Raw genomic sequence first — 56,428 nt, 5'->3', positions numbered from 1 at the left:
CATGATGGCGAAAAGCCGTTCGGTCTTGTCCATGCATTCCCCTCCTGCAAAGGCGAATCTGGTTGCCAGATTCTTGCCCCTGAATCCATGCCTAAACATGAATTTTGTTCATGTTTTGATCTGGTCGTGGAAAATGAAAAAAGGCCGCATGATCATGTTCGGATCATGCGGCCCAAAAATGTCAGCTCTCGTCAGGAGCGTCAGGCGATTTCGATATCGCACCAGTGGCTATAGGGCCGTTCCGGCGTGTGGATGATATTGGGGAAATGCGGATTGTGCAGCGCGTCGGCCAGATTCTGGTCTTCGAGGCAGAAGCCGGCATGCTTTCCGTAATGCTTGCCATTGAGCCCCGGCACCGGAATATCGGTCCAGACGCTATTGTAGACCTGCACGCCCGGACGGTCCGACCAAAGCTTTAGCGTCAGATCCTTAGCCGGCGAAACAACCGTGGCGATCGGATCGGCATGCTTGCGGCCGGTATCGAGCACCATGCCGATGTCGTAGTCGACCGCCGCGCCATTGGCGTCGCGCATAGTGCGCTTCTGGCGCAGATCGTACTGCGTGCCGCGCGAGGGCAGGATGGCGCCGGTCGGCGCCAGATCGTCGCCGAGCAGTGTATAGGCGCTCGAATTGACCTGGATCGTGTGGTCGAGCACGTTTTCGCTCGTGCCGAGATTAAAATACTGATGCTGCACGAGACTGATCGGCGTCGCCCGGTCGGTCGTGGCGGTCAGTTCCAGCCGCAGCTTGTTTCCATGCAGGCTGTAGGTGGCGGCAAAATTGACATTGCCGGGATAGCCCATGGCGCCATCGGGCGAGAAATGGGTGAAGCGCACGGCATTATTGGCGCTATCGGCCTGGCCCGACCAGACCTGGCGGCCAAGGCCTTCGGCCCCACCATGGAGCTGCAATTCGCCGGCATTGGGCGGCAGCTTGTAGGTCATGCCATCCACTTCAAAGCTTGCGCCCTTAATGCGATTGGCGACGCGCCCGGCCAGCGAGCCGAAATGCGGGCTGTGTTCGGGATAGGCGGCAAAATTGTCAAAGCCGAGCACGACACTGCGCTCGCCCCCGGCAACCGGCACGCGCCAGTCACGCACTGCCACACCATAGCCGATGATATCGACGGTGACGCCGGTATCGCTCACCAGTCGGAACTGGTCGACGCGCTTGCCGCCATGCTCGCCAAAGGTCGAAACGTCGATGCCCATAGACAATCCCCTCACTCGCTCGGGGCGGAGCTTTAGCGCTATTTGCCTGTGCAGGGCAACGGCGCTCTTGACCTTTTGGGGCGCTCCGCAAACTGTGCGACGAGGCAAGAAGAAACGATTGCGGGGGATAGTGTGAGTGATGAAGCGGCCCGGCGGCGGGTAACGGTGCACGACGTGGCGCGCGCAGCCGGGGTATCTCTGGCGACAGTCGACCGCGTTCTCAATGGCCGCCCCGGTGTGCGCGCGACAACCACCGAAAAGGTCGAAGAGGCCATAAAAAGCCTCGGCTTCTCCCGCGATCTCAATGCCTCGCTCATGGCCCGCTCGCGCGACCTGACGGTGGTTTTCTTCATCCCCGATGGCTCCAACGAGTTCATGGATTCTCTTGCCGAAGCCGTCTCCCGCCGTGTCGGCCAGGCCCTTTCCGATCGCATGCACCTGACAACCGAGCGCATTCGCGCCCTCGATACCGGCGCGCTGGCCGCCGGCCTCGATGCGCTCGATCCCAGGACCTGCGATTGCGCCGTTATCGTCACCTCTGAAGAGCCCGACATCTTGGCCGCCGTCGATTCGGCCACCCGCCGCGGCATTGCCGTCATGACGCTGGTGTCTGATCTGCCCGGCTCCAATCGCCGCCATTTCATCGGCGTCGACAATGTCGCCGCCGGCCGCACCGCCGCCTCGCTCCTCGGCCGCTTCCTGCCCCAAGGCGGCACCGTCGCCGTCATCGCCGGCTCGCTGCACCTGCGCGACCATCTCGAGCGCCTCGAAGGTTTTCGGCAGATACTCTCCGCCGATTTCTCCGGCATCGAACTTGTCGGTCCGCTCGAAGGTCATGACGAACGCGGAGAAACCGAAGCCCTGGTCGCAAAGCTGCTGGCCGAACACCCAAAACTGTCCGGCATCTACAATCTCGGCGCCGGCAATGCCGGCCTCGTCTCTGCCCTCAAGAATTCCGGCCGTTCCGGCAGGCTCCGCGTCATCGCGCACGAACTGACCGCGCCCACCCGCGAGGGTCTGCGCTCCGGCGCCATCGACGTGGTGCTGGACCAGAACCCGGATGGTGAAATCCGCGAGGCCGTCGCCGCTGCCCGCTCCCTTGCGCTGGGTGCCGCGCGTCACGTCGCCACCGACCCCATTGAAATTGGCATTTTCCTGCGCGACAATTTGCGCTAAGCAGTGAGAAGCGACCCGGAGGGGCAAAACGGTCCGGCGGACCGTTTTGAGAGACGAACGCCCTGAGCCAAGCGAAGGGCCAAAAATTCAACAAAGCGGTGCGCCCAAAAATGGGCTGGGAGGAGGATCGCAAATGTTCGAGTTCAAAAATGAGGTACGTGCCTCATGACTTATCTCGGCATTGATATCGGCACATCCGGCGTCAAGGCACTGCTGATCGACGAGCATGGCCGCGCCCTCGGCGACGCCTCGGCTCCCGCGGTCGAGCCCGTACGCCCGCATCCCGGCTGGTCCGAGCAGAACCCCACCGACTGGTGGACGGCAACCCTCGCCGCCGTGGACAAGCTCAAGGCTTCCCATCCGTCCGAACTCGCCTCCGTCCGCGGCATCGGCCTATCCGGCCACATGCATGGCGCGACCCTGCTCGGCAAGAATGACGAAGTCCTGCGTCCCTGCATCCTCTGGAACGACGGCCGCTCCGCCGCCGAGTGCCTCGAGATGGAAGCCGCGCTCCCCACCCTGCGAAGCCTCTCGGGCAATATCGCCATGCCCGGCTTCACCGCGCCAAAAATCGCCTGGGTCCGCAAGCACGAGCGCGCGATCTACGACAAGATCGCCAAGGTCCTTCTTCCGAAGGCCTATGTGCGCCTGCTGCTCACCGGCGAACATGTGGAAGACATGTCCGACGCCGCCGGCACGCTCTGGCTCGACGTCCAGAAGCGCGACTGGTCCGACGATCTCCTCGCCGTAACCGGCCTCACTAGGGATCACATGCCGCGCCTCGTTGAAGGCTCCGCCCCCTCGGCTCAGCTCAAGCGCGACCTCGCGCAGCGCTGGGGCATGGATGGTGCCGTCATCGTCGCCGGTGGCGCCGGCGACAACGCCGCCGCCGCCTGCGGTATCGGCGCCATTCGCCCCGGCGAAGGTTTTGTCTCCCTCGGCACCTCCGGCGTGCTCTTCGTCTCCAACGAACGCTTCAGTCCCAACACGGCCGGCGCTGTCCACGCCTTTTGCCACGCCATCCCAGACACGTGGCACCAGATGGGCGTCATCCTTTCGGCCACCGATTCGCTCAATTGGCTCTCGCGCATCACGGGCAAAAAGCAGGCCGAACTCTCCGGCGAAGCCGAAGCCCAATTTGCAGGCCCCGGCGAAGCGATCTTCCTGCCCTATCTCTCGGGCGAACGTACGCCGCACAACAATGCCGGCGCCCGCGGGTCCTTCACCGGCCTTTCTCAGTCGACCGATACCGCCCAGATGGCCCAGGCTGTCATGGAGGGCGTCACTTTCGCCATGCGCGATTGCCAGCGCGTCCTTGCCGATGCGGGCACGAAAATCGACCGCCTGCTGGCCGTCGGCGGCGGCTCCAAGTCCGCCTTGTGGCTGAAAATGCTGGCCACCAATCTCGACATGGAAATCGCCCTCCCCGAGGACGGCGATTTCGGTGGCGCGCTCGGCGCCGCCCGCCTCGGCCTCTGCGCCGCGGAAGGCGCCAAGCCCGCCGACGTCATGGCCATGCCGCCGATCAAGACAACCATTGCGCCCGACAAAAATCTGTCGGCCGCCTATTCCGATCAATATGCGCGATATCGCGCGCTCTATCCCGCCATCGAGGAGGCACGTAAGTGACGGATTTCTTTAAGGGTATTTCCCAGGTCAAGTTCGAAGGGCCGCAGAGCAAGAACGCACTGGCCTATCGCCACTACAACAAGGACGAAGTGATCGCCGGCAAGCGGATGGAAGACCATATCCGCCCCGCCATCGCCTATTGGCACACCTTTGCCCAGGAAGGCGGCGATCCCTTTGGCGGTCGCACCTTCGATCGTCCCTGGTTCGACAAGGGTCTTGAAGGCGCCAAGCTCAAGGCCGAAGTGGCCTTCGAATTCCTAAACCTCATCGACGTGCCGTTCTTCGCCTTCCACGACGTAGACGTGTCCCCTGAAGGCGCAACGCTCGAAGAATCAAACAAGAATCTGCGCGTCATCGGCGACATCATCGCCAAGAAGATGCAGGAATCGGGCAAGAAGCTGCTCTGGGGCACGGCCAACCTCTTCTCCAACCGCCGCTATATGGCGGGCGCCGCCACCAATCCCGATCCGGCCGTCTTCGCCTATGCCGCCGGCCAGGTGAAATCCGTGCTCGAGCTGACCCACGAGCTGGGCGGCGAGAACTACGTGCTCTGGGGCGGCCGTGAAGGCTACGAAACCCTGCTCAATACCAAGATCGGCCAGGAACAGGACCAGATGGCCCGCTTCCTGACGCTGGTCATCGAGCATGCCGAAAAGATCGGCTTCAAGGGCCAGATCCTGATTGAACCGAAGCCCCAGGAACCGAGCAAGCACCAGTACGACTATGACGTCGCCACGGTTTACGGCTTCTTGCAGAAGTACGGTCTCGAAAAGAAGGTGAAGTGCAATATCGAGGTCGGCCACGCCTTCCTCGCCGGTCACTCCTTCGAGCACGAACTGGCCGTCGCTTCGTCGCTGGGCATGCTCGGCTCGGTCGACGCCAACCGCAACGACCTGCAGTCCGGCTGGGACACCGACCATTTCCCCAACAATGCGGGCGAAATGGCGCTGGCCTTCTACTACATCCTCAAGCAGGGTGGCCTCGGCAAGGGCGGCTTCAACTTTGACGCCAAGGTCCGCCGCCAGTCGCTCGACGCTGCCGACCTGCTCCATGGCCATATCCTTGGTCTCGATACCCTGGCCCGCGGCCTCAAGGGCGCCGTGGCGCTCATCGAAGACGGCGAGTTCGACAAGCTGCTCGACGATCGCTATGCCGGCTGGAATTCGGGCATCGGCAAGGACATCCTCGGCGGCAAGCTCAGCCTGGCTGACATCGCTGCCAAGGTTCAGGCCGAAGCCATCAACCCGCAGCCGCGCTCGGGCCGCCAGGAATATCTCGAAAACCTGGTCAACCGGTTCGTCTGATGATCCGAGCGATCGAGCCTGGCGACCGGGAAGCGTGGACGCAATTGTGGAAGGCCTATTTGGCCTTCTACGAAACCGTCCTCCCCGACGAGGTTTTTGCCTCGACCTGGTCGCGTCTGCTCGATCCCACTGAACCCACCTGGGGCGCTTTTGCGCTCCAGGATGGCCAGCCGGTCGGTCTCGTCCACTGGCTCTATCACCGCACCAATTGGGCCATCGCCGACAATTGCTACCTGCAGGACCTTTTCGTCACCCCCGAGGGGCGCGGTGGCGGGCATGGTCGTGCCCTCATCGAGCATGTCGCCGCCGACGCGCGGACCAGAAACTGCGCGCGCCTCTATTGGAATACCCACGAAACCAACGCGACAGCGATGCAGCTCTATGATCGCCTGGCCAGCCAATCCGGCTTCGTCCAGTACCGCATGCCGCTGTCACCCTAGGATTTTGCGATGCCGCAACTGACAAATCCCATCTTGCCGGGCTTTAATCCCGATCCGTCGATCCTGCGCGTCGGCGACGATTATTACATCGCCACCTCCACCTTCGAGTGGTACCCCGGCGTACAGATCCATCATTCGAAGGATCTGGCCAACTGGGACCTGATCACCCGCCCGCTGACCCGCAAGAGCCAGCTCGACATGCGCGGCGATCCCGATAGCTGCGGCGTCTGGGCCCCCTGTCTCACCCACGACGGCGAAAAATTCTGGCTCGTCTACACCGACGTCAAGCGCAAGGACGGCTCCTTCAAGGACGCGCACAATTACATCGTCTGGGCCGACAAGATCACCGGCCCATGGTCCGATCCGGTCTATGTCAATTCCTCGGGTTTCGACCCCTCCCTCTTCCACGATGACGACGGCAAAAAGTGGTTCGTCAACATGCTGTGGGATCACCGTCGGCGTCCGCTGCTCTTTGCCGGCATTGCTCTCCAGGAATTCGACCCCAAGGCGGGAAAACTCGTCGGCCCGATCAAGAATATCTACAAGGGCACCGACCTGAAGCTCGTCGAAGGCCCGCATCTCTATAAGCGGAACGGTTGGTACTATCTCCTCACCGCCGAGGGCGGCACGGCCTATGACCATGCCTGCACCTTTGCGCGCTCGCGCACCATCGATGGGGATTATGAAACCCATCCCGACAAGCACATTCTGACCTCCAAGGACGCCCCGCTCGCGCCGCTGCAGCGCGCCGGTCATGGCGATATCGTCGAGACGCCCGAGGGCAAAACCTATCTCGTGCACCTCACCGGCCGCCCCACCACCCAGGAGCGCCGCTGCGTCCTCGGCCGCGAAACCGCGATTCAAGAGGCCTATTGGGGCGACGACGACTGGCTCTACGTGAAAAACGGCCCCGTCCCCTCGCTCCACGTCGAAGTGCCCGGCACCCGCGACGAACAAAAGTACTTCGCCGAGAAGCGCTACACCTTCGAAAATGGCCTGCCGATCGACTTCCAGTGGCTGCGCACCCCGGAAACCGAACGCATTTTTGCAACCGAAGGCGGCAAGCTGACCCTCTTCGGCCGCGAGAGCATCGGCTCCTGGTTCGAGCAGGCCCTCGTCGCCCGCCGCCAGCAGCATTTCTCCTATGATGCCGAAACCGTGGTCGATTTCACCGCCACCGACGAACGCACCATGGCCGGCCTCACGGCCTATTACAGCCGCTACAACTTCTTCTATCTGGCGGTAACAGCCCATTCCGACGGTCAGCGCGAGCTGCTGATCATGAGTTCGGAAATGTCCTGGCCCGACGGCAATCTGCGCTTTCCGGCCGCGCCGGTGCAGATTCCCAATGCCGGCAAGGTCAAACTCGCCCTCACCATTCGCGGCCGCAAACTGCAATTCTTCTACGCCCTTGAAGGCCAGGAACTGCAGCCCATCGGTCCCGTGCTCGACGCCTCGATCCTCTCGGACGAATGCGGTGGCCATCAGGCCCACGGCAGTTTTACGGGTGCCTTCGTCGGCGTCGCCGCCCACGACCTCAACGGCACCGCCAGCCCGGCCACCTTCGACTATTTTACCTATCGCCCCCAGCACGATCCCTCGGATCGGTATGAGATCGATAGTCTGGTCGGTAGGGGGCAGTAGGGGCGGGGCCTCCGGCCCTGACCACCCACCGCACGTCATCCTCGGGCTTGACCCGAGGACACTTCACTTGGCGAACTTGCGGCAAGTACAAAGCCCTCGGGTCAAGCCCGAGGGTGACGTCCATGGACTTATCCATCTTATCCCCGCCCCCAATTATGCCCTCATAATACCCCCATCCAACCTCGCATGGACGGTCTGCAGACGACAGTAGCGAGGGGGCCCGGCAGGGGATCGTCTCCCAGGCACGTTCGGGGCTGGCCGCTTGCGACGAGCGATCAAAAGTCGCCGATAGTTCCCGCCCGAAAAGAGGGCACTCCGGAGCGGTATCCGCTTCATCTATCAAAACACTTCGAAGCGAATGCTGCTCCGGGGTCCGTCCACCAAAGGCAATCCCGCAGCAAGCTGGCGGGACTAAGACTCTATGGCGCCATACTACCCTGCCCCGCCCAAAGCATTCCAAAAAATCTCAAACCCGGAGAACGACTTATCTCCACGCAGCCTTGTCTTTTCGCTGGCTGCCGCGGAATCTGGCCTCGCGTGGACAAGAGGAGCCGCAAAGAAATGAAACTGGAATCGATCGCCCTGCATCACGGCTATGAATCGGAGGCCACCACCAAGGCCGCGGCCGTGCCGATCTATCAGACGACGTCATACACGTTCGACAATACCCAGCACGGCGCCGATCTCTTCGATCTGAAAGTCGCCGGCAATATCTATACCCGCATCATGAACCCGACGACCGCCGTGCTCGAAGCGCGCGTCGCCGAGCTCGAAGGCGGCATTGCCGGCCTCGCCCTCGCCTCGGGCATGGCCGCCATCACCTATGCCATCCAGACCATTGCCGGGGTCGGCGACAATATTGTTTCGGTCGCCCAGCTCTATGGCGGTACCTACAATCTCTTCGTCCATTCCTTCCCGCGCCAGGGCATCGAAGCCCGTCTCGTCGCCCATGACGATTACGACGGGTTCGAAAAAGCGATCGACGAAAACACCAAGGCCATCTTCCTTGAATCGATCGGCAACCCGGCCGGCAATGTCGTAGATATCGAAAAGATCGCCGAAATCGCCCATCGCCATGGCGTGCCTGTTATCGTCGACAACACGGTCGCGACGCCCTATCTGACCCGCCCCTTCGATTTCGGCGCCGATATCGTGGTTCATTCGCTGACGAAGTATATCGGCGGCCACGGGACTTCCATCGGCGGCATCATCGTCGACAGCGGGAAATTCGACTGGAAGGCCAATGCCAAGCGCTTCCCGGTCCTCAACGAGCCCGACCCGTCCTATCACGGCGTCGTCTATACCGAGGCCCTGGGCCCGGCAGCCTATATCGGCCGCGCCCGCGTCGTGCCGCTGCGCAATACCGGCGCCGCCATTTCCCCGTTTAATGCCTTCCAGATCCTGCAGGGCCTCGAAACCCTCGGCCTCCGTATCGAGCGCCACTCGGAAAATGCCCTGAAGGTGGCGAATTATCTGAAGAACCACCCCAAGGTGCAGTGGGTCAACTATGCCGGCCTGCCGGACAGCCCCTTTAACGCGGTGGCCAAGAAAATCTCCAAGGGCTCCGGCTCGGGTATTTTGTCGTTTGGCATCGAGGGCGGCAAGGAAGCCGGCGGCCGTGTCATCGACGCGCTGCAGATGATCCTGCGCCTCGTCAATATCGGCGACGCCAAGTCCCTCGCCTGCCACCCGGCCTCGACCACCCATCGCCAGCTTTCGCCCGAAGAGCTGAAAAAGGCCGGTGTCTCCGAAGACCTCGTTCGCATTTCGGTCGGCATCGAGCATATCGATGACATCATTGCCGATATCGAACAGGCTCTCGCCAAGGCGTGATCACAATTTTTCCGGGCGGGGACGACAAGCTCCCGCCCGGGGCGTAGGCTTTACTTGTTTAGCGGTCGCAGGTTCTGCGTCTCGCGCCGGTTATGCGCAATTCGCATCTCTGCGGCTTCCTTGCACGAGGAGGTTCTGCCATGGCCCATATGCATGTCATGACCGGCGCCGGCGACAAGCTGGATATGCCCGTCATCCAAACCATCACCACTGCCGATCTGATGATTGCCCTTCGGCGCGGTGCCGAGGATTTTTGGGCCAAGCCCAGCCACTATGTCGTGCTGATGCTGATCTACCCCATCATCGGCATCGTCCTCACCGTCTGGATGAACGGCTTTTACACCTGGCCCCTGCTCTATCCCCTGATCGGCGGTTTTGCTCTCATCGGCCCCGTTGCCGCCCTGCCGCTCTATGAAATCTCGCGGCGGCGCGAAATGGGCGAAGACCCATCCTGGCGCGATGCCATCAATGTCGTCCGCTCCCCCGCCATCGGCAGCATCATCGCCGTTGGCGCCATGCTCTTCGTGCTCTTCACCCTTTGGCTCACCAGCGCCCAGGCCCTCTATGAAAGCCTCTTCGGCTCCACGCCCCCGCAAAGTTTCCAGGGGCTCTTCACTCAGGTCATTTCTGAACCCGGCGGTATGACGCTGGCCATTATCGGCACTGCCGTCGGCGCCTGCTTCGCCCTCGTCGTGCTTTGCACGTCCGTCGTCGCCTTCCCGCTGCTGCTCGATCGCGATGTCGGCGCCTATGTGGCGGTGGAAACCTCGTTCAGGGCGGTGATGCGCAATCTTATCCCCATGCTCGTCTGGGGTGTTATCGTCGGCGTGTCGGTCTTTGTTGGAGCTCTTACCCTGTTTGTGGGTCTCGCGGTCATTTTGCCCATTCTGGGTCACGCCACCTGGCACCTTTATCGGCGGACGGTCGCCTCTGCCTCGATGATCCGCGACATGCCGCAGGCATAAACAACCGGGGCAAAGCCCTAGCGAAGGAGTTGGCTTCTTAACCTCAAGGTCTTAATCTCAGCGCTTCCTTTGCCCCGAATTAGCCGAGCTCATGGACCAAACCCCTTTCGAGCCCCAAAACAGCGCCGCCACGGCGGCGCTGACGCCGATGATGGCGCAGTATTTCGAGATCAAAGCGGTCAATCCGGGCTATCTGCTGTTCTATCGCATGGGCGATTTCTACGAGCTCTTCTTCGAAGACGCCGAGATCGCCAGCGCGGCCCTCGGGATCGTCCTCACCAAGCGCGGCAAGCATCTTGGCGAAGACATCCAGATGTGCGGCGTGCCGATCCACGCGGCCAATGACTATCTCAACAAGCTCATAAAACTCGGCCACCGCGTCGCCATCTGCGAGCAGGTTGAAGACCCCGCCGAAGCCAAGAAGCGCGGCAGCAAGTCGGTCGTCAAACGCGACGTCGTCCGCCTCGTCACCCCCGGCACCCTGACCGAGGACGACCATCTCGACGCCCGCTCGGCCAATTATCTCGCTGCCCTCGCCATGGTCCGGCATGGCGATACCGACTTCGCCCTCGCCTGGGCCGATATTTCCACCGGCGAAACTTTTGTGGCCGATCTGCCCGCCGAGCGCCTCGCCGACGAACTGGCCCGCATCGCCCCTGCCGAACTGCTGCTCACCGATGCCACAAGACAGCTTCTCGCGGAAAAACACCTCTTCGCTCCCGCCTGGAACGCCATAGCCACCACCATCGCGCCCGAAGCCGCCGATAGCGAAGTCGCCCTGCAACTCCTGCGCCGCACCTTCCCTGCCGACCTTTTCGATCCCACGGCACTCTCCCGCGCCGGCCGCTCGGCCATGGGCGCCCTCGTCGCCTATGTCGACCAAAGCCAGAAAGGTCGCACCGCCCCCCTCCGTTCACCAGTCCTGCAAGCGAGCGACGCCGTCCTCGCCATTGACGCTGCCACCCGCTCAAGCCTCGAAATCCTGCAGACCCAGCGCGGTCAGGCCAAGGGCTCGCTGCGCCAGTCCATCGACCTCACCGTCACCGCCCCTGGCGCCCGACTCCTGGCCAGCCGGCTCGCCGCGCCCTTGCGCGCTTCGGCTGACATCAATGCCCGCCTCGATGCCGTCGAGCGCCTCGTCGGTGATCCCCTGCTCCGTGCCCGCCTGCGCGGCGACCTCAAGGCGGCCCCCGATCTCGCCCGCGCCCTCTCCCGTCTTTCGCTCGAACGCGGCGGTCCGCGAGACCTGGCTGCCATTGGCAAAGCCGTCGCTGCGGCTCTTGAACTTGCCGCCAATCTCGGCAGCCAGCCGGATCTGCCAAAGGTCCTGTCGCGCCTGACCAAAACCCTCGGTGCCGCTCCTCGTCCCCTCGCCTCCGAACTAGGCCTCGCCCTCGACGACGAATTGCCGCTCCTCTCCCGCGATGGCGGCTTCGTCCGCGCGGCCTATGACGGAGAACTCGACGAGGAACGTGCTCTGGGCTCGGAAACCCGTGCCGTCGTCGCTGCCCTCCAAGCCCGCTTGATGGACGAGACGGACGTCCGGTCGCTCAAAATCAAGCATAATGGCGTCCTCGGCTATTTCGTCGAAGTGCCGGCCGGCCATGGCCAAAAGCTGCTGGAGCCGCCGCATCGGGAAATCTTCATCCATCGCCAGACGCTGGCCAATGCCATGCGTTTTACGACGACGGAGCTGGCCGAACTCGAAGGCCGGATCGCCAAGGCGCATGAAGCCGCGCTCGAAATCGAACTCGGAATCTTCACCCGGCTGCGCGAAGACGTGCTCGCCCGCACCGGCGAATTGCAGGGCCTTGCCGATGCCCTCGCCGAACTCGACGTCACCACCGCTCTCGCCGAAGTGTCCGCCACGCGCTTCTATTGCCGCCCCCAGGTGGACGACAGCCTTGCTTTTGCCATTGTCGGCGGGCGCCATCCGGTCGTGGAACAAATGGTACGGGCCGAAGGCCAGAGCTTTGTGGCCAATGATGCCGACCTCTCGGGCAGCGAAGATGCCGGCGGCGGCAAACTGTGGCTGGTCACCGGCCCCAATATGGGCGGTAAGTCGACCTTCCTCCGCCAGAACGCGCTCATCGCCATTCTCGCGCAGATGGGTTGTTTCGTGCCGGCCGAAAGCGCGCATATTGGCGTGGTGGACAGGCTCTTCTCCCGTGTCGGCGCCTCGGATGACATCGCCCACGGCCGTTCGACCTTCATGGTCGAAATGGTTGAGACCGCCGCCATCCTCAATCGCGCCACGCGCCATTCCCTGGTCGTCCTCGACGAAATCGGCCGCGGCACCGCGACCTTTGATGGTCTCTCCATTGCCTGGGCCTCCGTTGAAGCCCTGCACGAAACCACCGGTTGCCGCGCGCTCTTTGCGACCCACTTCCACGAACTGACCAGCCTAGCCAAAACGCTGTCCCGCGTCGCTAATGTCACCATGAAAGTGCGCGAATGGGAGGGCGAAGTCGTCTTCCTGCACGAAGTCGGTCCCGGCGCCGCCGATCGCTCCTATGGCATTCAGGTGGCCCGGCTTGCCGGCCTCCCCGATCCAGTCATCAACCGCGCAAGACAAGTGCTCGACGTGCTCGAACAGCGCTCGGCCGGTACCGCCTCTTCCAGCCAGAAAGCCAGCGTGCTAGACGATTTGCCGCTCTTTGCCCATCAGCCTGCCCCGGCAGTAAAGAGCAAGGACCCCATTCACGAAGCGCTCGATGCCGTCCGCCCCGACGATATGACGCCCAAGCAAGCCATCGAAGCGCTCTACGAATTGAAGAAATTACGCGATGACGCTCGTCGACGCTGAAGCCAAGCCGCGCAAAGCGCAATTCGCCCTCAAGACGGCTGATACCGTTCTCGTCGAGCTTGACGAATTGGTGGGTGATCAACCCGCCAAATCCCCGGCGGCCCGCACGGCAGTCCTTGCGCATATGCGCCAGACCCTGGCGGAGGCGAGGAAAGACGCCGAGGCAGAACTGGTCGCCACCAATAAGGGGACGCGCTGCGCGCAAAACCTCTGTTCGGCGGAAGACGAAATCATCACCGCCGTCTATCTGTTCGCAACGACGCGCGTTTATCCCGTCGACAATCCCTCCGGGGCCGAGGCCATCGCCCTCTCCGCTGTCGGCGGCTATGGCCGTGGCACGCTGGCGCCGGGATCGGACATCGATCTCCTGTTCATCCTGCCCTACAAACAGACGCCCTGGGGCGAGCAGGTCACCGAATACATTCTCTACATGCTCTGGGACCTCGGCCAAAAAGTCGGCCACGCCGTCCGCTCGGTCGATGAGTGCATTCGCATGGCCCGCGCCGACATGACCGTGCGCACCGCCACCCTCGAAGCGCGGTTTCTGACGGGCGACAAGTCGCTCTTCGACAATCTGGTAAAGCGCTTCGAAACCGAGATCATGCCCAAGACGGGCCCGGAATTCATCGCCGCAAAAATGGCCGAGCGCGACGAGCGCCACCGGCAGATGGGCAATACCCGCTACGTCGTCGAGCCCAATATCAAGGACGGCAAGGGCGGCCTGCGCGACCTCAATACGCTCTTCTGGATCGGCAAATATTTTTATCAGGTCAAGACCAGCCACGAGCTGGTGGCCAAAGGTGTTCTGACCGACGCCGAATATCGCCTCTTCCAGCGCGCCGAAGACTTTTTGTGGGCAGTCCGCTGCCACCTCCACTTCGTCACCCATCGTGCCGAGGAAAAGCTGACTTTTGACGTGCAGCCCGATCTCGCCCGCCGCATGGGCTATGCCGAGCGCGTCGGCATGCTGGGCGTCGAGCGCTTCATGAAGCGCTATTTCCTTGTCGCCAAGGATGTCGGCGACCTCACCCGCATCATCTGCGCCAGCCTCGAATTCCGCCACGCCAAGGATATGGATCTGGTTGGCCGCGTGCTGGCGCCCTTCCGCGCCGGCAAGACCAAGATCAAGGGCGAAACCGATTTCGTCATCGATACCGGCCGCCTCAATGTCGCGACCCCGGATGCTTTCGAGAAGGACCCGGTCAATCTCATCAAAATGTTCATGGTGGCCGGGCGCGAGGAACTGCTGTTCCATCCCGATGCCATCAAACATATCCGAGACAGTCTCAGCCTGATCGACAACAAGCTCAGGAACGACCCCAAGGCTAACAGCTATTTCCTGACCATTCTGACCAGCCCGCTCTATGTCGAGCGCATCCTGCGTCAGATGAACGAAAGCGGCGTGCTCGGCAAATTCGTGCCCGATTTCGGCAAGATCGTCGCGCTGATGCAGTTCAACATGTACCACCACTATACGGTGGACGAGCATCTGATACGCGCCGTGGGCTGCATGGCCGATATCGCCAATGGCGGCCTGCGCCAGGAACTGCCGCTGACCCACGAACTGCTGCCGCAGCTCAACGATACGCGGCTTCTCTACGTCGCGCTCTTCCTCCACGACGTGGCCAAGGGGCGGCCGGAAGACCATTCCATTGCCGGCGCCCGTATCGCCCGAAAGCTCTGCCCCCGTTTCGGCCTTAGTGCCGCCGAAACCGACACGGTCGCCTGGCTCATCGAATACCATCTGCTGATGAGCGAGATCGCCCAGGCCCGCGATATTCAGGACCCCGAAACGGCAAAGGCCTTTGCCGATGTGGTGCAATCGCCGCAGCGTCTTGCCTTGCTGATGATCCTTACAGCCTGCGATATTCGCGCCGTGGGTCCCGGCACCTGGACCGGCTGGAAGGGCTCGCTCCTCCGCGCCCTCTACTACGCCACCGAGCCGCTGCTCTCCGGCGGCCACAGCCAGGTCAGCCAATCCGATCGCGTGCAGGCCGCCAAGGAAGCGCTCGCTCAGGCGCTTACCAAATGGGCACCGGCCGAGGTGGAAGCCTATGCAGCGCGCCACTATGACCACTATTGGCTACGTGCCGAGCCCGAGCTTCAGATCGAGCATGCCCGCATGATCCGGCAGGCCGACGAAGCCGGCCAGCCTTTTGCCGGCTCGATCCGGGTGAAGGCGTTTGAAGGTATTACCGAGGTCAGTTTTTACACGCCTGACCACCCGCGCCTGCTCTCGCTGATCGCCGGTGCCTGCACCATGCAGGACGCCTCGATTATCGGCGCCCAGATATTTTCGACCCGCGACGGCCGCGCCATCGACACTTTTAGGCTGCGCCGTGCCTTCACCTCCGACGAGGACGAAAAGGTCCGCGCCACCCGCATCATCGATACGGTGAAGCAGCTCCTCCAGGGCAAGCGCACGGTACTGATCGATCTGGGCAAGGAATCGCGCCACAACAAGCGCTTGAAGCCCTTTGCCCTGCCGGCGCAGGTTTCGGTCTCCAATGCCATCTCGGAAAAATTCACCGTCATCGAGGTTTCGGGCCTCGACCGCATCGGTCTTCTCTATGCGCTGACGCGCGAAATCTCCGATCTCAACCTCACCATAGGCTCCGCCCATATCGGCACCTATGGCGAAAAGGCCGTCGACGTTTTCTACGTCACCGACCTGACGGGCCAGAAGATTCATGTGAAGCAGCGGCAGCGAAAGATCTATGGCGCGCTGATGGACGTCTTCGAACGCCCCGAGGAGAAGAAGGCGGCGAATGGCTGATCTGCCTCTTTGAGCCTTTTTCGCAATTTTTTCTCGGTCGGCGCCTGGACACTGGTCAGCCGGGTCTTTGGCCTTGTCCGTGACGCGCTGATGGCGGCGGTGCTTGGCGTTGGGCCGGCGGCTGACGCCTTCAACGCGGCATTTCGCTTTCCAAATCTCTTCCGCCGGCTCTTTGCCGAAGGCGCCTTCAACACGGCCTTCGTGCCGATGTTTTCCGGCGCGCTTGAGCAGCAGGGCGAGGACGGGGCGAAACTGCTGGCTTCCAAGATCATGAGCTGGCTCGTCGCCATGCTGGTCGTCGTGACGATCCTGGTCGAAATCTTCATGCCGCAGATCATGGTCGCTTTCGTCCCCGGCTTCGTGGACGATCAACAAAAGTTCGACCTGACGGTCATGCTGACGCGAATAATGTTCCCCTATCTCGCCTGCATGTCGCTGATGGCGGCCTATGGCGCGATCCTCAATTCGCTGGGGCGCTTCTTTGCGGCTGCCTTTGCGCCGGTCCTGCTCAATATCGTCAACATTTCCGCGCTGATTCCGCTCGCCACCTTCTGGATACAGGATCCGCAGGGCGCCACGGTCTGGGTGGCGCTGGCGACGATGCTCGGCGGCATTGCCCAACTTTGGCTCGTCTGGGTGGCCATTGAACGCACTGGTTTCCGGCCCGATTTTCGCTTCCCCCGGTTCGATCCAGAGGTCCGTCGCTTCTGGGTTTTGGCCGTGCCGGCGATCCTCACGGGCGGCATCACCCAGATCAATATTTTCGTCGGCACCATCATCGCTTCTGGCGCCGACAGCACGATTTCCATCCTCTCCTATGCCGACCGGCTCTATCAATTGCCGCTGGGCATCATCGGCATCGCCATAGGCACGGTGCTGCTGCCCGAGCTCAGCCGCCATTTGAAGGGCGGGCGCGAGGCCGATGCACTGGCGAGCCAGGAACAGTCGCTGTTCATCTCCATGTTGCTCACCATGCCAGCGGCCGCGGCACTCATCGGCATGTCCGAGCCCATTGTGCGCCTGCTCTTCGAGCGTGGTGCCTTCGATGCTTTGGCAACGAAGCAAACCGCCGAAGCGCTTGTCGCTTTCTCGGCTGGTCTCCCCGCCTATGTGCTGATTCGTGTGTTGCAGCCGGGCTTTTTTGCCCGCGAGGATACGGTTACCCCAACCATTTTCGCCGGCGTCAGCGTCGCTGCCAATATCGGCATTTCGCTTCTGCTGTTTCCCACCATGCTGCATGTCGGCATCGCCATTGCCACGGCCGTCTCGTCCTGGATCAATGTCGTGCTCCTGGGGGTTACACTGGCCGTGCGCGGACATTTTTCGCTGCCGCGCAACCAGTGGTGGGGCCATATCATGATCGTGCTGATCAGCGCCGCGATGGGCGTGAGCCTGATGCTGCTGGCCAATCACGGTGCCCACCATATCGCCGCAGGCGCCCCGCTCTGGCGGCAGATTGCGGTGGTCGGCGCGCTCATCGCCTATGGCGTGGTCTTCTACTTCACCCTCATCCACGTCACCGGCACGCAACGCCTCGGCACGTTGCTGCGGCGTCTGCGTCGCTCCCGGTGATAGTTTCCAATCGGCGCGGCTCCGTATAGAACGGGGCCATCTGCCTATCATCCGCTTCTGGGACCCATGGCCTTTTCTCCTCGCGTTTTTTCCGGCATCCAGCCTTCCGGCGATCTGCATCTGGGCAATTATCTCGGCGCCATCCGCCGTTTCGTGCCCCTTCAGGACACGCATGAGACCATCTATTGCGTGGTCGACATGCATGCGATCACGGTCTGGCAGGAGCCCAACGCTCTGCGCCGCGCCACGCGCGAAGTCGCTGCCGCCTTTATCGCTGCCGGCGTCGATCCCAAGCGCTCGATCGTCTTCAACCAGAGCCAGGTCATGCAGCATGCTGAACTGGCATGGGTGTTCAACTGCGTGGCCCGCATCGGCTGGATGAACCGCATGACGCAGTTCAAGGACAAGGCCGGCAAGAATTCCGAGAACGTTTCGCTCGGCCTTCTGGCCTACCCGTCCCTGATGGCTGCCGACATCCTGCTCTACAAGGCAACGGCCGTGCCTGTGGGCGATGACCAGAAGCAGCATCTGGAACTGACGCGTGACATCGCGGCAAAGTTCAACAATGACTATGCCGCCTCGATCGTCGAACAGGGTCTCGATCCTGATTTCTTCCCGATCACGGAGCCGCTGATTGCGGGCCCCGCGACGCGCATCATGTCCTTGCGCGACGGGACCAAGAAAATGAGCAAGTCGGACCCGTCCGATCAGTCGCGTATTTCGCTGCTCGATGATGCCGATGCCATCTCCAAAAAAATCAAGAAGGCGACGACTGACCCGGCCGAATTGCCTGTTGAGGTCGAAGGTCTGAAGGGGCGCCCGGAAGCCGACAATCTCGTTGGCATCTATGCCGCGCTTTCGGACAAGACCAAGGCCGAGGTGCTGGCTGAGTTCGGTGGCCATGGCTGGGGCAAGTTCAAGCCGGCCTTGGCTGATCTGGCCGTGGCCCAGTTGGCGCCGATGGCCGGTGAAATGCGTCGCCTGATCGAGGATACCACCACGATCGACGGCATCCTGCGCGATGGCGGCGAAAGGGCTGCGGCTCTGGCCGAAAAGACCATGCACGACGTGCGCCGCATCGTCGGTTTCATCCGCTAGTTCGGAGGCGCCTTTGTACGATACCGAATACAAGCGCAAATTCCTCGTTGTCATTGACGAGACGGAAGAGTGCGACCGCGCCCTGACCTTTGCCGCCTTTCGCGTCAAGCGAACGGGCGGCACGGTGGTGCTGGTAACGGTGATTCCTAAGCCCGAATTCATCGGCATGGGCGTCGAGGACGTGTTGCGCGCCGAAGCGGTCGAGGAGGCCGAGCGCAATCTCGATTCGCGTCTCGCCCGCATCAAGGAAATCGGTGATGTGCGCGCTGAAACGGTCATTCGTGAAGGCAATGGCGCCGAGCAGATCGAGCAGTTGATCGACAAGGATCACGACATCGCCATTCTGGTGCTGGCGGCGTCCCGGTCGGGTGAAGGCCCCGGCCCTCTCGTCACCCACTTTGCCGGTCGCGCCAACGCCCTGCCTATCCCGCTGACCATTGTGCCGGGCCGGATGAGCGACGAAGAGATTATCGCTATCTGCTAAGCGGCCCCTTCGGGGCAAAATCGCGCCAATGGCGCGATTTTAGCGCAGCAGGCCCGAAGAGCTATGCTCGCAGGGCAAGGCCCGGCGCTCGGACCTCTACCACCACTTCTCGCCGCAAGTTGGATTGCCCGGATAAACCGGGCAATGACGGCGGCGGTGAGGTTTGAACTACCTGAGTTCTAAGCCGTCTCTGCCGACTGCTTTCCCTTCAAAAACGGGTCATTCAAAAACGTCCCGAACGGAAAAACGCCGCGAGCACCGTTCGCACCCAGTCAAACCCTGCAAATCCCCTCCCCGGCAGGCAGATCGTCATCGCCAGAATATAGGCGATGAAGGCGACCCCGTGGATAAGTCCGATGGGCGGGACGAGGCCGGGATAGCCGAACCAATACTTTGCCGGCATGGCGACGAGGAACAGGGCCAGGGTTGTAATGCCTTCGGCAACGCCGATATATCTGAACAGACGGATCATGATATGGTGCTAGCGCATGGCAGCCATATCGCGCCACGCGACAAAGCAGCGCAAATTGGGCTTGCAGCGAACCCGTCTCTAATTTAGAAGCGTTCTAAGTCTACTCCACGGAGAGAGTTTATGTTCATCCAGACCGAAGCCACGCCGAACCCGGCCACGCTGAAATTCCTGCCCGGTCGTGATGTGCTGGTCGGCGAACCGCGCGATTTCCGCACTGTCGACGCCGCCGAAGCCTCTCCGCTGGCCGCCAGTCTTTTCGGCATTTCCGGCGTCACCGGCGTTTTCCTCGGCTCCGATTTCATCTCGGTGACCAAGGATGACACCAACTGGGCCCATATCAAGCCGGCTATTCTCGGCGTGATCATGGACCACTTCCTTTCCGGCAAGCCGGTCATCGCCGAAGGTGGTGAGGTCGACACCGATTTTGCCGCCGGCGAAGAGTTCTTCGAGGAAGAAGACAAGGAAATGGTCGAAGTCATCAAGGAACTGCTGGCGACGCGCGTGCGTCCGGCGGTGGCCATGGATGGCGGCGACATCATCTTCCGCGGCTTCAAGGAAGGCACCGTCTTCCTGCACATGCAGGGCGCCTGCTCGGGCTGCCCCTCTTCGACCGCGACCCTCAAGAGCGGTATCGAAAATCTCCTCCGTCACTTCGTGCCGGGCGTGGAATCGGTCCAGCAGGTCTGATCCGAAGCCGCACTACCAGTTAAGCAGCAAGCCAGGGGCCTCGATGAGTTTTCATCGGGGCCTTTGACTTTTCGGCAGGTACTTTTTGGGGATATGGCAGACCATGGTGAAGGCCGGGTCGAAGACATTGCCGACCTCATAGCGCACCACCTGCCCCATGAGGTGGCTGGCGGCGACGGCGGAGAGGCCGTAGTCGCCGGTCAGCCAGTCGAACATGTCCGTCGTCGCGTGCTGCAATGCCTGGTCGAGCGGGCGGGCATTGCCGACCGAATAGATTGTCTCGGCAGTCTCGCCGCGTGGCCAGGCTTGCTTGCGGTTTTTGAGCACGCTGAAGCGGACTTCCACTTCCATAGCGGTTTCAACGCCGGTGCCGACGATTTCGCCGTCGCCCTGGATGGCGTGGCAATCGCCGAGGAAGAATAGGGCGCCGGGCTCGAAGACGGGGAACCAGATGCGGGCGCCGGGGCCAAAGCCGCGATAGTCCATATTGCCGCCGTTTTCGGCGCTGGTGGCGGTGGAAATGGCCTGGCCATGGGCCGGAGCGACACCAAAGCAGCCGAGCATGGGCTCGATGGGCAGGACGAGCTGCTCCAGCCCTTCAACCGGCTCCTTCAGACGCACCGTGCCGGCCTTGGCATCGATGATCCAATCGATCTTGGCGCGCGGCGGCAGGTCGCGGACCCGCTCGGGGTCAACGACATTGGCCGCAAGGGCGCCACGGGTCCAGCCGTGTTCGCGGATCGGCGTCATGCGAATGATGTCGACCTGCAGCACATCGCCCGGTTCGGCGCCTTCCACATGGATAGGCCCGTTCATCGGGTTGGAGCCATGGGCGCGGGTGACGCCGTGCTTGTCCACACCGGCCGCGTCGAGCGTCTCGGCGATCACGGTGTCGCCATCAACCACATGGAGGGCAGCCGGGAGTTTTGCGAGCACGCTATGCCACGCCGCGGCTTCGAAACGATGGATAGCCACTATTCAGCCGCTGCCTTCTGGTCTTCGGGGCGCTGGTCGGTGATCGCCAGGATCTCCTCTGACTCCCCCCGCTTGCGCCGGATGCGCAGGCGCTTGATGCGACGACCGTCGGCGGCAAGGATTTCGAACTCGAAACCGTCGAGCCCGGTCACCTTTTCACCGCGGCGCGGCACGTGGCCGGCGAGGTCGAAAACGAGACCGCCCAGCGTTTCGACGTCTTCGGCGTGTTCGCCGGGATCGAAATCGGGGCCGACAACGGCGCGGACTTCGTCCAATTCGGCGCGGGCATTGGCGATATAGGTATCCTCGCCCACCTTGCGCACCATGGCGCGGACGGCTTCGTCGTGCTCGTCCTCGATCTTGCCCACGATCGCTTCAAGGAGGTCCTCAATGGTCACAAGACCATCGGTGCCGCCATATTCGTCGACGACGATGGCCATATGGACGCGGGAGGCGCGCATGGATTGGAGGAGATCGCCGGCCGGCATGAAGGTCGGCACGAACATGGCCGTGCGGGTAATGCCGAGTTTGCTGATCTTCTGGCGCAGCGCGGCCGAGAGCAGTTTTACGGGGACGTCTTTTTCAGGATCGGTCACCGGCTCGGTGATCTTGGCCATGGCATCCTTGATGTGGATGAAGCCGATGATCTTGTCGAGTTCGTCTTCGTAGACGGGCAGGCGCGAATGGCCAACCTGGCGGAATTTTGCGAGCAGAGTTCCGAGATTGATATCGGCCTCGACGGCCTGGATATCGGAGCGCTCGACCATGATGTCGTCGATCGAGACAGCTGACAGTTTCAGCACGTTCTGCAGGATCGTGCGTTCGCTCTCGGTAAAGTCCTGCGTCTCGGCGCCGGCGCTCTCGTCGAGCGCCACCTGCAAATCATTGCGCAGGCTGACCGGACGAAGCGTCAGGATGGATTTGAGTCTGTTGATCAGGCTCGGCCCTCGCGTCGGCTGAGCGAGGGCGGGACTAGAGGAAGGTTCGGGATTATCAGGCACCCGGTTGCCCTTGCGATCGGTGTCGTTCATCAATCTTAGGCTGCGTGAAGCAGCGCGCTATCCTCATATGGACAAATAAAGCAACCAGGCCGGAAATTCGTCGGCCTAGTCGGCGTAGGGATCGGCAATGCCGAGCCCGGCCAGTATCTGGGTTTCGAGGCCTTCCATTTCCTGGGCCTCGTCCTCATCGAGGTGATCATAGCCCAAAATGTGCAAAAAGCCATGCACAACGAGATGGGTGAAATGATCTTCAAGGCTGGTGCCCTGTTCTTCGGCCTCGCGGATGAGGGTTTCACGGGCGAGCGTAATGTCGCCCAAAATGCCGATGACGGGGTCGAAAGGCTCGATTTGCGGGAAGCTCAGGACGTTTGTCGACGCGTCCTTGCCCCGATATTGCGCATTGAGTTCGCGCTGTTCCGCGTCATCGGTGAGCAGCACCGAAATCTCGGCGGCGCCCTTTACCTTGGGCTTGGCACCGGCCAAGGCGGCGAGCACCGCGCGCTCGGCAAGGGCGTCAAAATGGTCGGGCCAGTCATCCGCATTGCGGATGACTGCGATTTCAAGCGGGGGAATCGGCGGCATAAGGGTGTGGGTCAGCTCCGGGGCAAATTGCCCAGTGTCCGCGCCAGTCCTTCCGTGTCCCCGTCCTTTTGGGCGAGGCGCCGCGCGGTATCGGCTTCATAGGCCCTGACGATCCGCCCAACAAGTGCGTGACGCACCACGTCCTTGTCGTTGAAGCGGCTGATATGCACCCCTTCGACGCCATCGAGCAGATTGACGGCTTCCACCAGCCCCGATTTTTCGCCGCGCGGCAAGTCGACCTGGGTCGGGTCGCCGGTGACGATCATCTTCGAGTTCTCGCCCAGGCGGGTCAAAAACATCTTCATCTGCATGGATGTAGTGTTTTGGGCTTCGTCGAGGATGACGACCGCATTGGAGAGGGTGCGGCCGCGCATGAAGGCGAGCGGAGCAACCTCGATGATCCCCGACGTGATGCAGCGCTCGACATTTTCGGGCTTCATCATGTCGTAGAGCGCATCGTAGAGCGGGCGCAGATAGGGATCGACCTTTTCCTTCATGTCGCCCGGGAGGAAACCCAGACGCTCGCCGGCTTCGACGGCGGGACGGGAAAGGATGATGCGGTTGATATCGCCGCGTTCGAGGAGCGAAGCCGCATGGGCCACGGCGAGATAGGTCTTGCCGGTACCGGCGGGGCCGACGCCGAAGACGAGCTCCGAGCGATCCATGGCGCGCATATAGGCGTCCTGGGCTGGGGTTCGGGCGGCGATGGTGGCCTTTCGCGTAGCGATCTGGGCCATGCGCACCTTGCCCTTGCGCTCAAGCGTGGGCAGGGTCAGCTGGCTGTCTTCGGTCTCGACCATGCGGATGACGGCGTCGACATCGGCGATGTCGGCGCTGCGGCCTTCTTCAAGGCTTGTGTAGAGCGATTCCAGCACGCGGCGCGCCTGGTCAACCCGTGACGCCGAACCTTTCAACAGCACATGATTGCCGCGCGGCGTGGCCGAGACGGATAGGCGCTGTTCGATGAGGGCGAGGTTCTGGTCAAAATCGCCGTAGAGCTGGGCAGCCAGGCGATTGTCGTCAAAGGCGAGTTCGAGTTGCGATGCGAGGGCGTTATCGGCGGTGGGTGGCAAGTGCCTGCTCAAACTTTCTCGGCTCCCGAAGGGGGCGCCGCGGAGCGCGTCGCCCATGCATTAATGAGGCTAGGATGATTTGGGTTCGATGTCTGTAGATAAATTGTGACACTCCAAGCCTGCCGCAAGGCGGCAAAATCGCTCCGGTGGAGCGATTTTCGGCTTGGAGGCCATGAGAGCTACGCTCGAATGGCGTGAGGTTTTGGCCAAACTCGATCCTCCACTGGCATCGGCCCAAGGGGCATCGGTGTTTTGGGGAGGACATGGGGGGTGGGGTCCGGGGGCCTTGAGGGCCGGCAGGTGGCCAGCATGGGGTTGGCCCGGGGCCGATCCCCAACCGGCGTCGACCCGAGGGGCATCGGTGTTTTTGGGGAGGGCATGGAGAGCGGGCTTTGGGGGCTTGAGGCCGGCAGATGGCGGGGATGGGGTTGGCCTCTGATCGATCCCGACCGGCATTGACCCGGGGGTATCAGTGTTCTGGCAGGACATGGGGAATGGGGCTCCGGGGGCCTAGAGGTTGGTACACTCGGATGAGGGTGACGTGGGATCGATCCCCAACCGGCGTCGGCCCAGGGGCGTCGGTGTTTTTGGAGAGGGGCGTGGAGAAGTGTGGGCTTTGGGGGGCTTTAGGCCGACAGGTCGCCTGGATGGGGTTGGCCTCCGATCGATCGCAGACCGGCATTGACCCAGGGGCATCGGTGCTTTGGCAGGACATGGGAACTGGGGCTCTTGAGGTTGGCAGATCACCGGGATGAGGTTGACGTGGGGTCGATCCTCAACCGGCGTCGACCCAAGGGCCATCGCTGTTTTTGGAGAGGGCATGGACAGTGGACTTCGGGGCCTTGCGGGCCAGCAGGTCGCCTGGATGGGGTTGGCCCCTGATCGATCCCTGACCAGCATTGACCCAGGGGCATCGGTGTTTGGGAGGACATGGGAACAGGGGCTCCGGGTCGGCAGGTCACCTGGATGAGGTTGATGTGGGATCGATCTTCAACGGGCATTGGCGGGCAAGGTGGTTTTTGGGGAGTTGCGTGGGCGGCAGGCGGTAGCCGCGCTGAAATTAGCCGGCGCGCTAAGGGTCGATGGGAGGCCGCTACTGCACCCAACACCAATATCCGCCTGGCCTTTCGGCTTTGCGGTTGCACAGCGCGATGCCCTTCGGGCGCACGGTGAAAAGCGGCTTTCGCCCCAAAAACGCAAAAATAGAAGAGGCGAAAGCCGCTTCCCACGTCCGGGATTTTTTGCGCATGCCTCGAGCGGCCCCCTTTTGGGGTTTTACGGTCCGAAGCGCCGTCGGACGTGCTTGTCCGTAGACAGCACGACGGGGGCGCTCCGCCGCTTGGCCGGTGGTCGGCATCCACGCATCCGCCTGAGCGACCTCAAGCAGCCCGACTTCCCACCCGGCACTTCGTCGGTACCGCGTGTTATCGGTGGGAACGGGGAGAGATTGGCACAGTTTTTTACCGTGGGGATAAGATGGATAGATCAGCCCCCCTCACCGACTCGGCTTTGCCGAGCCACCTCTCCCCTAGAGGGAGAGGAATAAGAGGGGGCCGCTGCTCTTTCATGCGCCGGCCTGTTCTTCTCCCTCTCGGGGAGAAGGTGGCGCGAAGCGCCGGATGAGGGGGCATTTTCGCGCGCGGAACTTGCCGGCATAGCTCTCATGGCCCCAAGGGAGAGGTGGGTGGTCACGCCTGGCGCGGTGCATCTAGAAATAGTCGCTATAGAGTTGAGGTAAGGAGCAACCATGGTCCACATCGCCGTCGATCCGTTTCCAGCCGACGACATCATGCGTGTCCTCTGGCTTTCCGCATGGGGCGATGCGGGACCGGCGAGCTGGCAGCCGGTGCTGTCGCGCAGCCTCGTTCATGTCGGGGCATATGAAGGCGAGGCGCTGGTGGGTTTTGTCAACGTCGCCTGGGATGGCGGCGTGCATGCCTTCATTCTCGACACCTGCACGCACCAGGATTTTCGACGGCAGGGTATTGCCACCAAGCTCGTGAAGGCTGCGGAGGATGCAGCAAGGGCGCGCGGCGCCAAGTGGCTCCACGTCGATTTCGAACCGCATCTCACCGAGTTTTATCGCGCCTGCGGGTTCAGACCGACGGAAGCTGGGCTTGTTGCGCTTTAGGCAATGTTTCGGCTGCGCCAGACAAAGCCGGATGGCTCAGATCACAAGCTCGTTGTAGCTGAGCAGGTAAATCACGCCAGGCGGGACGCCTCATGGAAATAGCTTACTTGGCAATACTGGGGCTTTCGCCGCTGATTGTCCTGGGCCTGGCGGCATTGGTCGTTTGGCTGTTTTTTCGCTTCCTCCTCCTTAGATGGCGCCGCACCCGCCCCAACCAGATCCTTAGCCGACTCTTTCTCATCCTCAGCGCGGTCGCGTTTATCGCCGTGCCCCTTGTTGGTTTGAAACAGTGGGAACACTCGCTCCTGTTTGGACATCTGCCAAAACCTTTGGAAGCGACCGAAATAGAGTATCGGCTTGAAGAGAGCTGGGGGATCGGAGGGCCCGGGGACGCCGAAACCGGTTTCGTGGTGTACCGACTAGACGACTACAGCAAGAAATGGGCGTCGGAGCAGGGAGCAAATTTAGGCTCCAGGCTCGCCGACTATGCCGGTGCCTGGCATTCCACGCCCATCGACTATGCCAGGGATTTTGACCGCTGGCAGGCTTCTGGCGTCGAGGGGTATTTGGGCAAATACGGCTACAGCATCGAGGTGGACGAGGCGTGGCTTGAGAAAGCCAATGAGACAATGAGCCTGCCGGGTGCCGCTTATTCCTACGGCAAGGGGGGCAGCGTCACGCTCGTAGACCCGGAAGGGGGCCGGGTCTACTTCTTCTACGCTGGCTGAATTAGGCCGCAACCGCCTGCCGCAAACGTCCGACCAGCGAATTGGTCGATGTGCCGATGATCTCCACCTCGTGAATCCCGCCGATAAGGTCCGTAGACCCTTCGAGATGCACGGCCTGCAGATAGGGCGAGCGGCCACCCACCTGCCCCGGCATGCGGCCGACGCGTTCGATCAGCACGGGAAGCGTGCGGCCGACGCAGGAGGCATGAAAATCGGTGGTCTGCTTGTTGACCAGCTCTTGCAGGCGCGCGAGCCGCTCCACCTTCACAGATTCTTCCACCTGCTCGGTGAGGTTGGCGCCGGGCGTGCCGGGGCGGGTCGAGTATTTGAAGGAATAGGCCGAAGAATAGCCGACATCGCGGATGATTTTCAGCGTGTCCTCAAAGTCCGCGTCGGTCTCGCCGGGGAAGCCGACGATGAAATCGCCCGAAAACGCCATGTCGGGGCGCGCGTCCTTGATGCGCTCGATGAGGCGCATGTATTCGGCCGCATTGTGCTTGCGGTTCATGGCTTTCAGGATGCGGTCGGAACCGGACTGCACCGGCAGGTGCAGATAGGGCATGAGGAAATCGAGGTCGCGATGCGCCGCGATCAGCGCATCGTCCATGTCGCGCGGGTGGCTGGTGGTATAACGCAGGCGCTCAAGGCCAGGGATTTCAGAGAGAAGATAAGCCAGCTCACCAAGTCCGACGGCGCGGCCTGAAGCATCTTCGCCGTGATAGGCGTTCACATTCTGGCCGAGGAGGGTGATTTCCTTGACGCCGGCATCGGCGAGGCGGCGGGCCTCTTCAAGCACCTGGGCCACCGGGCGGCTGACTTCAGCGCCACGGGTATAGGGCACCACGCAGAAGGAACAGAACTTGTCGCAGCCTTCCTGCACGGTGAGGAAGGCGGTGAGGCCACGACCGATGGTGACGTCCTTCTTGGCCGCCGGCAGATGAGCAAATTTGTCTTCTTCGGGAAAATCGGTGTCGACCACGGCGCGGCGCAGGGCCGGGTGCATGTGGCGATTGCCTTCGGCCTTCTTCAGCATGTCGGGCAGGCGGTGATAGGCCTGCGGCCCAAAGACCATGTCGACCATGGGGGCGCGGCGGGCGATTTCCTCGCCTTCGGCCTGGGCGACGCAGCCAGCAACGCCGATCATCAGGTCGCCGCCGGTGGCGCGCTTGTCGTTCTGCAGTTCCTTGAGGCGGCCGAGTTCGGAGAAAACCTTCTCGCTCGCCTTTTCGCGGATATGGCAGGTATTGAGCAGCACGAGATCAGCTTCAGCCATGTCTTGGGTCGGCGCATAGCCATGCGGCGCCAGGGCGTCGGCCATGCGGTCGCTGTCATAGACATTCATCTGACAGCCATAGGTTTTGATGAAGAGCTTCTTCGGCGCGATCTGGTTCATGACGGGCTATTTACCAGACCATCAGGTATGACGCTACCGCCTGCAACCGGCATGGGGGCGAGCGTGTTGTGTCACCGGAGAGCAAAGGACTGTGTCATGACCAAAGCACAAAAGGATCAGGCTGCTGCCATGCGGGATGGACAAAAGCCCGGCCCCGGCGATTCCCCGGTACAGGTGCGCAATGCCGGGGCGGAAGCACAGGCTGACAAGCCGCGGAAATGGGATAAGGTGGACGAGGCCGTAGACGAGAGTTTTCCGGCCAGCGACGCTAGCGCAAAGTATTGACCCGCCCGCCTGGGCCTAACCTGCCAGCCGACAAGGATCAGGACGCCATGGCAGCACATGCCCACGACCGGGTCGCGGACTCCGGCAAGGCAAGGAGTCTCCAGTCGCGACGGCCCCAGCCGGTCGCGCTTTATCTGTTTGCGCTCATGCTGGTCATTCTCCTGCCGGCGCTGATCGTGGCGCTGGTCCTGCTCAACAGCACCAATGACGCGCAGGAAAAGGTCGTCGAATCCCTGACCAATGCCACTGTGCAGGCCATGGGCCAGTCGGTGGATCGCGAAATTTCGGGCATGATCACGACGCTGCGCGTGCTCTCCTCGGATCAGTCCCTTGAAGCAGGCGATCTCGAGCAATTCCATCGTCGCGCCACCATAGCCCTGGCCGGCACCGGATCCTACATCATCGGTATCGACGAGGATGCCAATCAGCTGGTCAACAGCCGCGTGGAATTCGGCGCGCCGCTGGGCCAGACATCCGACATGATCACCGCGGCCCGGGCGCTTGAACGGGCGCGCCCGACCGTTTCCAACCTGTTCTTCGGCCAGGTGGCACAGACCTGGGTCTATAATGTGTGGCTGCCGCTCTCCGAGGACGCGCCGGTGCGGCTGCTTGCCTTGACGCAGAACGCGCGCGATCTCATTCCGGTGCTGCAATCGCGGGAATTGCCGCAGGGCTGGAATGCGGCGCTGGTCGATGGCACCAATACGGTGATTGCCTCGACCACCGGGGACGAATTCTCCATCGGCGACACCCTGCCCATGCGGCGCAATCTCGAGGACACGGCTTCGGGCTGGACCGAAGAGGTGTTTCACGATGAAAAAGTGGTGACGGCCGAATGGCGCTCGGGCCTGACCGGCTGGCGCATCATCGCCTGGGCCTCGGCCGCGCAGGTGAAGCGCCCCCTTGGTGAATCCCTGTTGCAACTGGCGGCCTGGGGTCTCGTCATTGCCGTGGTCGCCTCGCTGATCGCTGTCTTCATCGCCCAGCAGCTGAGCCGCTCGGTGCGGGGCCTGAGGCTCGATGCGCAGCGCCTGGGGCGCGGCGAAGCCGTCTTCGAGCGCTATTACCCGGTGGCGGAAATCGATGAAGTGTCGAAAGCCCTGGTGCAGGCTTCGCGGCAGCGGCAGACGGCGGAACGCGATGTGCGCTTTTTGATGCGCGAACTGGCGCATCGCTCGAAAAACCAGATGGCTGTCATTTCCGCCATGGCCAAGCAGACGGCGCGGGGCGCCACCGATGTGCCGCGTTATGTCGAGGCGCTGGAGCGCCGCATCATGGGCCTGGCGCGCTCGACCGATCTGCTGCTGGCGCATGGACGGGCCGGGGTATCGCTGCGCGAACTCGTCGACCTGCACCTGGCGCCCTTCCGGCCGCAGGAGCTCGCGCGGGTGACGGTTGACGGGGCCGATCTCAGGATCAACCCGCAGGGCGCGCAGATCCTGGGGATGGCGGTGCACGAGCTGGCCGTCAATGCGACCCAATATGGCGCCTTTGCCGACGAAAAGGGCCGGTTGACCCTCACCTGGGTCGAGGATGGCGATCAGCTCGCCATGCGCTGGCGCGAGACCTTGTCGGGACCGCTCAAGGCCAGCGAGAGGGCGGGCTTTGGCACGACCGTGTTGCGCTCCATGGTGGGCGGCGCGCTGGGGGCCAAAGTCGAGCGGCACGAGCATGCCGATGGGGTCGAGTGGACCATCGACATTCCCATGACCGCACTCGATCCGGCCTTTGCCGCGGTGCGGCCGGACGAGCAGCTGCAAGAGCGCAAGAATCAATAAGTCTGGCTTTGTCTGGTGCTTTGCACTATAGGGACCGCCAGCAGGCTCAACTTTGCCCGCGCTATTAACAGGCCCTACCTGGACGACATCCTGGCTGGGGCTCTTTCATCCTCAAAATTCTAGAAGGATTTGCCGATGTCGATTACCGCTGAGCGCAAGACCGCCCTGATCAAGGAATACGCCACCACTGCCAACGATACCGGCTCGCCGGAAGTGCAGGTTGCGATCCTTTCCGAGCGCATTGCCAACCTCACCGAGCACTTCAAGGGCCACAACAAGGACAACCACTCCCGTCGTGGTCTCCTCAAGCTGGTTTCGACCCGTCGTAGCCTCCTCGACTACCTCAAGAAGGTCGACGAGAACCGCTACAAGACGCTGATCGAAAAGCTCGGCCTGCGTCGCTAAGACGACAAAAATTCCGGCGCGGGGGTTACCTTCCGCGCCGGTTGCCCTTTCAGGAGCGGTTTCAGGAAACGTGGGTACCACTTTCCGGTTCGAAAGCGCGACCAGACTGAACGGGCATATACTGGGGCGGTGATTGCCCCTTAGGCCGGCAGCGCCGGAGCATGGCAGGATTATTGGCGCCTTCCGCTGTGGAGCCGCTTGTTGTCTTGTCCATGTTCTGAACCTGTCAGAGACAGAAACAGTGCCTGATTTTGAGCTGGTGCGTACATGGGGTACGGCGCCGGTGCGGGCACACCGGAAGCGTTCGTGGGCCCTCGCCTATCCCGCGTTCCCGCGCTCCGGCAGAATGGAAAGACAAAAGATGTCGATCAATTTTGACCACCACAAGGTCGAACTCAACTGGGGCGGCCAGCCGCTGACGCTCGAAACCGGCAAGATCGCCCGCCAGGCCGATGGCGCCGTGCTCGCGACGCTGGGTGAAACCGTTGTGCTCGCCACCGTCGTGTCGGCCAAGTCCGCCAAGCCGGGCCAGGACTTCTTCCCGCTGACCGTCAACTACCAGGAAAAGTACTTTGCCGCCGGCAAGATCCCGGGTGGCTATTTCAAGCGCGAAGGCCGTCCGTCCGAGAACGAAACCCTGGTTTCGCGCCTCATCGACCGCCCGATCCGCCCGCTTTTCCCCGATGGCTACAAGAACGAGACCCAGGTGGTCATCACCGTTCTGCAGCACGACATGGAAAACAATCCCGACGTGCTCTCGATGGTCGCAGCCTCTGCTGCCCTGACCATTTCGGGTGTGCCCTTCATGGGCCCGATCGGCGCAGCACGCGTTGCCTATATCGATGGCGCCTATGTGCTGAACCCGTCCATTGATCGCCGCAACGATTCCAAGCTCGACCTCGTCATGGCCGGCACCCAGGACGCCGTGCTCATGGTTGAATCGGAAGCCCAGGAGCTTTCCGAAGAAGTCATGCTCGGCGCCGTCATGTTCGGCCACGCCGAAAGCGCCAAGGTCATCCAGGCGATCATCAAGCTCGCCGAGCTTGCTGCCAAGGAACCGCGCGACTTTACGGCTCCCGATTTCTCGGCTCTCGAAGCTGAAGTTCTCGCCATTGCCGAAGCCGATCTGCGCGCTGCCTACCAGATCACCGAAAAAGCCTCGCGCTACGCTGCGGTCGACGCTGCCAATGCCAAGGTCAAGGAGGCTTTTGCCGCCAAGATCGAAGCGGGCGAGCTGACCAAGGAAGTTCTGGGCGAAGTCGTCCACAACCTCCAGGCCAAGATCGTTCGCTGGAACATTCTGGACACCGGCAGCCGTATCGACGGCCGTGACCTGAAGACCGTGCGTCCGATCCTCTCGGAAGTCGGCGTCCTGCCGCGTACTCACGGTTCGGCCATCTTCACCCGTGGCGAAACCCAGGCCCTGGTCGTTGCGACCCTCGGCACCGCCGAAGACGAGCAGTTCATCGACTCGCTCGAAGGCACCCGCAAGGAAAACTTCCTGCTGCACTACAACTTCCCTCCCTACTCGGTGGGTGAAGCTGGCCGCATGGGTTCGCCCGGTCGTCGCGAAATCGGTCACGGCAAGCTCGCATGGCGCGCCATCAACCCGATCCGTCCCTCGATCGAAGAATTCCCCTACACGATCCGTATCGTGTCCGAGATCACCGAATCCAACGGCTCGTCCTCGATGGCGACCGTTTGCGGTACCTCGCTGGCGCTGATGGATGCCGGTGTGCCGATGAAGCGCCCGGTGGCCGGTATCGCCATGGGCCTGATCCTTGAAGGCGAAAAGTTCGCCGTCCTCAGCGATATTCTTGGTGACGAAGATCACCTCGGCGACATGGACTTCAAGGTGGCCGGTACTGAAGCGGGCGTGACCTCGCTGCAGATGGACATCAAGATCGCCGGTATCACCGAAGAGATCATGAAGATCGCCCTGGCTCAGGCCAAGGACGGTCGTATCCATATCCTGGGCGAAATGGCCAAGGCTCTCTCGGCCTCGCGCGGCGAAGTGGGCGAATTCGCTCCCCGCATCGAAACGCTGAAGATCCCGACCGACAAGATCCGTGAAGTGATCGGCACCGGCGGCAAGGTGATCCGCGAGATCGTCGAAAAGACCGGCGCCAAGATCAATATCGAAGACGACGGCACCGTAAAGGTTTCGTCCTCGGACGGCACCCAGATCGAAGCCGCCATCAAGTGGATCCGCTCGATCACCGATGAAGCCGAAGTCGGCGGCATCTATCAGGGCACCGTGGTGAAGACCGCCGATTTCGGCGCCTTCGTCAACTTCTTCGGCGCCAAGGACGGCCTCGTCCACATTTCCCAGCTGGCCGACCAGCGCGTTGCCAAGACCACCGACGTGGTCAAGGAAGGCGACAAGGTCTGGGTCAAGCTGCTCGGCTTTGACGAGCGCGGCAAGGTCCGCCTCTCCATGAAGGTGCTCGACCAGGCAACCGGCAAGGAACTGGTCAAGGAAGCCAAGGACGACGCAGCCGAATAAGGCGCTTCTTCCGAAAAGCACTGCGAAAGGCCCGGAGCGATCCGGGCCTTTTCATTTTCGCCCAGGAGGCGGCCATGGAGGCCATTCCTCGCCCTTGAGATCACACAGCCGTGAAACCTGTGGGATTTCCGCAACAGCGCCAACTATGATCACATTGTGGCGAGGAACCGCCGCATTCGTGCCACGTTAAGCGGGAGAAGCGTTACTGCAAAGGACGAGAGTCCGCTCCCTGCCCTCTCGATTCTCCCTGCCTGTCCCGAGGTTCCAGTTTTGATTTCCCGCCGCCTTTTCCTTCTCGGTCTTTCAGCGACGACCCTGGCAGCCTGTTCGACCACGCGTCAGCCCGTGGTTCAGGAGCCGGTCATCGATCCCTATTACCTGCGCATGTATGGTCCGGTGACCACCGAGCCCTATCTGGTCGACGCCATGGACCTTCGCCGTGTCGATCCGCAATGGTGGCGCCAGGAAGTGGCCTATTACACGACCGAACGCCCCGGCACGATCGTGGTCGATACGCCGGCCCACTATCTCTATCTCGTGATGGAGAACGGCCGGGCTCTGCGTTACGGCATTGGCGTGGGCAAGGACGAGGCGCTGCTGTTCCGCGGCGATGCCACCATCGGCCGCAAGGCCCAGTGGCCGCGCTGGACGCCGACCAAGTCGATGATTGCCCGCGAGCCCGACCGCTACGGCCCCTATGCCGGCGGCATGGAGCCGGGTCCGACCAATCCGCTTGGGCCGCGTGCGCTTTACCTCTACAAAAACGGCGCCGATACGCTTTTCCGTATCCATGGCACCACCGAGCCCTATACGATCGGCACCAATGTCTCCTCGGGCTGTATTCGCCTGATGAACCAGGACATCATCGATCTCTATTCCCGTGTTCCCTCGGGCACGCGCGTGACGGTGATCAACGCATAAGGCACGGAAAACCGGTATCCATTTTTCCGGACCATGCCTGGCGCAATGTCGCCGCAACATTTCTGGCGGATCGTGTGACTGAGGGCTGCGCCCTCGCCATGACCTCCAAATAGATTGCCGGCTGCGGACCATACCGTAGTCACCCGCATCCGGCATCCAGGGCCCGTTCCGCAAGGAGCGGGCTCTTCGTCTTTTGGATCCTGCTCATCTGGCACAAGCGCCTTTTCGTCGGGCGAGCGATATGCATGATGGCGGTCCACTTCGAGGCCGTTCATGACCAAAACTCCGCGCGCCTACATCATCTGCGGCACGCCGCGCTCGGGCAGTACGCTGATCTGCGAAATGCTCCATCGCAGCGGCGTGGCCGGGCGACCGAACTCGTATTTTCGGGAGGTCGATATTGCCTACTGGGCGGAGGAATGGGGCGTATCGCTTGCCGGGGGCACCGATGCGCCGGCATTTGATCGCGCTTATCTTGCCGCCATGCGGGAGGCGGGCGCGGCGGGCACGGGGATCTTCGGGTTGCGGGTGATGTATCCCAGCCTCGCCGATGCCGGCCGGCGGCTGGAGCGGGCTCTTGGCGGGCCCAGCGATGTGGCCCAACGCCTCAATGAGGCGTTCGGGCCCCTGCTCTACATTCACCTCTCGCGCGGCGACAAGCTCGGTCAGGCCGTTTCGCTGGTGCGTGCCGAGCAGACGGGCCTCTGGCACCTCAATGCCGATGGCAGCGTTCTTGAAGGCTCAGAGGAGCGGCCGGAGCCGGTCTATGACCGCAAGAGGATTGCCGAGGTGCTGGCGGAACTGGAAGAGGATGACCGGGCCTGGGACCTCTTCTTTGCGGCCCATGGCATCACTCCGCTGAGACTGACCTACGAAGGCGTTACGGCCGCGCCACAGCGGGCGCTGGCGGAGATTTTTGCACGGCTGGGCCTTGATCCCACCATTGCCGAGGCCATGGACGTACCGACAGCCAAGATGGCCGATGCGACGAGTCGGGAGTGGGTGGAGCGGTTCGCAAGGGAGCGTGGGGCGCACTAGGCTCTCTCCATGCCATCCGCACGGTGGAGAGGCTCCCCGAGATGGATTGCCGGGACAAGCCCGGCAACGACGGCAGCGGTGGGTTTGGTGTCTGGGAAATGCTCAAAGAAAAGGGCGCGGTCGAAACCGCGCCCTTGGTGTTTCTGAGCCTTATTCGCCTTACAGCGTGCGCTGCACGGTCTCGACGCGGAAGCATTCGATGACGTCCTTGGCGCGGATGTCTTCGTAGTTTTCGAAGGCCATGCCGCATTCCTGGCCGACCTGGACTTCCTTGACTTCGTCCTTGAAGCGCTTGAGCGTCTTGAGCTTGCCTTCGTGGATGACGACGTTGTCGCGCAGCAAACGCACGCCGGCGCCGCGTTCCACAAGACCCTCGGTGACGCGGCAACCCGCGACCTTGCCGACCTTGGTGATCTGGAAGACTTCCAGGATTTCCGCGTAGCCGATGAAGGTTTCGCGACGCTCAGGCGCCAGGAGACCAGACATGGCCGACTTCACGTCATCCACGAGGTCGTAGATGATGTTGTAGTAGCGGATTTCGATGCCTTCGCGGGTCGCAAGATCTGCGGCCTGCTTGTTGGCGCGGACGTTGAAGCCGATGATGACGGCCTTGGAGGCCGTTGCCAGGGTCACGTCGCTTTCGGTGATACCACCAACGCCCTGATGCAGGATCTGCGCCGACACTTCGTCGGTGCCGAGCTTGTCGAGGCTGGCAACGATGGCTTCCACCGAACCCTGCACGTCGCCCTTGATGATCAGCGGGAACTTCGCGATGCCATTGGCCTTGAGCTGATTCATCATCTGCTCGAGGCTGGTGGCGCCGCCGCCGGCCGTCTTTTCACGGATGGCGCGCTGACGATACTCGGTGACTTCGCGGGCACGGGCTTCGGTTTCGACGACCGAGCAACGATCGCCGGCCGAGGGCACGCCGGTAAAGCCCAAAACTTCAACCGGAACCGAGGGACCAGCTTCCTTGACCTGCTCGCCCTTGTCGTTGATGAGGGCACGAACTTTCGCGAACTCGGTGCCGGCAACGAGAATGTCGCCGACGCGCAGCGTGCCGCGCTGGACGAGAACGGTCGCCACGGCGCCGCGACCACGATCGAGCTTGGCTTCGACCACGATACCTTCGGCGCGACCATCGCGGGCGACCTTGAGTTCGAGGACTTCGGCCTGCAGCAGGATGGTTTCAAGGAGCTTGTCGAGACCGGCACGGGTCTTGGCCGAAACCTCGACATCGAGCACGTCGCCGCCCATGGTTTCCACGAACACTTCGTGCTGAAGCAGTTCGGTGCGCACGCGCTGGGGATTGGCGTCCGGCTTGTCCATCTTGTTGATGGCCACGATGATCGGAACACCAGCCGCCTTGGCGTGCTTGATGGATTCGATGGTCTGCGGCATGACGCCGTCATCGGCCGCCACGACCAGCACCGCGATGTCAGTCGCCTGGGCGCCGCGGGCACGCATGGCGGTGAACGCCTCGTGGCCCGGGGTGTCGAGGAAGGTGATCTTGGTGCCGTTCTTTTCGACCTGATAGGCGCCGATATGCTGGGTGATGCCGCCGGCTTCACCGGAAACCACATTGGCTTCGCGGATCGCGTCGAGGAGCGAGGTCTTGCCGTGGTCGACGTGACCCATGATGGTCACGACAGGCGCACGATCGGTCAGATCCTCGGCCTTGTCGTCGGACGGAAGATCGAAGAGACCTTCCTCAACGTCGGCTTCGGACACGCGCTTGACCGTGTGGCCGAGTTCGCTGGCGATGAGTTCAGCCGTATCGGCGTCGATCACGTCGGTGATCTTGGCCATATTGCCCTGCTGCATCAGCATCTTGATGACGGTGACGGAGCGTTCGGCCATACGGTTGGCGAGTTCGCCCACCGTAATGACTTCCGGGATCACGACTTCACGGATCAGCTTGGGCGCATCCTGCTGGTTGCGGCCCATCTTCTTGTCGCGACGACGCTTCATGGCGGCGAGCGAGGGACCGCGATCACGATCGCTCTCGGTCGTGGCGCTCGAAACCGTCAGGCGGCCGCGGGCGGCACCATCGTCGACGCGGCGCGAGGGCCGTTCGGGCTGGGCGCGCGAGGCGCGGCGGGCATTCTCGAGCTCGGCTTCGGTGGTCGGACGCTGCTGCGGCGCGCCGGTACGAACGCGACGGCCATCGGCCTCGCTCGGTGCGGCGGGCGGCACATTGCCGATCGGAGCCATGCCGGCGCCGGCCGGACGCCGTTCACCAGCGGGACGGGTAGCCGTACCAGCGGGGCGCGTGCCGGTGGAGCCGGCCGGGCGGCGATCGCCGGTCGGACGGGCATTGGGATTGGGCCGTTCGCCATCGGGGCGGGTATTGGACGGACGCTCGTTGGACGGGCGTTCGTTCGAAGGCCGCTCGCTGCGCTGCGGGCGCGCCGACTGGCCGGGACGGCCCGAAACGGTGCGAACTGCAGACGGGCCGGGATTGCGCTGGCTCGCCGGCACGAAAGGCTGGCGCGGTTCGGGCGCAGCAGCCGGTGCCGGTGCGGCGCTTGCAGCGGGCTCGGGAGCCGCGACAACGTCTTCCTCGGCGCGACGGGCTTCTTCGGCCTGACGGCGTTCTTCTTCCTGGCGCGCGGCTTCTTCGCGGATCTGGCGACGACGGTTGTCGTCCTCGATGCGGCGCGCTTCTTCGGCCGCAAAGCGTTCCTTGTCCTCGGCGGCGCGAGCGCCGGCGAGAGCGAGCGCCTTCTGGCGGGCTTCGGCTTCGGCAGCCGAAAGACCGAGCGGTGCACGCTGGGCCTGCACGGGGCGACCCTGGCCGGGGCGACCCGAACCGCTGGGACGGCCGCCGCCTGCCTGTGGGCCCGAGGGCACGCCGGCGGGCTTGGGAACCACGCGAGTCCGCTTCTCCACGACCACCGTCGCACGCGAGGGACCGCGCGACGTGCCGGCGCGATTGCCCAGACCCGGACCACCCTTGAGGGTCAGCGTCTTCTTGGCGCCAGAATCGTCAGAACGCTTGTCGTCGTTATCAGCCATACTTCCTATCGTCTTTCGTCCTGTTCCACGGACAAAAGCACACCGGTTACCGCAGGGCGGTCGGTGTCGTTATCCGTCGGATTGGCGTTGTAGCGGGCCAGTCGATTGGCCTTATCCAGCGCCGATTGGGCTGCCGCCCCTGTCATGAGGGCAGCATGTATCACATTTTCTAGTCCAAGTGCCAAACCCAATTGCACGCTTGAGAGCAATTCGAAATGAGGCACCTGCTTGCCGGCTGCGCTGCCCTCGCGGCGGGCGTGATTGAGGGCGCGCAGGGCCCCCAGCATCTTGTTCTTGCCATCGGCCGCGCCATCGGTCGCTGAAAGCAGCGCGATCAGCTGCCCCCCTTCGATGGCGCTCTTCACCTTCATGCCGCCGGAGGTGAACTGGCCGGCTTTTCGCGCCATGGCGAGAGCCGAGGAAAATCTTTGTTCGAGCCGCAGCCGGGTCAGATCCGCCAGATCGGGCGGCACGGTCACGTTTTCTTTCAGGCTTTTCGCAAAAGCCTTCTTGCGGACAGCTTCGGCAACGGATTCGTAGCTGAGGCTGATCCAGACGCCCCGGCCTTCGGCCTTGGCATCGGTATCGGGCACGATGGTGCCATCGGGGCCGAGCACGAAACGGATCAGTTCCTCAACCGGCTTTTCGAGCCGGGTGAGAGCACATGTCCTTATGGTTTCTTCGCGCCGGGCCACGACATCACTCCGAAGAAGGCGGTCCTTAGACCGCCTCCTCCGCGGTTTCGTCGCCGTCTTCGGCGGCGACTTCATCGGCCTGGATCCAGCCAGCGCGCAGGCGCGCCTGCAGGATCATGTCTTCAGCTTCTTCGCGGCTTACCGGGAAATCCTTGAACGTGCCTTCGAAGCGCTTGGTTTCCCCGTCCTTGCGTTCGCTCCAGCCGACGAGATCGTCAGCGGCGCAACCGGCAAAGTCTTCCACGGTCTTGATGTCTTCCTTGCCGAGCGCCACCAGCATGGCGGCGTTGAGGCCCGGAATTTCGTAGAGTTCGTCATCGACACCGAGCGCGATACGCTCGTCGTCGAACTTGCGCTCGATCTCGGCGAGATATTCGGCGGCGCGATTCTGGATTTCGCCGGCGGTCTCTTCGTCAAAGCCTTCAATCGAGGCGATTTCGTTGGGCTCGATATAGGCGAGCTCTTCGACCGAGGAGAAACCTTCGGAAGCCAGTAGTTGGGCAACCATCTCGTCAACGTCAAGGGCCTGCATGAAGAGGGTCGAGCGTTCGGTGAATTCCTTGTGGCGCCGTTCGCTCTCTTCCTGCTCGGTCAGGATGTCGATATCCCAGCCAATGAGCTGCGACGCAAGGCGCACATTCTGGCCACGACGACCGATGGCAAGCGAGAGCTGCTCGTCGGGCACCACGACTTCGATGCGTTCGGCCTGTTCGTCGAGAACGACCTTGGCGACATCGGCCGGCTGCAGCGCCGAAACCACGAGATCGGCAATGGTGTCGGTCCAGGGAATGATGTCGATCTTTTCGCCCTGGAGTTCGGCAACCACGGCCTGCACGCGCGAACCACGCATACCGACGCAGGCGCCGACGGGATCGATCGAGGAATCGTTCGAGGTCACGGCGATCTTGGCGCGCGAACCCGGGTCACGGGCGATCGAGCGGATGGTGATGACGCCATCGTAGATCTCGGGCACTTCCTGCATGAACAGTTTTGCCATGAACTGCGGATGGGTGCGCGAGAGGAAAATCTGCGGACCGCGCTGTTCGCGGCGCACGTCATAGATATAGGCGCGGACGCGGTCGCCATAGCGGAACATTTCGCGCGGGATCAGTTCGTCGCGGCGGATAATGGCTTCGCCACGGCCGAGATCGACGATGACATTGCCATATTCGACGCGCTTGACCGTGCCGTTGACGATTTCCCCGACGCGGTTGGTATATTCTTCGAACATGCGGTCACGCTCGGCATCGCGCACCTTCTGCACGATCACTTGCTTCGCCGACTGGGCGGCGATGCGGCCGAATTCCATCGGCGGCAGCGGTTCGGTCAGGAAATCGCCGACCTTGGCTTCGGGCGACTTGGTCTTGGCGAATTTCAGGTCGACCTGGCGGCTCGGCTCTTCGACGGCGTCGACGATTTCCAAGAGGCGCCACATGCGGGTTTCGCCCGAGCGCGGATTGATCTCGACCTTGATCTCGGTCTCGGCGCCATAGCGGCCCTTGGCGGCCTTTTCCATGGCATCCTGCATCGCCTCGATCACGACCATACGGTCGATCGACTTTTCACGGGCAACGGCATCCGCGATCTGCAAAAGCTCAAGGCGATTCGCGCTAACGGCCATTTATTTCGTCTCCTCGGGGAGGTTTTCGTCGTCATTGTCGGCATCGGCATATTCGACCGTTTCGGTCTCATCGTCGTCGATCGGATGCAATTCCTGATCGGCGCGCGCCATATCCATCAATTTGTCGGTCATCACGAGCTTGGCATCGGCAATGGTGACGAAGCTGAGCTTGTGGTCGGGGTTGGTACCGCCGGGCGCGTCGGGCAGGCGGATGGTCACGCCCTCTTCGTCCACGGCAAGGATGTCGCCGCGAAAACGCTTGCGGCCATTGATCATGTCGAGCAGTTCGACCTTGGCCTCATGGCCGACGAAACGCTCGAAATCGCGCTTGCGCACCAGGGGACGATCGATGCCGGCGGAAGAGACTTCCAGGTGATATTCGCGGTCGATCGGATCTTCGACATCGAGAACCGGCGAGAGGTCCTTGGAAAGAGCCTCGCAGTCATTGATGTTGAAGCGGCCATTTTCGTCTTCGGCCATGATCTGCAGGGTGCAGCCATTTTCCGGAGTGATCTTGACCCGCACGAGCGAATAGCCAAGACCATTGGCGACCGGCTCGACGATGCGGGAAACACGGGCTTCGAGGCCGGTTTCCTTGATGTAGCGTTTCTCGGTAAGATCGAAAGCCATTGGGTCCCAGATAAGCAAAAAGAGCGGGGCCGGTCAGGGCACCACTCTCTGTATGAGAGCAACGATGTAGGCCTCATATAGCGCCGCTCTCGGCAAAAGGCAAGGTCGGCCTGGCGGGCCCTCTTGAGGGGCGCCTAGCGCTCCCAGGTGACATTGGCGACGTCGGCCCCGAGGTCTTCGAGGAAACCGCGCAGGTCTTTCACCATGGGGTCCGGCCCGCAGAGGTAAAAATTCTGATTGAAGTCGGTGACATGGCGCTTGAGGAAATCGGCGTCGATGCGTTCCTGGGCCAGCTTTGATTTCTGGTCATTGGTAACGGTCCAGAGCGTCTTGAGGCCGCTCATGGCCTCGAACTCGTCGCGCAGGATAATATCCTTCTCGGTCTGGTTCGAGACGATCAGCGTATTGCCGGCGATTTTGCCCGTGGCATTGAGGTGTCGCAGGATGGCGATGAAGGGCGTGACGCCGGCGCCACCGGCAATGAACGTGCCGGGACCGCGATATTGGATCGTGCCCCAGACATCGCGCAGGATCAGCTTGTCCCCCGCGCCGAGCGACCAGAGTTCATTGGTGACGCCGGTATGGTCAAAGTAGCTCTTGATGGTGAATTCGAGATTTTCGGCATCGGGCAGGCAGGTAAAGGTGAAGGGCCGCTTCTTGTCCTGCCAGCCGTCGCGATCGATGCTGACCTCGGTCGCCTGCCCGGGCGAGAAATTGTAGCCCTTGGGGCGTTCTAGCCGGTAATGGCGGACATTGTGGGTGACGGGAACGGTGTCGAGAATATTGACGCTGATCTGCATGGTTTTCTCCGCTCTGCCACAGCAGAACACCATGGTCCGCCGGGCGGTTCCAAACTGAGGGCACCTTGAGGGAACCCGGTTCCCCCGCGACAACCGGGTTTCTTTCCAACCACCTGATTTCCCTGTGAAACCGTCGGCGCGATGGGGGCGCTTTCAAGGGCAAGATTCTTGTTTTTCGTGTCTTGGAGCCGAATTCTGGCGGCCCATTTCTGTGGTGTTCAAACGAAAGGAACACCCAATGATCAAGAACAGCATCCTTGCCCTGACCACTGCCGCTCTCGTTGCCGGCGTTGCCCTGCCCGCCTTTGCAGCACCGGCTCCGGTGGAATCGACCGATGTCGACACCAGCTACCTGACCGACGAAGTTGCCAACGACTATACGCTGCTCCGTCTGCATGAAAAGGGCATCAACGCCACCTCGATCGAAGAATGGAACGGCAAGATCCGCGCCTTCGTGGTCCAGGAAGACGGCACCCAGGCCATGCAGCTCTTCGACGCCGACACGCTGGCGCCCGTCGGGCTCTAAGCGCCTGCCCGTCGCGCCTTCGACCCGGAAAAGAGTCTCCGCTTTTCCCGAAGGCGCCCCGGGCCCGATGCTCCTGGCGCTGCCGGTCTCCGGCGGCGCCCGAAGCCTTCCCTAGCGAAGGCTGATATTATTGGAGAGATCGAAATTTTGCCGTGCTGAGGCGACGGCGTCGCGATTGCGCGCCACAAAGGCCCGGCAGGCATCGACGAGATCGAGCAGATCGCGGCCGAGGGCCGTCAGTTCGTAATCCACCCGCGGCGGAATGGTGGCAAAGGCTGTGCGGGAAATGAAACCGTCGCGCTCGAGTTCGCGCAGGGTGGAAGCCAGCGTCTTCTGGGAAATACCGTCCATCGAGCGCCGCAATTCATTGAAGCGCCGCGTGCCCGCGCTGAGTTCGGCCACCACCACCAGCGTCCATTTCCCCGTCCGCATCGCCAGAAAGCTGTTGTCCTCGTGCGAAAAGGAAAGCGTCGTGGACATTTGTGAAGCTCCGGAACCGGTCAACGGAAGAACGTCAGGCGCAGCGCGCCGGCGTGCAGCCGATATGGGGAGCGATTGGCAAAGGTCCAGAGCGCGAGTGGACGAACTTGTCGTTCACCGTCACGAAACGGTAAAGATTTCAACGCCGATCGAAGGTGAAATAAAAGCTGATCATGCGGCCTTCGCGCCGCGCTTTTTGCTCATAGCGGGTCGGCTGCCAGCCCGGATAGGGCGTGTGCCAAGAGCCGGGCGCATCCGGAGCAAAGGTAAATTCGGGCTCGCGCACGATATGGGCGAGGGTCCAGTCGGCATAGTCCTCGATATCGCTGGCGAAATGGAATGTGCCGCCCGGGCGGATGACGCGGGCCAGTTCCTTCAGTGTCACCGGCGAGACGAAGCGGCGCTTGTGATGGCGCGTTTTCGGCCAGGGATCGGGGTAAAGCAGATAGACCGCGTCAATGCTGGCATCGGGCAGGGTGACGAGCAGTTTTAGCGCGTCATCGGTGAAGAGTCGGACATTGCTCAGGTTTTTGGCGATTGCCGCCTGCACCATCTTGCCGATGCCGCCGGTAAAAACCTCGCAGCCGATAAAGCCGGTTTCGGGCTCTTCCTCAGCCTTGCGCGCCAGGTGCTCGCCGCCACCATAGCCGATCTCGATGACGAGGCGTTTTGCCTCCGGAAAGAGCGTCCTGGGGTCGAGGTGCTCGCTGAGTGCGATTTCGAGCTCGGGCAGCGTCTCATCCACCATGGCCTTCTGGCCGCCATGCAGTTTCTTGCCGGAACGGCGGCCAAAAAAGGCGCGGGGTTCGCCGTCACGGGTTTTGGGGAGCTGGTGGTCGGTCATGGATGCAAAATTTCGAAAAAACGAAGGCCTCTCCCCCGCATCGCGGAAAAGAGGCCTTTGGTCAATCTTTGGCGTGAATCAGGCGACGGCCTGCTTCAATGCCTTTACGAGGTCAATCTTCTCCCAGGAGAAGCTGCCATCGCGGCCCGGCTTGCGGCCAAAATGGCCGTAGGCCGAGGTTTTTGCATAGATCGGCTTGTTGAGGTCGAGATGGGTGCGGATGCCGCGCGGGGTCAGGTCCATCACCTCGGCCAGGGCCTTTTCCAACTTTGCTTCGTCGACTTTGCCGGTGCCGTGCAGGTCGACATAGATCGACAGCGGTTTTGCAACGCCAATGGCGTAGCTCAGCTGGATCGTGGCGCGATCGGCAAGGCCGGCGGCGACGACATTCTTGGCGAGATAACGCGCGGCGTAAGCGGCCGAACGGTCAACCTTGGTCGGGTCCTTGCCCGAGAAAGCGCCACCGCCATGGGGTGCTGCGCCGCCATAGGTGTCGACAATGATCTTGCGGCCGGTCAGGCCCGCATCGCCATCAGGACCGCCGACGACGAACTTGCCGGTCGGATTGACGTGCCAGACGGTCTCGTCGCTGATCCAGCCTTCCGGTAGAGCTTCGCGGATATAGGGTTCCACAATCTTGCGGACGTCCGAAGAGGTCAGGCTTTCGTCAAGGTGCTGGGTGGACAGCACGATCTGGGTGACCCCGACCGGCTTGCCGTCTTCATAGCGCACGGTCACCTGGCTCTTGGCATCAGGGCCAAGCTTGCCGGCCGGACCATGATTGGCCTTGCGGGCGTCAGTAATGGTCTCGAGGATCTTGTGGGCATAGTAGATCGGAGCAGGCAGCAGTTCCGGCGTTTCGCGCGAGGCGTAGCCGAACATGATGCCCTGGTCGCCGGCACCGACATCCTTGTTGCCGCTCTCGTCGACACCCTGGGCGATATCTGCCGACTGGCCATGCAGCAGCACGTCGATCTTGGCGGTCTTCCAGTGGAAGCCCGACTGTTCGTAGCCGATGGCGCGGATGGCCTTGCGGGCAGCAGCCTTGAATTTGGATGGGCTGACAATCGGTGCGCCGGCCTTGTCCTTGAGGACGTTTCCGTCCTTGTCCTTTTTCAGGAGCGTGTCGGGCACGCGTACTTCACCGGCGATGACGACACGATTGGTGGTAGCGAGGGTTTCGCAGGCGATGCGGACCTGGCTCGCATCCATGCCGACCTTCTTGGCCTCACGGAAAACGAGGTCGACAATCTCGTCCGAAATCCGGTCGCAGACCTTGTCCGGGTGACCCTCGGAGACCGACTCAGAGGTGAAGTGATAGGACGAACGGGCCACGCAAATGCTCCGAAAATGCAAAAAATGCCCGAAAATGGGCCAAACTGACCGTTTTGTGACATTGTACGCCCCTCGGGTCAAGGGAGATATAAAGAAAGCTTGATATGACCTGGTCGCAGGGTTGAGCAATTCTTGCCTTGGCACAGTGCCTTTCCATCGCCGTCTTGCTGTGCCAATGAAAGCAAAACGGGAAGAATGGAAAAACCATGGCCATCAGACTGCATCGCGGCGATCTGCCAAACCTCTCCAACTACGGGCGCGAGGTGGCGATCGACACGGAAACCATGGGGCTCGACCCGCATCGTGACCGGCTTTGCGTGGTGCAGCTTTCCCCCGGTGATGGTAGCGCCGATGTCATCCAGATCCCGCAGAACGCCACTGAAGCCCCCAATCTGGTTCGCCTCCTAACCGATCCCGGCGTCACCAAGATTTTTCATTATGCGCGTTTCGACGTCGCGGTTTTGCAGCAGCGCTTTGGGGTTGTCACCGGGCCGATCTATTGCACCAAGATCGCCTCGCGCCTTGTGCGCACCTATACGGATCGACATGGTCTGAAAGAACTGGCGCGCGAACTGCTCAATGTCGACCTTTCCAAGCAGCAGCAGAGCTCGGACTGGGGTAGTGAGAAGCTGACTGATGCGCAGCTCGACTATGCTGCTTCGGACGTTCTTTACCTGCATGATCTCAAGCGCCATCTCGACCGCATGCTCAAGCGCGAGAACCGGATGGAACTAGCGGAGGCCTGCTTCGATTTCGTAAAAACCCGTTGCGCCCTTGATCTCATGGGTTGGCAAGAGACGGATATTTTCGCCCATAGCTGAGGAACAGCCCTTGGCCTTTGCCGATCAGCCCGGCCGGACCCGCAAGTTTAGACGTCTGCTGCGCCGCAATCGTATGGTGGGCGTGTTGCGGTTTGCCGTGCCGGCCGTGGGTTTTGTGCTGCTGGTCGCGCTCTTGATCCAGATTGTGATTTCGAGCTTCGGTGGACGCTACGGCATCGGCAAGATCGAGGTGACGCCGGACCGGATTCGGGTCGAGACACCGGAATATGCCGGCACGCTGACCGATGGTTCGGTCTATCGTGTCTGGGCCGAGGAAGCGGCGGCGGCCATCGACAATACCGACCTCATTACGATGAGCAATGTGAAGGTAATGCTGGAGCGCACCGATGGCGTTCGCCGCGAGGCATCGGCAGTGGACGCCATTCTCGACACGGTCAACCAGCAGGTGCGCATTGAGAATGGCACTGAAATCAGCGAATCCAGCGGCATTTCCGGTCGCCTCAGCGACTCCGTTTTCGACTGGGCGAGCCAGACCCTGACATCAAAGGGCCCGGTGACCATCAATTATTCGGACGGCTCCACCGTACGCGCCGAGGGCATGGTGCACGAGGCCGATCGTAACCGCTGGACTTTCACCAACGCGATCGTCACGCTGCCCGAAACCCCGGGGGAGGAGCAGGAATGAATTTCAGTCGCTTCGCTTTGATCGCTGTTTTCGCAGGCTTTCTCTCTGTGCCGGCACTGGCGCAAACCGCCGTGCAAATCTCGGCCGATGTTTTTACGGTCGAGGAGGGCACCAAGGAGGCGGTGTTCACTGGCAATGTCGTGATCAAGCATCCGACGGTCAATGTCTGGGCCGAGAAGGTCGTGGCCACCTATGGCGAAGGCGGCACCAGCGACATCAGGAGTTTTGAGGCAACCGGCAAGGTGAAGCTCGAAACCGACGAGCAGACGGCGACGGGCGATCGCGCCGTGTTCACGCCGGGCGATCAATTGCTGCGCCTGACCGGCAATGTCGAGGTCAGCAATACGGCCGGCAGCGTCCAGGCGCAGGAGCTGGTGGTCAATCTTGCCACCAATGTTTCGACTTTCAGCGCCAGCCAGGGCGGACGCGTGACCGGCGTCTTCACCACCCAATGAGCGAGAAGACGCGCATAGACCAGTCGGGCTGGCTCGTGGCCCAGGGTCTTGCCAAGAGTTTTGGTAAGCGCACGGTCGTGCGCGATGTTTCGTTGGCCGTGCGCCGCGGGGAAGCCGTGGGCCTTCTTGGCCCCAATGGCGCCGGCAAGACCACGGTTTTTACCATGATCATGGGTCTCGTGCGGCCCGATGCGGGACGCATCCAGCTCGATGGCAATGACATTACCCGCTTGCCACTGTTTCAGCGTGGCCAGCTTGGGGTTGGCTACCTGCCCCAGGAGCCGTCCATTTTCCGCGGCATGAGCGTCGAGGGCAATATTCTCGCCATTCTGGAAAATACCGTCAGCGGCAGGGCGGAGCGCAAGCGCCGGCTGAAACAGTTGCTCGACGAATTTTCGATCTCCCACCTTGCCAAGTCCAATGCCCTGTCCTTGTCGGGCGGCGAGCGCCGGCGTGTCGAAATTGCGCGGGCCCTGGCGGCCGAACCGATCTTCATGCTGCTCGACGAACCCTTTGCTGGCGTTGATCCTATCGCCGTGGCCGAAGTGAAGGGTCTCGTGCGGCAATTGACCCAGCGCGGCATTGGCGTGCTCATCACCGACCATGCGGTACGCGAAACGCTTGGGCTCGTCGATCGCGCCTATGTCATCCATGGCGGCTCGGTGATGATTCAGGGCAAGCCCGAAACCATTTCGGCCAGCCCCGAGGCCCGGCGCGTCTACCTCGGCGAGAGCTTCGAGCTTTAGAAGCCTTTGAACTGGCACGGAACTTGCCTTAGCGCTTGCCCTTGCCGACGAAATCAGCCATGTTGCGGCCGGGAAGCCGCCCTTCGGGGCATCACGTGACGCGCCAAGAGGTTGAATAGATGGCACTTTCGCCGCGGCTGGAGTTTCGCCAGGCCCAAAGCCTGACGCTGACGCCGCAGCTCATGCAGTCGATCAAACTCCTGCAATTGAGCCATCTCGAACTCAATGATTTCGTCGACGCCGAACTCCTGCGCAATCCGCTGCTCGAACGCGAAGAGGGCGGCGAGGCAGCCGATGTCGAGCCGGCCGAAGCCCCGGAACGGGCGGTCGAACTCAGTGCCTATGAAGATACGGTTGCCCAGGGCGACCGCATCAAGGATGCCGACCAGATCGCCGAGGGTTATGACACCGCGGTCGAGAACGTCTTTCCCGAATCCAATCCCAATGAGATGGGCAGTGTCGCCGGGCCCGACCGCAATGGCAGTTTTGAGGGCGGTGAAGCGCCCGACCTTGACCAGTTCGTGGCCTCGCGCCCGCGCCTTTCCGACCATCTCGAAGCCCAGGCGCAGATGCTGCTGCGCACCCAGGCCGACCGGCTGATCGGCCAGCACCTGATCGATGGGCTCAACGAGGCTGGCTATCTCACTGTTGAACTCGACGCGGTAGCCGAATTGCTCGGGGCCGAACTCGGCGATGTCGAGGCTGTTCTCGGGGCGCTGCAAACCTGCGACCCGATTGGCGTCTTTGCCCGCTCCGTTGCCGAATGCATGGCGCTGCAATTGCGCGAGCGCGACCGGCTCGATCCGATGATGCAGCGCCTGCTGGACAATCTCGGTCTTGTCGCCGAGCACAATATGGCGGGGTTGATGAAGGCCGTCGGCTGCGATCGCGAAGATCTCTCCGATATGCTGGGCGAATTGCGTCTGCTCGATCCACGGCCGGGCCTTGCCTTCGACAGCGCGCCGATTGAGGCGGTGGTGCCCGATGTCTTCGTGCGGTCCGGGCCCGATGGCGGCTGGCAGATCGAGCTCAATAGCGAGACGCTACCGCGCGTGCTGGTCAACCGGGTCTACTATGCCAGCGTGACCAAGAAGACCCGCGACGCGGCGGAAAAGACCTTTTTGTCCGATTGCCTGCAAACGGCCAATTGGCTGACGAAAAGTCTCGACCAGCGGGCCCAGACCATTACCAAGGTGGCCGCCGAAATCGTGCGCCAGCAGGATGGGTTTCTGACCCATGGCGTGGCGCATCTGAAGCCGATGACGCTCAAAATGGTCGCCGAAGAAATCGAAATGCATGAATCGACGGTGAGTCGCGTTACCGCCAACAAGTATATGGCGACGCCGCGCGGCCTCTACGAGATGAAATACTTCTTCACGACGGCCATATCTTCGGCGGATGGTGGCAGTGATCATTCGGCTGAAGCGGTGCGGCACCGGATCAAGCAGCTTATCGATGCGGAACTGGCGAGCGATATTCTCTCGGACGACACGATCGCCGAAATGCTGCGCAAGGAACAGGGCATCGACGTGGCCCGGCGCACGGTGGCGAAATATCGCGAGGGCATGAACATCCCCTCCTCGGTGATCCGCCGCCGCCAGAAAAAAGCTTTGCAGAAGATCGCCTAGAGGCGGCTGCGTCCTATCGTCTCGCTTGTTGACGTGAACCGGGAACCGCGGAGCGGGGCTGCGGCGTTGGGCTCTCGCCCGGCAGCCTTTGTTCACGGCGGGAAGGCTAATTGAGCCGCGTCCCTCTGTCACCCTCTCATTTGGACATGCCGGGCATGATGCGGATTGCCCCTGCCTCTGGCTGGGTCTAGCATCCTCATGTCTGGCACCCCACATGCAATGGGTGACAGTAGGCAGGAACCCGGATGTCGGGAGATCGGCTTCGGGACCTCTTGCGTCGTACACACGACCGAAAGGAAGAAGAAGCCATGGCCTTGCGCGTTTCGGGAAAGAATATGGATGTAGGCGATGCTCTGCGCGGCAAAGCAGAGGATCACTTTTCCACCGTTGTCGGAAAGTATTTTGACGGCGGCTATGACGGCCATCTGACCCTCACTCCAGACGGAATTGGTTTCCGTGCCGACTGCGTTGTCCACCTCGATTCCGGCGCCACTCTACAAGCCAGCGCCCAGGGCGGTGATGCGACCTCGGCCTTCGAGGTCATGGCGCTCAATATCGAAAAGCGCCTGCGCCGTTACAACCGGAAGCTCAAGCAACACCGCAAGGGCAATGGTGCCGATGGCGGCACGGCCCAGTACACCGTTTTCGGGGCCTCGGACGAGTTCGACGAGCTCGACGAAGACTATGCGCCACCCGTGGTTGCCGAGACCACCAAGAACCTGCGCCAGATGAGCGTGGAGGAGGCGGTGATGGAGCTCGACCTGTCGGGTCAGAATGTTGTGATGTTCCGCCACGCTGGACATGGCGGCCTGAATGTGGTCTACCGCCGCGCGGACGGCAATATAGGCTGGATTGATCCCGCGCTTGGGGCAAATTGATTAGCCCGACTGCCGTAGAAAAGCTGAAGTAGAGCCCAAGGCAGACTAATGGAATTGGCTGACATTCTGGCAGAGGAAGCCGTACTTGACTGTACGGGTGTCACCTCGAAGCGCCAGCTGTTTGACATCTTGTCCAAAAAGGCTTCCGAGATCACCGGCAAGGACCAGAACGATATCCTTGCGGCCATTGCTGGCCGCGAGGAATTGGGGTCGACCGGCCTTGGGAATGGCATCGCCATTCCGCATGGGAAGCTCAATGGTCTCAAGGGTGTAACCGCCGTCTTCGCGCGGCTCGATACGCCCATCGACTTCGACGCGGTCGACGACCAGCCGGTCGATGTGGTGATCATGCTGCTCGCGCCTGTCGGTGCCGGTGCCGATCACCTGAAGGCCCTGTCGCGCGTGGCGCGGCTGCTGCGGACGGAAAGTGTCATCGACCAGCTACGGCGGGAAACCGACGTCAAGCGGCTCTATGCGCTGCTGACAACGCCGCTTGAAGATTCCTGCGCCGCCTAGGCGCAGGCTACCGAAATTGAAAAACCCCGCGGATCAGACCGATCCGCGGGGTTTTTGTTTCGGATGGGGCCGACCCTAGTGCAGGGTCGCAAGTCCCAGATTCTTGTCGCCGAGCCACTCGGCCACGGCGTCAGCCGTGTCGGCAACCATCAGCGGGGTGCCATCGGCAGACATGACGAGCTGATAAAGCTCGGTGTCGTTGAATTCTGCGTCGTGGATCATGTGCGAGAGCACTAGGCCGGAGACCGGCTTGATATAGGCCACGGCACTGCCACCCAAGGCCGCGAACTGGGCCTGGGTCAGATGCCGAAGCGGGTGCGCGTCGGCAGGAACGGCGTCGGTATTGCGTCTATCCATCATTTTTTAGCCCTTTCCTTTACAGCGAGCGAATGTCGATACGGCGGGCAAGCTTGGGCGCGCGAGGACGCTCAAGAGCAATAACGAGCATGCCATGGCTCAGAGTTGCATCTTTCACGATCATTCCATCGGCAAGGAGGAAGGTGCGCTGGAATTGCCTGGCGGCAATGCCTCGGTGCAGGAACTCCCGCCCCGGCTCATCCTTCTGCTTTCCGCGAACATTGAGCTGGTTGTCTTCACTCATCACTTCGAGTTCGGATTCGGAAAATCCGGCAACCGCGATGGAAATGATGAAGCGTTCCGTGCCGTCTTCGCCGACGGTGCGCTCGATATTGTAAGGGGGGTAGCCGTCCGCAGACCGGGCGAGCCGATCGATCCTTTCCTCAAAGCTGTCAAAGCCGAGGAGAAAGGGCGCGGAAAAGACCGATATACGCGACATCTACGCCGTCCTTGTTTCAAGCAAGCAACGAATACTGTCGACCCAAAACTCTGGCATCGACAGGCTGAGGCAGATATGGGTCCTATGGCCGTCCTGTTCAAGCCTGAGCGGATGGCCTGAGCGAAGCGATCAGAGGCCTACATGACCCAGTCGAAAACCGTCGCCGTCATCACCCCCGCTTTCCGCGCGCAGGATACATTGCCCACCACAGTGCAGAGCGTGCTCACCCAGACCCATGCCGATTGGCAGCATTGGATCATTGCCGATGACGGGTTTGACTATGCGGCGTTTCTCGACGGCCAGGGGCTGCGCGATGAGCGCCAGGTTTTTTTGACGAGCGGGGGCGTCGGCACTGGAGCCTCGCGGACCCGGAACGTGGCGCTGGAGCAATTGAGCGTACCCTATGTCGCCATTCTCGATGCCGACGACCGGCTGAAACCGCAAAAACTTGAGTTTGCCGTTGCGGCGCTGCAGAGCCACGCCATCGTGACGACGGCGCTCGACGTCATGACCATGGATTTTGATCACCTGCGCTATGTCGGGGATGGACCGGATCGGGAACTGACGCCGGGCGAGCACAAGTGGGTCAGCCTATCCATGGATTCCATGGTGGTGTGGGATCGGACCAAGACCGACGGGCGCTACGACCCGACGCTGAGCAACATGACCGATCTGGAACTCTTGCTGCAGCTCTATGGCAAGGCGTCACTCTCCATGCATCTGGGTGCGCCGCTGCACGATTACATCAAGCGCGATGGCTCGATGAGCAATGGCAAGGATGTGGCGGCGGGGATGATTGCCAGCAAAACAGAAATCCTGCGGCGGCTTGAAGCCGGTTCTTATGGGCTCTCGGCGGTGGATGTGGCTGGTGTGGCGCGGTTTTTGCGGGTGTCGCTAGCAGCGGAAGCGGCTTACAGCGCGGCGCTGGCCGAACAGCCGGGCCTGCTGTTTGAAAACCACATCGAGCCGATGCTGAAGGCTGCGCGGGCCTAGTCGAGCAAAAGATCAAGGACATCGGCGTGGATGTCCTGCCAGTCCTTTTCGGTGATTGGATAGAAGTCAAAGCCCCGCAGGGTGGCCGCACCCTCGACCGCCAGCAGCGCCAGGCGGGCGCGGCGGCCGGACGGCGTCGTCACGTCGAGTTTAGCCAGGGCCTCTCGATAATAGTCCTGGGCGCCTTTGCGATATTGCGGTGAGCGCATGAAATTGGCGATCAGGGCCAGGGAGCGCTCGGTGACGAGTTCGCTGGCGCCCTTGCTGCCCAGCACATGGGCTCGCACCCGGTTTTCCGGCGTATCGCCTGCTGACGTCAGGAAGGCGTCACCGATCTCGTCCATGGCGGCGAAAGCCCGGTTGAAGAGCGCGTCGATCAGCGCGTCCTTGCTGGGGAAGGCGTAGAGCACGCCGCCCTTGCTGACGCCGGCCTCGGCTGCCACGGCATCCATCGTCAGCTGGCCTGCACCATCGCGCAGGACCACGCGCTCGGCCGCATCGAGCAGGGCGCCGCGATCAATTGTTTGTTTCCGGCCCATTGCGACCTCTTTTCAATCCGTCCAGACGGATTTATATAGCCGACGATCCGGCAGCGATAGGTACGTCTGCCAAGAGGAACTGAAAATGTCATCCCCGCGCAACCGCTGGCTGGTGCTTTTGGCCGTCATGCTGGCTTTTCTTCCTGTCGTCATCGACATGACGATCCTGCACATCGCCGTGCCCTCCCTGACATTGGCCCTGGGCGCGAGCGGCACGGAGATCTTGTGGATCATCGATATCTATCCGCTGATGATGGCGGGCCTGCTCGTGCCCATGGGCACGCTGGCCGACCGCGTCGGGCATCGGCGCATGCTTCTTACGGGCCTGCTGGTATTTTTGGTTGCCTCCGTTGCGGCGGCCTTTGCGCCGACTGCGGCAGTCCTTATCGGCGCGCGCGTGGCCCTGGCCTTTGGCGCCTCGATGATCATGCCCAATGTGCTGGCTATCATTCGCCAGACCTTTGAGGATTCCAAGGAGCGCGCTTTGGCGCTGGGCCTTTGGGGTACGGTTGGTTCGGCCGGTGCGGCGCTTGGCCCGCTGGCGGGCGGTGCACTGCTGGAGCATTTCTGGTGGGGTTCTGTCTTCCTCATCAACGTGCCCGTGATGATGGTGGTTTGGCCCCTGGCCTTCTTCACCATTCCCAAGCGCGCGGTGACGGCCAGCGGCAATTGGACCATTGGCCAGGCGCTGGTGCTGATCGCGGGCCTGATTGCTACGGTCTATGCGATAAAATCCGGTTTTAAGGCGGGCAGTTCGCCTGCTGTGACGGGCGCGAGCCTTGTAGCCGGGCTTGGCTTGCTCGTCTGGTTCGTGCGCCAGCAGATGCGCGCGGCCGAACCCATGCTCGACCTGAGCCTGTTCTCGCGCCCGGCGATCAGCATGGGCATGGTCATGGCACTGGTGGTCTGTGGATCGCTGGCGGGCGTCGAACTGACCGTGGCGCAGGAACTGCAATTTGTCGTCGGCCATACCCCGCTGCAGGCCGGGCTCTTCATGCTGCCGCTGGTGATTGCCTCGGGCATTGGCGGGCCGATTGCCGGCTATGCCGTCGGGCAATTGGGCCTGCGCACCGTGGCGGTCGTGTCCCTCGCCGTTGCGGCCCTCAGTCTTGCCGGCCTCGGCGTCAGCGATTTTCACAATCCGGGCATTGGCGTTGCGGCCCTGATGGTCATGCTGGGTCTGGCGCTCAGCATCGGGCTGACAGCCTCGTCCATTGCCATCATGTCGAGTGCTCCGGCGGAAAAAGCCGGTGTTGCCGGCTCGCTCGAAGGCACGGGCTACGAACTTGGTGCGGGTCTTGGCATCACCTTTTTCGGTGTGCTGCTGGCGTCCAGCTATTCAAGCGCCCTGCGTATTCCAGTGGACCTGGCGCAAGGTCTGCCCGAAGGCGCGGCGCATTCGATCGGGGAAACCATGTATGCGGCCGAACAGCTTGGCCCCGCCGGTGCGCCGCTTGTCGAAGCGGCACGGATGGCCTTTTCGGACGCGCATGGCATGGTGCTGTTGAGTGCGGCGAGCCTCATCGGGCTTCTGGCTATCGCTGTCTTCTTCGCCCTGCGGCGCTATCGGGACACCGAGGCCACTGCATCAGCGCATTAGTTCGTAAAAAGAAAAGGGCGGCCGATTGGCCGCCCGTCTTCCTGAATGATTCAGGAATTCAGAGTGCGTAAAGCGTCACGCCGGCGCCGTCGTCGCTGCCATCAATGCCAACGATCTGGTCGACGGTAAAACCCTGTTCCTGGATCGAGCGGCTAATGACCGGGTTGTTCTTGATGCGCTGGTGCAATGCGGCCATGTCGACGTCGATGGCCAGCGAGCGGGCTTCGCCTGCATTGACCTTCAGCACGGTGGCGTAGTTGGCGTCATCGAGCGACTGCACCGAACCCATGGCGTCGAACGGGCTTGCCATGGCGGCACCGGCGGAAGTGGCAAGGATTGCGGCAACGGCAATGGCTTTTACAAAACGCATGATAGTCTCCTGTTTGAAAATTGTAGCTCCATGTCCGGAGCATGCAGGAGTTACGCTTGAGACCGCCGCCGGGTTTCATGAATGTTCGGTAAGGCAGAACACTGATTTGTGTGTGATCCACGAGCGAGTTCAATCGTTCCCACGCGCGCCTGTCCGAGCCCCCTTGCCTTTCCCTGCCATTCCCCCTATAGAGCGCCATCTCCGGATCGCCCGGCCAAAAGGCATGCCGTGGCGGTCTTTGAAAGCGACGGACTCGCAAGAGCCTGTTAAGACCAATAAGGACCCGCAAAATGCCCAAGATGAAGACCAAGTCCGGCGCAAAGAAGCGTTTCAGCTTCACCGCTACCGGTAAGGTGAAGGCCGGCGTTGCCGGCAAGCGCCACCGCCTGATCAGCCACAACGCCAAGTACATCCGCACCAACCGCGGCACCAAGATCCTGTCCAAGGGCGACGAGGGTCTGGTGAAGTGGTACATGCCGTACAACCGCTAAGCTGGAAGGACACTAAAACATGGCACGCGTAAAAAGAGGCGTAACCGCCCACGCCCGTCACAAGAAGGTCTTGAAGGCCGCCGAGGGCTATTATGGCCGTCGTAAGTCTACGATCCGTATCGCCAAGCAGGCCGTCGAAAAGGCCGGCCAGTACGCGTATCGCGATCGTCGCGTCAAGAAGCGCAACTTCCGCGCTCTCTGGATCCAGCGTATCAACGCTGCCGTCCGCGAACACGGCCTGACCTACAACCGATTTATCGACGGCCTCAGCAAGGCTGAGGTTGCCGTCGACCGCAAGGTGCTGTCCGATCTCGCGATCACGCAGCCCGAAGCGTTCGGCGCCCTGGTCGCCAAGGCCAAGGCAGCTCTGGCTTATCTCGCAAGCGTGGACACTGTTACCCACGCCCGCGTTACCGCCTAAGCTAACCCCACCTCGTTGAGGTCAAAAATTGCGCCTTGCGCCACCCCGAAAGGGGCTGGCGCGGGGCGTTTTGTTTTGGTCTAACCGCACCTGAATTTTCACCGAGAGCTCCCGATGTCCTTGGAAACCCAGATTGAAACCCTGCGCGCCGAATTGAGCGCTGCCATCGCCGCTGCCGATACCGAAGCCGCGCTCGACACTGTGCGTGTCGCGGCTCTCGGCAAGAAGGGTTCGGTCTCGGCCCTGCTCGGCACGCTGGGCGCCATGGCTGCGGACGAGCGTAAGAGCGCGGGCCCGGCGATCAACGGCCTCAAGAACGACATTGCCGGCCTGATCGAAGCGCGCAGCACCGAATTGAAGGGCGCGGCGCTCGAAGCGCGGTTGAAGGCCGAGACGGTCGACGTGACGCTGCCGCTGCCGCCGGCGCCGACGGCCAAGGGCCGCATTCATCCGATTTCGCAGACCATCGACGAAATCACGGCCATCTTCTCGGACATGGGTTTTGCCATTGCCGAAGGGCCCGATATCGAGACCGACCATTACAATTTCACCGCGCTGAATTTCCCCGAAGGTCACCCGGCGCGCGAAATGCACGACACCTTCTTCATGAAGCCCGGCCCGGACGGGGTGAAGAAGGTTTTGCGGACGCACACCTCGCCCGTGCAA

General features: G+C 61.9%; 54 protein-coding genes (2 of these 54 running past the window's edge). 34 read left to right on the top strand and 20 right to left on the bottom strand.

Annotation, left to right across the window (positions count from 1 at the left end; genetic code table 11):
* Positions 1-33, bottom strand: the start of a protein-coding gene (locus ACSQ2A_RS15385; protein ID WP_295413355.1) for a helix-turn-helix transcriptional regulator. It extends 669 nt beyond the left edge of the window; 33 of the gene's 702 nt are visible here — the first part of the coding sequence; the start codon lies at positions 31-33; its stop codon lies off the left edge, out of view.
* A 167-nt stretch (positions 34-200) separates the two neighbouring features.
* Positions 201-1,211 carry an aldose epimerase family protein gene (locus tag ACSQ2A_RS15380; RefSeq protein WP_436072943.1) on the bottom strand — a complete coding sequence of 337 codons (1,011 nt, stop codon included), beginning with the start codon at positions 1,209-1,211 and terminating at the stop codon, positions 201-203.
* Positions 1,212-1,343: 132 nt separating this feature from the next.
* Between ACSQ2A_RS15380 and ACSQ2A_RS15375 the strand changes: the two genes are divergently transcribed.
* From ACSQ2A_RS15375 to ACSQ2A_RS15320, 12 genes are all read left to right on the top strand, one after another.
* The gene (locus ACSQ2A_RS15375; protein ID WP_436072942.1) at positions 1,344-2,387 is read left to right on the top strand and encodes a LacI family DNA-binding transcriptional regulator; all 1,044 of its coding nucleotides are present in this window, start codon (positions 1,344-1,346) and stop codon (positions 2,385-2,387) included.
* 165 nt (positions 2,388-2,552) lie between these two features.
* Positions 2,553-4,016, top strand: coding sequence for a xylulokinase (gene xylB / locus ACSQ2A_RS15370; protein WP_436072941.1), 1,464 nt, complete (start codon positions 2,553-2,555; stop codon positions 4,014-4,016).
* The gene (gene xylA, locus ACSQ2A_RS15365) at positions 4,013-5,320 is read left to right on the top strand and encodes a xylose isomerase (protein ID WP_436072940.1); all 1,308 of its coding nucleotides are present in this window, start codon (positions 4,013-4,015) and stop codon (positions 5,318-5,320) included. The genes xylB and xylA overlap by 4 nt, the downstream gene beginning before the upstream one ends.
* Positions 5,320-5,760: an N-acetyltransferase family protein gene (locus ACSQ2A_RS15360; protein ID WP_436072939.1), complete on the top strand. Its 441-nt coding sequence runs from the start codon at positions 5,320-5,322 to the stop codon at positions 5,758-5,760. The genes xylA and ACSQ2A_RS15360 overlap by 1 nt, the downstream gene beginning before the upstream one ends.
* 9 nt (positions 5,761-5,769) lie before the next feature.
* Positions 5,770-7,404 carry a glycoside hydrolase family 43 protein gene (locus ACSQ2A_RS15355; RefSeq protein WP_436072938.1) on the top strand — a complete coding sequence of 545 codons (1,635 nt, stop codon included), beginning with the start codon at positions 5,770-5,772 and terminating at the stop codon, positions 7,402-7,404.
* 561 nt (positions 7,405-7,965) lie between these two features.
* Positions 7,966-9,237: an O-acetylhomoserine aminocarboxypropyltransferase/cysteine synthase family protein gene (locus ACSQ2A_RS15350; RefSeq protein ID WP_436072937.1), complete on the top strand. Its 1,272-nt coding sequence runs from the start codon at positions 7,966-7,968 to the stop codon at positions 9,235-9,237.
* A gap of 140 nt (positions 9,238-9,377) precedes the next feature.
* Entirely contained in the window at positions 9,378-10,202 is an 825-nt protein-coding gene (locus tag ACSQ2A_RS15345; protein ID WP_436072936.1) for a DUF2189 domain-containing protein, read from the top strand.
* A gap of 91 nt (positions 10,203-10,293) precedes the next feature.
* A complete protein-coding gene (gene mutS, locus ACSQ2A_RS15340) occupies positions 10,294-13,008 on the top strand; it encodes a DNA mismatch repair protein MutS (RefSeq protein ID WP_436072935.1) in 2,715 nt (904 codons plus the stop codon).
* Entirely contained in the window at positions 12,989-15,784 is a 2,796-nt protein-coding gene (locus tag ACSQ2A_RS15335) for a [protein-PII] uridylyltransferase (protein ID WP_436072934.1), read from the top strand. The genes mutS and ACSQ2A_RS15335 overlap by 20 nt, the downstream gene beginning before the upstream one ends.
* A gap of 9 nt (positions 15,785-15,793) precedes the next feature.
* Positions 15,794-17,356, top strand: coding sequence for a murein biosynthesis integral membrane protein MurJ (gene murJ, locus ACSQ2A_RS15330; RefSeq protein ID WP_436072933.1), 1,563 nt, complete (start codon positions 15,794-15,796; stop codon positions 17,354-17,356).
* Between the two features lie 66 nt (positions 17,357-17,422).
* Complete coding sequence (gene trpS / locus ACSQ2A_RS15325) at positions 17,423-18,454, top strand: tryptophan--tRNA ligase (RefSeq protein ID WP_436072932.1); 1,032 nt, start codon at positions 17,423-17,425, stop codon at positions 18,452-18,454.
* Positions 18,455-18,467: 13 nt separating this feature from the next.
* Positions 18,468-18,938: a universal stress protein gene (locus tag ACSQ2A_RS15320; protein ID WP_436072931.1), complete on the top strand. Its 471-nt coding sequence runs from the start codon at positions 18,468-18,470 to the stop codon at positions 18,936-18,938.
* Positions 18,939-19,161: 223 nt separating this feature from the next.
* Here the strand turns inward: ACSQ2A_RS15320 and ACSQ2A_RS15315 are convergent, their stop codons facing one another.
* Positions 19,162-19,410, bottom strand: a complete 249-nt coding sequence (locus tag ACSQ2A_RS15315) for a DUF3817 domain-containing protein (protein WP_436072930.1) — start codon at positions 19,408-19,410, stop codon at positions 19,162-19,164.
* 120 nt (positions 19,411-19,530) lie between these two features.
* On the opposite strand from ACSQ2A_RS15315, the gene ACSQ2A_RS15310 reads away from it, so the two are divergent.
* Entirely contained in the window at positions 19,531-20,097 is a 567-nt protein-coding gene (locus ACSQ2A_RS15310) for a NifU family protein (protein ID WP_436072929.1), read from the top strand.
* Between the two features lie 51 nt (positions 20,098-20,148).
* On the opposite strand, the gene ACSQ2A_RS15305 is transcribed toward ACSQ2A_RS15310, so the two are convergent.
* From ACSQ2A_RS15305 to ACSQ2A_RS15290, 4 genes are all read right to left on the bottom strand, one after another.
* On the bottom strand, positions 20,149-21,072 hold the full coding sequence (locus ACSQ2A_RS15305) for an acetamidase/formamidase family protein (protein WP_436072928.1): 924 nt from the start codon (positions 21,070-21,072) through the stop codon (positions 20,149-20,151).
* Positions 21,072-22,103, bottom strand: coding sequence for a hemolysin family protein (locus ACSQ2A_RS15300; protein WP_436072927.1), 1,032 nt, complete (start codon positions 22,101-22,103; stop codon positions 21,072-21,074). The genes ACSQ2A_RS15305 and ACSQ2A_RS15300 overlap by 1 nt, the downstream gene beginning before the upstream one ends.
* Positions 22,104-22,178: 75 nt before the next feature.
* Positions 22,179-22,655, bottom strand: coding sequence for an rRNA maturation RNase YbeY (ybeY, locus tag ACSQ2A_RS15295; protein ID WP_436072926.1), 477 nt, complete (start codon positions 22,653-22,655; stop codon positions 22,179-22,181).
* A gap of 11 nt (positions 22,656-22,666) precedes the next feature.
* Complete coding sequence (locus tag ACSQ2A_RS15290) at positions 22,667-23,785, bottom strand: PhoH family protein (RefSeq protein WP_436072925.1); 1,119 nt, start codon at positions 23,783-23,785, stop codon at positions 22,667-22,669.
* Between the two features lie 1,690 nt (positions 23,786-25,475).
* Between ACSQ2A_RS15290 and ACSQ2A_RS15285 the strand changes: the two genes are divergently transcribed.
* Together ACSQ2A_RS15285 and ACSQ2A_RS15280 are read left to right on the top strand one after the other, a co-directional pair.
* Positions 25,476-25,859: a GNAT family N-acetyltransferase gene (locus tag ACSQ2A_RS15285; RefSeq protein ID WP_436072924.1), complete on the top strand. Its 384-nt coding sequence runs from the start codon at positions 25,476-25,478 to the stop codon at positions 25,857-25,859.
* Positions 25,860-25,951: 92 nt separating this feature from the next.
* The gene (locus ACSQ2A_RS15280; RefSeq protein ID WP_436072923.1) at positions 25,952-26,587 is read left to right on the top strand and encodes a hypothetical protein; all 636 of its coding nucleotides are present in this window, start codon (positions 25,952-25,954) and stop codon (positions 26,585-26,587) included.
* Between the two features lies 1 nt (position 26,588).
* On the opposite strand, the gene miaB is transcribed toward ACSQ2A_RS15280, so the two are convergent.
* Positions 26,589-27,980, bottom strand: a complete 1,392-nt coding sequence (gene miaB / locus ACSQ2A_RS15275) for a tRNA (N6-isopentenyl adenosine(37)-C2)-methylthiotransferase MiaB (protein ID WP_436072922.1) — start codon at positions 27,978-27,980, stop codon at positions 26,589-26,591.
* Positions 27,981-28,076: 96 nt separating this feature from the next.
* Between miaB and ACSQ2A_RS15270 the strand changes: the two genes are divergently transcribed.
* The 6 genes from ACSQ2A_RS15270 (at position 28,077) to ACSQ2A_RS15245 (ending at position 34,913) form a co-directional block, all read left to right on the top strand.
* Positions 28,077-28,265 (top strand): hypothetical protein, encoded by a 189-nt coding sequence (locus tag ACSQ2A_RS15270; protein WP_295413420.1) that lies wholly within the window; start codon positions 28,077-28,079, stop codon positions 28,263-28,265.
* Positions 28,266-28,312: 47 nt separating this feature from the next.
* Positions 28,313-30,043 (top strand): sensor histidine kinase, encoded by a 1,731-nt coding sequence (locus ACSQ2A_RS15265; RefSeq protein WP_436072921.1) that lies wholly within the window; start codon positions 28,313-28,315, stop codon positions 30,041-30,043.
* Between the two features lie 135 nt (positions 30,044-30,178).
* Positions 30,179-30,448 (top strand): 30S ribosomal protein S15, encoded by a 270-nt coding sequence (rpsO, locus tag ACSQ2A_RS15260; RefSeq protein ID WP_035084587.1) that lies wholly within the window; start codon positions 30,179-30,181, stop codon positions 30,446-30,448.
* 361 nt (positions 30,449-30,809) lie between these two features.
* Entirely contained in the window at positions 30,810-32,954 is a 2,145-nt protein-coding gene (pnp, locus tag ACSQ2A_RS15255) for a polyribonucleotide nucleotidyltransferase (RefSeq protein ID WP_295413426.1), read from the top strand.
* Between the two features lie 270 nt (positions 32,955-33,224).
* Positions 33,225-33,875 carry a L,D-transpeptidase gene (locus ACSQ2A_RS15250; RefSeq protein WP_436072920.1) on the top strand — a complete coding sequence of 217 codons (651 nt, stop codon included), beginning with the start codon at positions 33,225-33,227 and terminating at the stop codon, positions 33,873-33,875.
* Positions 33,876-34,148: 273 nt separating this feature from the next.
* Positions 34,149-34,913, top strand: coding sequence for a Stf0 family sulfotransferase (locus tag ACSQ2A_RS15245; protein WP_436072919.1), 765 nt, complete (start codon positions 34,149-34,151; stop codon positions 34,911-34,913).
* Between the two features lie 159 nt (positions 34,914-35,072).
* Here ACSQ2A_RS15245 and infB read toward each other — a convergent pair whose 3' ends face one another.
* The 5 genes from infB to ACSQ2A_RS15220 all read right to left on the bottom strand — a co-directional run bounded on the left by infB (position 35,073) and on the right by ACSQ2A_RS15220 (position 41,677).
* The gene (gene infB, locus ACSQ2A_RS15240) at positions 35,073-37,931 is read right to left on the bottom strand and encodes a translation initiation factor IF-2 (protein ID WP_436072918.1); all 2,859 of its coding nucleotides are present in this window, start codon (positions 37,929-37,931) and stop codon (positions 35,073-35,075) included.
* Between the two features lie 5 nt (positions 37,932-37,936).
* A complete protein-coding gene (locus ACSQ2A_RS15235; protein ID WP_295413437.1) occupies positions 37,937-38,626 on the bottom strand; it encodes an RNA-binding protein in 690 nt (229 codons plus the stop codon).
* Positions 38,627-38,651: 25 nt separating this feature from the next.
* Positions 38,652-40,247: a transcription termination factor NusA gene (nusA, locus tag ACSQ2A_RS15230; protein WP_295413439.1), complete on the bottom strand. Its 1,596-nt coding sequence runs from the start codon at positions 40,245-40,247 to the stop codon at positions 38,652-38,654.
* Positions 40,248-40,877, bottom strand: a complete 630-nt coding sequence (rimP, locus tag ACSQ2A_RS15225) for a ribosome maturation factor RimP (RefSeq protein ID WP_295413441.1) — start codon at positions 40,875-40,877, stop codon at positions 40,248-40,250. It lies immediately after the preceding gene.
* 134 nt (positions 40,878-41,011) lie between these two features.
* Positions 41,012-41,677 carry a flavodoxin reductase gene (locus ACSQ2A_RS15220; RefSeq protein WP_436072917.1) on the bottom strand — a complete coding sequence of 222 codons (666 nt, stop codon included), beginning with the start codon at positions 41,675-41,677 and terminating at the stop codon, positions 41,012-41,014.
* Positions 41,678-41,915: 238 nt separating this feature from the next.
* Between ACSQ2A_RS15220 and ACSQ2A_RS15215 the strand changes: the two genes are divergently transcribed.
* Entirely contained in the window at positions 41,916-42,203 is a 288-nt protein-coding gene (locus ACSQ2A_RS15215; protein WP_436072916.1) for a hypothetical protein, read from the top strand.
* 111 nt (positions 42,204-42,314) lie between these two features.
* Here ACSQ2A_RS15215 and ACSQ2A_RS15210 read toward each other — a convergent pair whose 3' ends face one another.
* The 3 genes from ACSQ2A_RS15210 to metK all read right to left on the bottom strand — a co-directional run bounded on the left by ACSQ2A_RS15210 (position 42,315) and on the right by metK (position 44,952).
* Positions 42,315-42,683: a winged helix-turn-helix transcriptional regulator gene (locus tag ACSQ2A_RS15210; protein WP_295413449.1), complete on the bottom strand. Its 369-nt coding sequence runs from the start codon at positions 42,681-42,683 to the stop codon at positions 42,315-42,317.
* A gap of 139 nt (positions 42,684-42,822) precedes the next feature.
* Positions 42,823-43,527 carry a tRNA (guanosine(46)-N7)-methyltransferase TrmB gene (gene trmB, locus ACSQ2A_RS15205; protein WP_436072915.1) on the bottom strand — a complete coding sequence of 235 codons (705 nt, stop codon included), beginning with the start codon at positions 43,525-43,527 and terminating at the stop codon, positions 42,823-42,825.
* Between the two features lie 78 nt (positions 43,528-43,605).
* Positions 43,606-44,952 (bottom strand): methionine adenosyltransferase, encoded by a 1,347-nt coding sequence (gene metK, locus ACSQ2A_RS15200; RefSeq protein ID WP_436073221.1) that lies wholly within the window; start codon positions 44,950-44,952, stop codon positions 43,606-43,608.
* Positions 44,953-45,068: 116 nt separating this feature from the next.
* Here metK and ACSQ2A_RS15195 point away from each other — a divergent pair, with 116 nt between their 5' ends.
* From ACSQ2A_RS15195 to ACSQ2A_RS15165, 7 genes are all read left to right on the top strand, one after another.
* Positions 45,069-45,683 carry a ribonuclease D gene (locus ACSQ2A_RS15195; RefSeq protein ID WP_295413457.1) on the top strand — a complete coding sequence of 205 codons (615 nt, stop codon included), beginning with the start codon at positions 45,069-45,071 and terminating at the stop codon, positions 45,681-45,683.
* A 10-nt stretch (positions 45,684-45,693) separates the two neighbouring features.
* Positions 45,694-46,329, top strand: coding sequence for a hypothetical protein (locus ACSQ2A_RS15190; protein WP_436072914.1), 636 nt, complete (start codon positions 45,694-45,696; stop codon positions 46,327-46,329).
* Positions 46,326-46,784, top strand: coding sequence for an LptA/OstA family protein (locus ACSQ2A_RS15185; protein ID WP_436072913.1), 459 nt, complete (start codon positions 46,326-46,328; stop codon positions 46,782-46,784). The genes ACSQ2A_RS15190 and ACSQ2A_RS15185 overlap by 4 nt, the downstream gene beginning before the upstream one ends.
* Positions 46,781-47,530 carry an LPS export ABC transporter ATP-binding protein gene (gene lptB / locus ACSQ2A_RS15180; RefSeq protein WP_436072912.1) on the top strand — a complete coding sequence of 250 codons (750 nt, stop codon included), beginning with the start codon at positions 46,781-46,783 and terminating at the stop codon, positions 47,528-47,530. Before ACSQ2A_RS15185 ends, lptB begins: the two co-directional genes overlap by 4 nt.
* 119 nt (positions 47,531-47,649) lie before the next feature.
* Complete coding sequence (gene rpoN, locus ACSQ2A_RS15175) at positions 47,650-49,158, top strand: RNA polymerase factor sigma-54 (RefSeq protein WP_436072911.1); 1,509 nt, start codon at positions 47,650-47,652, stop codon at positions 49,156-49,158.
* A 308-nt stretch (positions 49,159-49,466) separates the two neighbouring features.
* Positions 49,467-50,036, top strand: coding sequence for a ribosome hibernation-promoting factor, HPF/YfiA family (hpf, locus tag ACSQ2A_RS15170; protein WP_295413467.1), 570 nt, complete (start codon positions 49,467-49,469; stop codon positions 50,034-50,036).
* A 48-nt stretch (positions 50,037-50,084) separates the two neighbouring features.
* Positions 50,085-50,552 carry a PTS sugar transporter subunit IIA gene (locus ACSQ2A_RS15165; protein WP_035084483.1) on the top strand — a complete coding sequence of 156 codons (468 nt, stop codon included), beginning with the start codon at positions 50,085-50,087 and terminating at the stop codon, positions 50,550-50,552.
* 75 nt (positions 50,553-50,627) lie between these two features.
* Here ACSQ2A_RS15165 and ACSQ2A_RS15160 read toward each other — a convergent pair whose 3' ends face one another.
* Both ACSQ2A_RS15160 and ACSQ2A_RS15155 read right to left on the bottom strand, forming a co-directional pair.
* Positions 50,628-50,912 carry a DUF1150 family protein gene (locus tag ACSQ2A_RS15160; protein ID WP_295413472.1) on the bottom strand — a complete coding sequence of 95 codons (285 nt, stop codon included), beginning with the start codon at positions 50,910-50,912 and terminating at the stop codon, positions 50,628-50,630.
* A gap of 16 nt (positions 50,913-50,928) precedes the next feature.
* Entirely contained in the window at positions 50,929-51,348 is a 420-nt protein-coding gene (locus tag ACSQ2A_RS15155; RefSeq protein WP_295413473.1) for an Hsp20 family protein, read from the bottom strand.
* A 141-nt stretch (positions 51,349-51,489) separates the two neighbouring features.
* On the opposite strand from ACSQ2A_RS15155, the gene ACSQ2A_RS15150 reads away from it, so the two are divergent.
* Entirely contained in the window at positions 51,490-52,341 is an 852-nt protein-coding gene (locus tag ACSQ2A_RS15150) for a glycosyltransferase family 2 protein (RefSeq protein ID WP_436072910.1), read from the top strand.
* Here the strand turns inward: ACSQ2A_RS15150 and ACSQ2A_RS15145 are convergent.
* Positions 52,338-52,880 (bottom strand): TetR/AcrR family transcriptional regulator, encoded by a 543-nt coding sequence (locus ACSQ2A_RS15145; protein WP_436072909.1) that lies wholly within the window; start codon positions 52,878-52,880, stop codon positions 52,338-52,340. The two genes, ACSQ2A_RS15150 and ACSQ2A_RS15145, sit on opposite strands and share 4 nt — an antisense overlap.
* Positions 52,881-52,965: 85 nt before the next feature.
* Here ACSQ2A_RS15145 and ACSQ2A_RS15140 point away from each other — a divergent pair, with 85 nt between their 5' ends.
* Complete coding sequence (locus ACSQ2A_RS15140; RefSeq protein WP_436072908.1) at positions 52,966-54,480, top strand: MFS transporter; 1,515 nt, start codon at positions 52,966-52,968, stop codon at positions 54,478-54,480.
* Positions 54,481-54,538: 58 nt separating this feature from the next.
* On the opposite strand, the gene ACSQ2A_RS15135 is transcribed toward ACSQ2A_RS15140, so the two are convergent.
* Positions 54,539-54,850: a hypothetical protein gene (locus tag ACSQ2A_RS15135; RefSeq protein ID WP_436072907.1), complete on the bottom strand. Its 312-nt coding sequence runs from the start codon at positions 54,848-54,850 to the stop codon at positions 54,539-54,541.
* 290 nt (positions 54,851-55,140) lie between these two features.
* On the opposite strand from ACSQ2A_RS15135, the gene rpmI reads away from it, so the two are divergent.
* The 3 genes from rpmI to pheS all read left to right on the top strand — a co-directional run.
* On the top strand, positions 55,141-55,341 hold the full coding sequence (gene rpmI, locus ACSQ2A_RS15130; protein WP_046105910.1) for a 50S ribosomal protein L35: 201 nt from the start codon (positions 55,141-55,143) through the stop codon (positions 55,339-55,341).
* Between the two features lie 19 nt (positions 55,342-55,360).
* Positions 55,361-55,762: a 50S ribosomal protein L20 gene (gene rplT / locus ACSQ2A_RS15125; RefSeq protein WP_295413491.1), complete on the top strand. Its 402-nt coding sequence runs from the start codon at positions 55,361-55,363 to the stop codon at positions 55,760-55,762.
* 114 nt (positions 55,763-55,876) lie between these two features.
* On the top strand, positions 55,877-56,428 hold the beginning of the coding sequence (pheS, locus tag ACSQ2A_RS15120) for a phenylalanine--tRNA ligase subunit alpha (protein ID WP_436072906.1). It continues 579 nt past the right edge of the window; 552 of the gene's 1,131 nt are visible here — the first part of the coding sequence; the start codon lies at positions 55,877-55,879; its stop codon lies beyond the right edge, outside the window.

Origin of the sequence: Devosia sp. LjRoot3 (assembly GCF_964252865.1) — a bacterium.
Lineage (GTDB): Bacteria > Pseudomonadota > Alphaproteobacteria > Rhizobiales > Devosiaceae > Devosia.
Note: the sequence above shows the minus strand (reverse complement) of the source record. Positions and strands in the feature narration are given on the sequence as shown.

Bases quoted from the DNA above. Each gene is read 5' to 3' on its own strand.
- ACSQ2A_RS15380 (WP_436072943.1), bottom strand. From the start codon at position 1,211: ATGGGCATCGACGTTTCGACCTTTGGCGAGCATGGCGGCAAGCGCGTC.
- xylB (WP_436072941.1), top strand. From the start codon at position 2,553: ATGACTTATCTCGGCATTGATATCGGCACATCCGGCGTCAAGGCACTG.
- ACSQ2A_RS15360 (WP_436072939.1), top strand. From the start codon at position 5,320: ATGATCCGAGCGATCGAGCCTGGCGACCGGGAAGCGTGGACGCAATTG.
- ACSQ2A_RS15355 (WP_436072938.1), top strand. From the start codon at position 5,770: ATGCCGCAACTGACAAATCCCATCTTGCCGGGCTTTAATCCCGATCCG.
- ACSQ2A_RS15350 (WP_436072937.1), top strand. From the start codon at position 7,966: ATGAAACTGGAATCGATCGCCCTGCATCACGGCTATGAATCGGAGGCC.
- ACSQ2A_RS15345 (WP_436072936.1), top strand. From the start codon at position 9,378: ATGGCCCATATGCATGTCATGACCGGCGCCGGCGACAAGCTGGATATG.
- mutS (WP_436072935.1), top strand. From the start codon at position 10,294: ATGGACCAAACCCCTTTCGAGCCCCAAAACAGCGCCGCCACGGCGGCG.
- ACSQ2A_RS15335 (WP_436072934.1), top strand. From the start codon at position 12,989: ATGACGCTCGTCGACGCTGAAGCCAAGCCGCGCAAAGCGCAATTCGCC.
- trpS (WP_436072932.1), top strand. From the start codon at position 17,423: ATGGCCTTTTCTCCTCGCGTTTTTTCCGGCATCCAGCCTTCCGGCGAT.
- ACSQ2A_RS15315 (WP_436072930.1), bottom strand. From the start codon at position 19,410: ATGATCCGTCTGTTCAGATATATCGGCGTTGCCGAAGGCATTACAACC.
- ACSQ2A_RS15310 (WP_436072929.1), top strand. From the start codon at position 19,531: ATGTTCATCCAGACCGAAGCCACGCCGAACCCGGCCACGCTGAAATTC.
- ACSQ2A_RS15300 (WP_436072927.1), bottom strand. From the start codon at position 22,103: ATGAACGACACCGATCGCAAGGGCAACCGGGTGCCTGATAATCCCGAA.
- ybeY (WP_436072926.1), bottom strand. From the start codon at position 22,655: ATGCCGCCGATTCCCCCGCTTGAAATCGCAGTCATCCGCAATGCGGAT.
- ACSQ2A_RS15290 (WP_436072925.1), bottom strand. From the start codon at position 23,785: ATGGGCGACGCGCTCCGCGGCGCCCCCTTCGGGAGCCGAGAAAGTTTG.
- ACSQ2A_RS15285 (WP_436072924.1), top strand. From the start codon at position 25,476: ATGGTCCACATCGCCGTCGATCCGTTTCCAGCCGACGACATCATGCGT.
- ACSQ2A_RS15280 (WP_436072923.1), top strand. From the start codon at position 25,952: ATGGAAATAGCTTACTTGGCAATACTGGGGCTTTCGCCGCTGATTGTC.
- miaB (WP_436072922.1), bottom strand. From the start codon at position 27,980: ATGAACCAGATCGCGCCGAAGAAGCTCTTCATCAAAACCTATGGCTGT.
- ACSQ2A_RS15270 (WP_295413420.1), top strand. From the start codon at position 28,077: ATGACCAAAGCACAAAAGGATCAGGCTGCTGCCATGCGGGATGGACAA.
- ACSQ2A_RS15265 (WP_436072921.1), top strand. From the start codon at position 28,313: ATGGCAGCACATGCCCACGACCGGGTCGCGGACTCCGGCAAGGCAAGG.
- rpsO (WP_035084587.1), top strand. From the start codon at position 30,179: ATGTCGATTACCGCTGAGCGCAAGACCGCCCTGATCAAGGAATACGCC.
- pnp (WP_295413426.1), top strand. From the start codon at position 30,810: ATGTCGATCAATTTTGACCACCACAAGGTCGAACTCAACTGGGGCGGC.
- ACSQ2A_RS15245 (WP_436072919.1), top strand. From the start codon at position 34,149: ATGACCAAAACTCCGCGCGCCTACATCATCTGCGGCACGCCGCGCTCG.
- infB (WP_436072918.1), bottom strand. From the start codon at position 37,931: ATGGCTGATAACGACGACAAGCGTTCTGACGATTCTGGCGCCAAGAAG.
- nusA (WP_295413439.1), bottom strand. From the start codon at position 40,247: ATGGCCGTTAGCGCGAATCGCCTTGAGCTTTTGCAGATCGCGGATGCC.
- rimP (WP_295413441.1), bottom strand. From the start codon at position 40,877: ATGGCTTTCGATCTTACCGAGAAACGCTACATCAAGGAAACCGGCCTC.
- ACSQ2A_RS15220 (WP_436072917.1), bottom strand. From the start codon at position 41,677: ATGCAGATCAGCGTCAATATTCTCGACACCGTTCCCGTCACCCACAAT.
- ACSQ2A_RS15215 (WP_436072916.1), top strand. From the start codon at position 41,916: ATGATCAAGAACAGCATCCTTGCCCTGACCACTGCCGCTCTCGTTGCC.
- ACSQ2A_RS15210 (WP_295413449.1), bottom strand. From the start codon at position 42,683: ATGTCCACGACGCTTTCCTTTTCGCACGAGGACAACAGCTTTCTGGCG.
- trmB (WP_436072915.1), bottom strand. From the start codon at position 43,527: ATGACCGACCACCAGCTCCCCAAAACCCGTGACGGCGAACCCCGCGCC.
- ACSQ2A_RS15195 (WP_295413457.1), top strand. From the start codon at position 45,069: ATGGCCATCAGACTGCATCGCGGCGATCTGCCAAACCTCTCCAACTAC.
- ACSQ2A_RS15185 (WP_436072913.1), top strand. From the start codon at position 46,326: ATGAATTTCAGTCGCTTCGCTTTGATCGCTGTTTTCGCAGGCTTTCTC.
- lptB (WP_436072912.1), top strand. From the start codon at position 46,781: ATGAGCGAGAAGACGCGCATAGACCAGTCGGGCTGGCTCGTGGCCCAG.
- rpoN (WP_436072911.1), top strand. From the start codon at position 47,650: ATGGCACTTTCGCCGCGGCTGGAGTTTCGCCAGGCCCAAAGCCTGACG.
- hpf (WP_295413467.1), top strand. From the start codon at position 49,467: ATGGCCTTGCGCGTTTCGGGAAAGAATATGGATGTAGGCGATGCTCTG.
- ACSQ2A_RS15165 (WP_035084483.1), top strand. From the start codon at position 50,085: ATGGAATTGGCTGACATTCTGGCAGAGGAAGCCGTACTTGACTGTACG.
- ACSQ2A_RS15160 (WP_295413472.1), bottom strand. From the start codon at position 50,912: ATGATGGATAGACGCAATACCGACGCCGTTCCTGCCGACGCGCACCCG.
- ACSQ2A_RS15155 (WP_295413473.1), bottom strand. From the start codon at position 51,348: ATGTCGCGTATATCGGTCTTTTCCGCGCCCTTTCTCCTCGGCTTTGAC.
- ACSQ2A_RS15150 (WP_436072910.1), top strand. From the start codon at position 51,490: ATGACCCAGTCGAAAACCGTCGCCGTCATCACCCCCGCTTTCCGCGCG.
- ACSQ2A_RS15145 (WP_436072909.1), bottom strand. From the start codon at position 52,880: ATGGGCCGGAAACAAACAATTGATCGCGGCGCCCTGCTCGATGCGGCC.
- ACSQ2A_RS15140 (WP_436072908.1), top strand. From the start codon at position 52,966: ATGTCATCCCCGCGCAACCGCTGGCTGGTGCTTTTGGCCGTCATGCTG.
- ACSQ2A_RS15135 (WP_436072907.1), bottom strand. From the start codon at position 54,850: ATGCGTTTTGTAAAAGCCATTGCCGTTGCCGCAATCCTTGCCACTTCC.
- rpmI (WP_046105910.1), top strand. From the start codon at position 55,141: ATGCCCAAGATGAAGACCAAGTCCGGCGCAAAGAAGCGTTTCAGCTTC.
- rplT (WP_295413491.1), top strand. From the start codon at position 55,361: ATGGCACGCGTAAAAAGAGGCGTAACCGCCCACGCCCGTCACAAGAAG.